Genomic DNA, 55,331 nt, shown 5'->3' with positions numbered 1-55,331 from the left:
CCGCCGTGGCCTACTGGGTTTTCAACTTGGATATCCAAGGCAGCCCAGGGCTGGTTGTACTGATCGCGGTGATCAACGCGGTCCTTGGCGTCGCGCTCGGCCTGTTTTGCTCGGCGTTCGCACGCACGGAGTTCCAAGCCGTCCAATTCATGCCAGTGGTGGTGGTGCCCCAGATCCTCCTCTGCGGCCTTTTCGTGGCCCGGGACCACATGAACGACGTCCTGGACGCGATCTCCGGGGTTCTTCCCTTGACGTTCTCGGTAGATGCGCTGAAGGAGATCGCAACCAATTCCGAGGCGACTTCCTCCATGTGGCAAGACACGCTGGTCATGGCCGGAATCGTGCTCGTGGTGCTCGTCCTCGCATCCCTGACCCTGCGTCGGCAAACCAAGTGAGCTTCCAGGGGGTCCGACGAGGCCGTCGCAGCGCCGGCGATCACTCCCGTGACGACATCCTTGCTGCCGCGCGCAAGTTGTTCGCCGAGCAGGGCTTTGACGGCACCAGCCTCCGACAAGTAGCGCGGGAAGCCGCCGTCGATCCGGCCATGGTGCACCACTTCTTCAAGGGGAAGGACGAGTTGTTCGCCTCCAGCGTCGAGTTGCCGGCGGACCCGGCGGTGTTCCTTGCCGACGTCGAAACCTCCAGCCCAAGCAGGCGCGCGGAGGCGATCGTCCGGGCGGTGCTGCTCCTCTGGGAGGGCCCGGCGCACCATGGCCTCATCGCGTTTGTCCGCGGAACGCTGGGCTCCACGGCGAAGACGGCCCTCATGCGGGAGATGGTGAACAGGACCATCCTGACGCGCTTGATGGTGGGGCTTCCAGGCCCTGCCCAAGAGGTGAGGATGCGCGGCAACCTCGTGGCCACGCAGGTGGTGGGCCTGATGCTAGTCCGCTATGTGGTGCGCTTGGAGCCGATCGCCTCCGCAACGCAAGAGGAAGTGATCCGCATGGTGGCCCCAAACATCCAGCGGTACCTCACCGGCGACCTCGACTCCCCCATGTAGCCCGCTTCTCCCATGTAGCCCGCTTCCCCCATGTAGCCCGATGGGCCTAGAAGAGCACCGTCGCGAAGGTACCAACTTGTTCGAAACCAACACGCTCGTAAGCGGCCCGTGCTTTGGCGTTGTAATCGTTCACGTACAGGCTCGTCACCGGGGCGAACGTGCGGGAGAGATTCACGACGGCGGCCATGTACCCGGCGCTCCGGCCGTGGCCACGTAATCCAGGATTCATCCATACACCCTGAACTTGGGTGACGTCCGGAGTCACAGCACCGAGCTCGGCTTTGAAGACCACGGTGCCGTCCTGGATATGTACCAACGAGTGCCCTTGCCTGATGAGGCCTGCCACCCGTCGACTGTAAAACTCCTGGCCACCGAGAAACGGCGAGTAGCCGACTTCCTCCTCGAACATCGCCGCACAGGCCGGCAGGAGGCGGTCAAAATCCTCCATGGTAGCAACGGTCAGCGCCGGGTTCGCGCCGATGGCCGGGCTTCCCGATATGGCAAGGAGTGGCTGGCATGACCGGACCTCGTGCGCCGGGTGGCCCAACTGTTCGAAAACGGAGTACAGGGCCAGCACGGACTCAGCGGACCCGAAGATCGAGGCATAGCGGCGGCCCGTCTGATGGGCCGCGCCCGCCACGTGCCGCGCCAACGCCGGGTCCAGCTGGATCGGAACCAAGTTGGCCCCCGCCCAGCAGGCGCCCAGAAGGTTTCCGTCGTCGAACACTCCAAAAATACTTGCGCCGGCGCTGGTTGGAGCCGCCGTCCCGGTACTGTCAAGTTGCGCCAGGATAAAGACGTTCGCCACCGGATCTTCCTGCGCCAGAGCGCGAAGAGCCGGGGTGTCGGCGCTGCCGAGCACCCTGACTCCCAGGCCGGTCCCGTTACGAGACGCTAACCACGGGGCCACCTTTGACAGCATCTTCGCCACCGGCCTCCCCAATCTCTTCAGCGATGCGCATGGCTTCTTCGATCAGTGTCTCAACAATCTGGCTCTCGGGCACAGTCTTGATGACTTCGCCCTTGACGAAAATCTGGCCTTTGCCATTTCCGGAGGCGACACCGAGATCAGCTTCACGTGCTTCGCCAGGACCGTTGACAACGCAGCCCATGACAGCGACCCGGAGCGGGACCTCCATGCCTTCCAAACCGGCGGTCACCTGCTCGGCCAACGTGTACACGTCAACCTGCGCGCGGCCACAGGACGGGCAAGAGACGATTTCAAGCTTGCGTGGGCGCAGGTTCAAGGACTGCAGGATCTGGTTGCCAACCTTGATTTCCTCCACCGGCGGAGCTGAGAGCGAAACACGGATGGTGTCGCCGATTCCGCGGGAGAGCAACGCACCGAAGGCGGTGGCGGATTTGATGGTGCCTTGGAACGCCGGCCCCGCTTCCGTGACACCCAAGTGCAGGGGCCAATCGCCCTTTTCGGCGAGCATCTCGTAAGCGGCCACCATGATCACGGGGTCGTTGTGCTTGACGGAAATCTTGAAATCGTGGAAGCCGTGCTCTTCGAAGAGCGAGGCTTCCCAGACGGCTGATTCAACCAGGGCTTCCGGAGTGGCCTTGCCGTATTTCTTCATGATGCCCGGCTCCAGGGAACCGGCATTGACGCCGATCCGGATGGAGGTGCCGTGATCCTTGGCTGCGGCCGCGATCTCTTTGACTTGGTCATCGAATTTACGGATGTTTCCCGGATTCACGCGGACGGCCGCGCATCCGGCTTCGATGGCGGCAAAGACGTACTTCGGCTGGAAGTGGATGTCCGCAATGACCGGGATCTGGGATTTGCGCGCGATGATCGGCAACGCTTCGGCATCGTCGGCAGAGGGACACGCAACGCGGACAATGTCGCAACCGGAAGCCGTCAGTTCGGCGATCTGCTGCAGTGTTGCGTTGATGTCCGTGGTGGGAGTCGTGGTCATGGACTGCACACTGATGGGTGAGTCTGATCCAACGCCAACGGACCCTACCTTGATTTGGCGAGTCTTGCGGCGCGGTGCCAGGACGGGGGGTGGGGCGGCTGGCATTCCCAGGCTGACCGAGGTCACGTGGACTCCTTGGGTTGGGGTGAATCGTTGTGTGGTGAATCGTTGGGGTGAAGAGCCTTTTAGGAAGCGTGCTCAGCCAGAAGGCCGATGACGGGAGACCACTCGGTGGTACGGATGCCGGCAATGACCCCGGCCTCAGCGAACGGATCCTTCATGAGGAGATCGGTAAGGGCGGCTTCGCCTGCAGCCTTGAACACCAGGAGCGCTCCGGCACCGTCACCGTACGGGCCACTGGCCAACAGCTGTCCAGCCTCAGCCAAGTCACCGAGCCAAGCACGGTGGGCTGGCCGGGTCTCATCACGGACGGCATCGGATTCTGCGACGTATACGTACTCAACGGCAAAAACAGTCATGGGACTAGCCTATCCCGCCGCTTTAGCCGAAGATGTTCACGGGCTTGACGATATCGGCATAGATCAGCAACGCGCTCATGGCCATCAGTAATGCGGCCACGACGTAGGTTGCCGGCAACAACTTCGCGATGTCGAACGCGCCAGGGTCCGGTTTGCCTCGCCATTTGGCCACACGACGCCGGGCTCCTTCGTACAGCGCTCCGGCCACATGTCCGCCGTCGAGAGGCAGCAACGGCACCAGGTTGAAGATTGCCAAGGCGAAATTGAGGCCGGCCAGCAACCCCACAAGGGTACCGATGCGGGCCTGCAAGGGCACCTGTTCCATGGCCGCTACCTCGCCGGCAACCCGCCCGACACCCACCACGCTGATAGGGCCGTTTGGATCCCGCGGCTCGGCGCTGAACGCCGCTTTCGCGACTCCCACCACCCGGGCCGGCAGATTGAAGATGACGCCGGATATTTGGGCGATGTTCTGCCCCGCCATGGGCAAGACGGAGGACGCCGGTTGCGGCACCAAGGCGCTTTGGGCGCCGATCCCGAGGAAGCCGACCTCCTGGTACTTCAGGGCACCACTGGGATCCTGTTCTTGCCGGCCATCGGCACCAACCACTGGCCTGGAAGACAAAACGGGCGTCACGGACGTCGTGACTTCGGAGCCGTTGCGTTCCACCGTGATGGCGACGGCCTTCCCGGCCGATGCCCGGATCCAGCCGGTGAGCTCGTCCCAACTGGTGACCGGCCTACCGTCGAAGGATTTGATGGTGTCATTCGGTTGGAGTCCAGCGGCCGCAGCGGGCGTAAGTTTGCAGTCGCTGGAATTGGGATCCACCGTTTTCCCGGCAGCCACCTGGCACTTGGAGACGTCTGCGATCGTGGTGGTGGCAGTGGCAACACCAAAACCCATCAAGAGCACGGCCAGCAAGACCAACCCGATGAGCATGTTCATGGCGGGCCCGCCCAACATGATGATGATCTTCTTCCACACGGGAAGTTTGTAGAAAACGCGGGCCTCGTCCGCGGGACCAACTTCCTCGTGTGCCATGGACCGCGCTTCGGTAGCGAGCGTTTGAAACATTCCGGTACTCGAAGGCCTGACACCGCCGTCGTCCTTGTTCGGTGGATACATGCCGATCATGGCGACGTAACCGCCCAAAGGCAGGGCCTTGAAGCCGTACTCCGTCTCGCCCCGCTTCGTGGACCAGATGGTGGGGCCGAACCCGATCATGTACTTAGTGACGCGCACCTTGAAGAGTTTCGCGGGCACCAGGTGGCCCACCTCGTGAAGGGCAATGGAAATCGCGACGCCGAGGGCGACGAAGACGACTCCGAGGATGAAAAGAAGGACGGGATTCATACCGATGGGACTGCTTCCATAAAAAGATGCTGCTAACGGGCGCTGGTGGCTAAACGATCATGGGTCCGGGTGCGTGCCCACTTCTCAGCATCCAGCACGGACTCCACTGTTAGCTCCGAGGAACCTGAATGTTCGCTGAGTACGGACTCCACAGTGTCCACGATGTCCGTGAAGCGGATGTGCCCTCCGTGGAAAGCAGTCACGGCTTCCTCGTTGGCAGCATTGAACACGGCCGGATAGGTGCTGCCTTGCTTCGCGGCATCCTTGGCGAGGTCCACTGCGGGAAACGCAACGCTATCCAACGGCTCGAACGTCCAACTGGTGGCTTGGCTCCAATCGCAGGGCGTCGCGGCGCCGGGCACCCGGTCTGGCCAGCCAAGCCCCAAGGCAATCGGCAACCGCATGTCCGGAGGCGAAGCTTGCGCGATAATGGAGCCGTCCACGAACTGGACCATCGAGTGGACCACTGACTGCGGATGGACTACGACGTCGATCCTGTCCAGGGGAACGTCGAACAGCAAATGCGCCTCGATCACTTCCAAGCCCTTGTTGACCAGGCTTGCCGAGTTGGTGGTGACCATGAGGCCCATGTCCCAGGTGGGGTGGGCGAGCGCCTCCTGCGGTGTGACATCGCGAAGCTGTTCCCGCGAACGCCCCCGGAACGGCCCGCCGGAAGCAGTGAGGATCAGTTTGTCCACTTCCCGGGGGGTGCCTGAACGCAGGCACTGGGCGATCGCCGAATGCTCGGAATCAACGGGGACTATTTGCCCGTCATGTGCCGCAGCTTTAACCAGGGAACCGCCCACTATCAGCGATTCCTTGTTGGCCAAGGCCAACGTGGCACGCGTGCCGAGGGCAGCGAGCGTGGGCGCCAGTCCAATGGAACCGGTGATGCCGTTGAGGACGACGTCGCACTCAATGGCCGCGATCTGCGTGGAGGCGTTGGGGCCGACGAAGATCTCCGGGCGGAAGTTGCGCAAACCTGCTTGGCCAGCGGCGGCGTTGATCAGTTGCTCCAAGCTCCCAGCGTCCCCTTCGGCGATGCCGACGGCCTGAGCCCGTGTGTGGACGGCCTGTTGCGCGATGAGTTCGAGGTTGCCGCCGCCAGCGCTCAGGGCAACCACCTCGAAAAGGTGCGGGCTGGCGTCGACGACGTCGATCGCCTGCGTGCCGATGGAACCGGTGGACCCGAGGATGACGATCTTGCGCGGCTGCATAGTCCAAGTATCCCAGCCTCGGCTCAGGGCTGCGAACGCGCCGTTCAAGCCCGACGGCGGCGGCCCTAGGGGCTCTGCCTAGGCTGGCTGTTCCCCAGCAGGAGGCGCCGTGGAACCGCGAACGACCACTTGCGTGGCAAGTTCCACGCGGTGGGAGTCCAATACTTCCCCCCGAGCTTGGCGCAGCACCGACCGCAGCGCCGCACGACCCATTTCCTCCAACGGTTGGGCGACAGAACTCAGCGGAGGGACTGACTCCTCCCCTTGCCTGGTGCCGTCGAATCCAATGAGGCTAATGTCGCGGGGAATGCTCACGCCTTGCCGCACGGCTTCGCTGAGGACACCCAGGGCGATGCTGTCACTTCCCGCAAAAATTGCCGTTGGGCGCTGTTCCAGCTCCAGCAACTGCTGAAATCCCGCCACACCGCTCTCCCGCCGGAATTTCCCGCCGGAAACAATGTACCGGGGCTCCACGGGAAGGCCCCGCGCCATCAGTGCGGCCATGTATCCGTGCAGTCGGGCCTGATTGCACTCGGCCGCCTCTATGCCACCGATATAGGCGATGCGCCGGTGACCCAAATCCAGCAAATGCTCAGTTGCCGCCTTGCCGCCGGCCCAGTTGGTCGTCCCCACGCTCACCACATCTGCCGAGGGTGGATTGAGCGGGTCTATGACGACCACCGGAATGTGACGACGCCGGAACGCGTGCAGTTGCGCTTCACTGAAGGCGGACGTCACAACGATCATGCCGGCCCTGCCTGCATCGGCGATCCGCTGGGCGCGACGTTCCGGGCTTGGGCGGCCGGAGGGGTCCGTCACGCTCACAAGAATCTCGACGTCGGCGCTCGCCGCAAAGGCGAGGATGCCGGCGAGCACCTCGATCGTGTATCCGGAGTCGAGGACGTCGACGACGACCTCGACCACCGGGGTAAGGTCCGCGACGGATCGGCGCTGTACCGGCGATTGATACCCCACCTGTTCGAGCGCAGCCAGCACACGCGCCCTGGTTTTGGGGGCAACATCGTCACGTCCGTTGACGACCTTGGAAACGGTGGGGGCCGAGACGCCGGCTTCGCGGGCGATGGTCGCCAACGTGGCTTTCGTCCCACTAGCTGCAGTGACCATGAGCGTTCGCAATCTTTCGAGAATTTATCGTGGCTTCATTCTGACGAATTCCCAGGACCGGGTCAACAAGACTCGCCGGGCCCGGCGAGTCTTCGAAAAAACCCTTGACGGTGCGCACCAACCCGATTAGTTTAGGTCGTGATCTAATTCGCTTGTTTCGAAATATTTCGAGAATTTGCCAATAGATGCCAGTTCCCTGAAGCGACTTTAAATTGGAGAAGCAATGAAGCAATCCCAAACATCCCGGCGCTCCTTTCTCGCCCTTGCTGCCCTCGTTCCCCTGGCCGCCGTGACCACCACAGCCTGTGGGACTTCCGGCCCCGGCTCCTCCAGTGGCGGCGGGGCGAGCATGTGGTATTTGACCGGCGAGCCTAACCAGACAATCGAGCAGAAGGCCGTTGACGCTTTCAACTCGGCCAACCCGAACAACAAGATTTCCACCACGTTCTTCCAGAACGATGCTTACAAGACCAAGATCAAGACCGCCATCGGTGCCGGGCAAGCTCCCACCATCATCTATGGCTGGGGCGGCGGCACTCTGAAGGCATACGCCGAGGCCAACCAGGTGGATGACCTAACAAGCTGGTTCGACCAGAACCCGGACGTGAAAAACAAGTTCTTCCCCTCCGTCTTTGGTGCAGCCACGGTCAACGGCAAGATCTACGCCATACCCAACCAATACATTGCCCCCATTGTCCTCTTCTACAACAAGGAGCTCTTCGCCAAGGCCGGCGTTCAGCCTCCCAAAACGTGGGACGACATCATGTCGCTGGTCAAGACCTTCAATGGCATGGGAGTGGCACCATTCGCGTTGGGAGGCCAGTCGCGATGGACATCAATGATGTGGCTGGAGTACCTGTTGGACCGCATCGGCGGCGCGGGCGTGTTCAAGGCCATTTTCGAAGGCAAACCCAACGCATGGATGGACCCGGCAGTGATCGAGACCGGCACCAAAATTCAGGAACTCGTTTCGGCCGATGGATTCATCAAGGGCTTCTCCTCCATCACCGCAGACTCCAACGCCGATCAAGCACTTCTGTTCACTGGCAAGGCAGCAATGATGCTGCACGGTTCCTGGACCTATGGCTCCATGAAAAAGGACGGGCAGAACTTCGTCCAGAACGGAAAGCTGGGCTTCGTCAACTTCCCGACCGTCGCCGGCGGCAAGGGCGACCCCAAGAATGGCGTGGGAAACCCGGCCCAATACATGTCCATCTCGTCCAAGGCCAGCGATGCGGAGAAGGAGTCAGCCAAGAAGTTCTTCAAGGATGGGATCCTGACCGACACGGTCCTCACGGCCTACGTCAACACCGGTTCCGTTCCCATCGTCAACGGCATCGAGGACAAACTCAGCACTTCGGCGGACAAGGATTTCCTCAACTTCGTCTACGACATGGCCAAGAACGCTCCCAACTTCCAACAGTCTTGGGACCAGGCGCTGAGTCCGACTGCCGCTGAGGCGTTGCTGAACAACATCGATCAACTCTTCCTGAAATCAATCACGCCGCAGCAATTCGCCCAAAACATGAATGCCACCCTGGGCAAATGAGTAACGCTGTCTCCACTGCAGAAAAGTCCTCCATGGCGGCCGCAGGCGGGCCCGTCGGCACTCGCGGGTACAAAGGTGGCGGCCTTGCCTGGCTGACGTTGCCCGCCCTGGTCGTCTTCGTGGTGTTCGCCATCGTTCCACTCGTTGGTGTGATCATCCTCAGTTTCACCAGCTGGGACGGTATCGGCGCTATTGGATCGGCCGGCCTGAGCAATTGGCTGTCCGTTTTTTCGGATCCGGGCCTCTATAACTCCTTGGGGCTGACCTTCCTCATCATGATCGCTTCATGGCTGGTCCAGACCCCCATTAGCCTGCTGCTCGGAGTCTTCACCGCCGGAAGCCAGCGCTACCGGGCGGCGTTGGCAGTCCTGTACTTCCTTCCGTTGCTCCTCTCTTCTGCTGCCGTAGCCATTGCCTACAAGGCGTTGCTCGACCCAAATTTCGGTCTGGCCACGGGCTTGGGGCTGCCGCTCCTCGCCCAGGACTGGCTGGGCGTGCCGCAACTCGCCGTAGGCCTGGTCATCTTCGTCATTGCCTGGCAATTCGTGCCCTTCCACACGCTCATCTACCAAGGTGGCGTCCGCCAGATCCCGAAGTCCCTGTATGAGGCCGCGCAAATTGACGGGGCAGGAACAGTCAAGCAATTCTTCAGCATCACGCTGCCGCAGCTGAAGTACACCATCATCACTTCCTCAACCCTGATGGTGGTCGGATCCCTGACGTATTTCGACCTGATCTTCGTCCTCACCGGCGGAGGCCCCGGGAACTCCACCCGGATCCTCGCCTTGGACATGTACCTCCGCGGGTTCCGGGCCAACCTGATGGGGCCGGCGAGCGTCATTGCCGTTGTCCTCGTCGTCATAGGCCTAGTCCTGGCCCTGTTCCTGCAGCGCCTTGGCGGCAAGGACAAGCAGAGCAGCCAATTGGAAGGTTTGTAGGATGAGCACCACCCTCACCAGCGCCAAAGAAACCACGCCCACCCCGCCGGCCACAGCCCGGCAGGGCCTCGGATTCCGGATGCGGCGGCTGAACATTGTCGGAGGCCTCGGCGGCTGGATGTGGCTCGCCATCATCATCATTCCGGTTTACTACATCGTCATCACCAGCTTGAAGACGCAATCAGGCTACTTCGGCCAGAACCCGCTGGCGCCGCCGTCGTCTCCCACCCTGGAAAATTATCAACTGGTGCTGGATTCGGACTTCGCCAGGTACTTCCTCAACAGTGTCATCGTCACGGCAGGTTCCGTGATCCCCACGGTACTGGTCTCCTTCATGGCAGCTTTCGCGATCGTCCGAGGCAAGGGCCGATTCCTCAAGCTGGTGAACGGCGTGTTCCTCATGGGCCTGGCAATCCCCCTCCAGGCCACCATCATCCCGATCTACCTGATGATCATCCGGTTCAACTTGTACGACAGCCTTCTGGCGCTCATGCTCCCCTCGATCGCTTTCGCCATTCCGTTGACGGTTCTGATCCTGTCCAACTTCATTCGCGACGTACCAAACGAGCTCTTTGAATCAATGCGTCTGGACGGCTGTAGTGAGTGGCAGACCCTGTGGCGGCTGGCGTTGCCGCTGACCAGGCCCGCAATTGTCACCGTGGCTATATACAACGGGCTTCAGGTGTGGAACGGGTTCCTCCTCCCGCTCGTGCTGACCCAAAGCCCTGGGCTTCGCGTCCTGCCCCTGGGGTTGTGGACATTCCAAGGCGAGTTCAGCGTCAACATCCCGGCAGTGCTCGCCTCCGTTGTCCTCAGCACCTTGCCCATCCTGGTGCTTTATGTGCTCGGCCGCCGTCAGCTACTGAGTGGCCTGACGGCCGGATTCAGCAAGTAGTGGCGGCAATAAGAAAGGAGCATGTGATGACTGAATCCAAACCCCTCCGTGTCGGCATGGTGGGCTACTCATTCATGGGCGCCGCGCACTCCCATGCTTGGCGCACCGCTCCCCGCTTCTTCGACCTTCCGCTGACACCGCACCTTGCCGCCGTAGCCGGCCGGAACGAAGAAGCCGTCTGGGCGGCGGCCACCAAGTACGGCTGGGACTCTGTGGAAACGGATTGGCGACGCTTGATTGAGCGGGACGACATCGATCTCATCGATATCTGCACGCCCGGTAACACGCACGCTGAGATCGCGATCGCCGCCCTTGAAGCGGGAAAGCACGTCCTGTGCGAAAAGCCCTTGGCTAACTCCGTTGCCGAAGCTGAGAAAATGACCGCCGTGGCCGAAGCCGCGGCTGCACGCGGCGTGTTGTCCATGTGCGGGTTCAGTTATCGCCGGACGCCGGCGCTTGCCCTTGCCAAGCGGATGGTCGACGACGGCCGCCTGGGTCAGATCCGGCACGTCCGGGCCCAATACCTGCAGGATTGGTTAAGCGACGCCGACGCACCATTGACCTGGCGCATGGACAAGTCGAAGTCAGGTTCGGGTTCACTGGGCGATATCGGTGCCCACAGCATCGACGCCGCCCAATGGATCACCGGGCTGAACATCTCCGGAGTCTCCGCACTGATGGAAACGTTCGTCAATGAGCGCCCGGTGGGCGGTGACTTCGTGGGACTTGGTGGACGTGGGGGCACGGACGGCCCCAAAGGCCCGGTGACGGTGGACGACGCCGCGTTGTTCACGGCCCGCTTTGAGGCACCGGACGACGCCGGGGCTGCCGGAGGCTTGGGCGGCGCAGGCTCTGGCAGCGCGGGCTCGCCCGTGTCGTCCGGCACAACGCCGTCGGGGCCGATCGGCATCTTCGAAGCGACCCGCTTCGCCTTGGGCCGCAAGAACGCCATGCGCCTGGAACTCAATGGCACCAAGGGATCCATCGCTTTCGATTTCGAGGACATGAACTCCTTGCAGTTCTACGAATCCTCGTTGGAACCGGACGCCGGCTTCCGGAAGATCATGGTCACTGAGCCGTCCCACCCTTACACGGGTAACTGGTGGCCTACTGGCCATGGCCTGGGTTATGAGCACGGATTCACGCACCAGGTGGTGGATCTCGTCACTGCCATCGGCGCGGGCGAGCAGCCCTCGCCGTCGTTCGCTGATGCTTTGCAGGTGCAAAAAGTGCTCGCAGCCGTTGAGGCGAGCGCGGAAAACTCAAGTCGCTGGCAGACCGTCTGAAAGGAGACATCATGAACAGACCCATCACGCTCTTCACGGGTCAATGGGCCGATCTTCCCTTCGAGGAAGTGGCACGGCTCGCAGGCGAGTGGGGCTTCGACGGCTTGGAGATCGCTTGTTGGGGCGATCACCTGGATCCGCAGCTCGTTGTTGATGACGACACCTACCTTCAGGGCAAGCTCGACATCCTGGAGAAGTACGAATTGAAGGTCCATGCCATCGCGAACCATCTCACCGGGCAGGCCGTCTGCGACGATCCCATTGATGAGCGGCATCAGGACATTCTCCCGCCCTCCGTGTGGGGTGACGGTAGCCCTGAAGGGGTGCGGCAGCGTGCGGCCGAGGCGATGAAGACAACTGCCCGGGCTGCGGCACGGCTCGGAGTGGAGACCGTCACCGGATTTTCCGGCTCGTCCATTTGGAAGTGCGTCGCCATGTTCCCGCCTGCCTCCGACGCCATGATCGAGCGGGGTTACCAAGACTTCGCCGAGCGCTGGAACCCCATCCTGGATGTCTTTGACGAGGTTGGTGTTCGTTTTGCCTTGGAAGTCCACCCGTCGGAAATCGCCTACGACTACTGGACAACCAAGCAAACCTTGGAAGCCATCGGCCACAGGGAATCATTCGGAGTGAATTTCGACCCCTCCCATTTCATCTGGCAGGACCTGGATCCCGTGATGTTCCTCCAGGACTTCGCGGACAAGATCTTCCACGTCCACGTCAAGGAGTCCGTCCGCCAACTCAACGGACGCAACGGCCGCCTCGGGTCCCACCTACCGTGGGCAGATCCCCGGCGTGGCTGGGACTTCGTCACGGCCGGGCATGGCGATGTGAACTGGGAACCGATTTTCCGCACGCTGAACGCGATCGGATATGCAGGTCCCACCAGCATCGAATGGGAGGACGCAGGAATGGACCGCTTGGTCGGCGCTCCCCAGGCGTTGGACATGGTCCGCAAATTGGCAGCTATCCAACCTCCCGCCGCGGCTTTTGACGCCGCTTTCGCTAGTCGTTGAACTGACGCGCACATAGCCCTGACTCACACTGAGACGCCCCGAAACGAAGGAAGCAATGACAAGCAACAGCAAGACAGCACTGGTGGTTCGCGGCGGCTGGGACGGACACCAGCCGGTGGAAGCCACCGAACTGTTCCTCCCCTACCTGCGTGAGAACGGTTACGAGGTTCGTGTGGAAGAGTCGCCCAAGATCTACGCCGACGCCGACTACATGGCCGGCGTGGACCTCATTGTGCAGTGCATGACGATGTCCACTATCGAAAAGGACGAGTTCGAGGGGCTCCGCACCGCCGTCGAAAACGGCACGGGCCTTGCAGGCTGGCACGGCGGCATCGCCGATTCCTACCGCAACAACTCGGACTACCTCCACTTGATCGGCGGCCAATTCGCCTGCCACCCGGGCAAGCACCCTGACGAGCTGACGGGTGAGCAGTCGGACAACTACGTTCCGTACACCGTGAATATGCTGCCCGCGGCCGCCGAACACCCCATCACCCGGGGAATAGGCGACTTCGATCTCGTCACCGAGCAGTACTGGGTGTTATCAGACGACTACATCGACGTTCTGGCCACCACCACCCAAAAGGTCCGTGAATGGGACCCATGGAACCGCGAAGTCACCTCACCGGCCATCTGGACCCGGCAATGGGGCAAAGGCAGGATCTTCGTCTCCACTCCCGGACATCGCGTGGAAATCCTCCAGGACCAGAACGTACGCACCATCATCGAAAGGGGAATGCTATGGGCAACGCGCTAAAGGCAAACCAGCCCGTGAACGTGGGCATCATCGGTTGCGGGGCCATCATCGCCCAGTACCTCACCAACTTCCGCCGCCTGGATTCCATCAATTTGGTGGCTGTGGCGGATTTGGACCCGGCCCGTGCCAAGGCAGTTGCGGATTCCTACGACGGCGTTCGCGCGCTTTCTGTGGATGATCTCCTTGCAGCGGACGATGTGGACCTCGTCCTGAACCTCACCATCCCCGCCGCGCATGCCGACGTCGCCCTCAAGGCCATCACCGCCGGCAAGTCCGTCTACGGTGAGAAGCCATTGGCAGCCACCACGGCGGAAGCCAGGGAGGTACTCGACGCAGCTGCGGCGGCCGGAGTGGTGGTTGGTTGCGCTCCTGACACTGTTCTGGGTACCGGCATCCAGACGGCCCGCAAGGCGATCGACGACGGCCTGATCGGGGCACCGGTTTCGGCCACCGCCACCATGGCGACTCCGGGACACGAACGCTGGCATCCGAACCCCGATTTCTATTACCAGCCCGGCGGCGGGCCACTCTTGGACATGGGCCCGTATTACGTCTCGGCACTCGTCACACTGCTGGGACCGGTGGTGTCGGTGATCGGCGCAGCAAGCCACACCCGTAACGAGCGGACCATCGGCTCGGGTCCGCGGGAGGGCCAGAAAGTCCCCGTTGACATCGATTCCCACGTCACGGGCGTCCTGGTCCATCAATCGGGGGCACTGTCCACCCTGTTCATGAGCTTCGACGCCGTCAAGACCAAGAGCCCCAATATCGAGGTCCACGGCGAGACCGGTTCGCTGGTGGTCCCGGATCCAAACTATTTCGACGGCGAAGTTCAGCTGTTCGCCCTCGGTGCCGAGGACTGGGAGACACTCCCCGTCTCCGCGGGCTACGTGGATTCGGGACGAGGTTTCGGCATTGCCGACCTTGCGGCCACCCCTCCCGGCGAAGAACCTCGTGCCGGTGGCCAGCTGGCGTTTCACGCCCTTGAGGTCATGGAGTCCGTCTTGGAATCGGCGCGAACAGGCCAAGCCGTAACCATCCAGAGCACAGCGCCGCGGCCCGCAGCCGTTGAACTGACGGAACTCCCGACGACGGTACGCGCCTAGCCCTTCGCGTCCCCGCCGAGGTGCCAGTTATTGTCATTGTTCCGGCACTAAATGGCATCTCGGCGGCGCGAGCGGGCCTTAGGGTGACAGTTGCCCGGCCCGGAGAAGTACCGATTGGGCGTGCTTGAGGATGGGACCATCGATCATCTGGCCCTTGAATTGGAACACGCCAGTACCGGCTGCGGATGCTGCCGCCAGTAACTCGGTTGCGTGAGCCACTGCCTCCGGAGCCGGGGCGTAAGCTTCCCGCACCACCGCTACTTGCTTCGGATGGATGCACGCCTTCGCGCCGAAGCCACTGGCAACGGCATCCCGGGACTCCTCGGCCAGACCTTCTAGGTCCGGGATGTTCACATACACGGAGTCGATAGCTTCCTTGCCTGCGGCCTTGGCGGCGAGCAGCACAGCGGAGCGTGAATTCAGGGCCACAGCCCGGTACCCGCCGTCGTCGTTCCTGCTGGAGAGGCCACCCAGGGAAGCGAGCAGGTCCTCCGCCCCCCACATCAGTCCAACCACGTTGGGTTCGGCCGCAATAGCCGGAGCGTTCACAACCCCGGCCGCCGTCTCACAAAGAGCTATCACCTGGTACTCCGCCAAAGCACGGAGCTGCTCCGCACCCTCGGCCTTGGCCAACATAACGGTCCGGTAAGGAGTCTTGGCCAGCAATTCGAGATCCTGTGCGAACTCGGGCGTCCCCACTGGATTGACGCGGACTATGGTCCTGCCTGGTTCCAAACCACCGTCGCCGACTTGCTCGAGGATCGCTTGCCGGGCAGCGGATTTATCGCCCGGAGCGACTGCGTCCTCAAGGTCCAGAATCACGGCATCGGCACGGTCGGCCGCCTTCCCGAATCGCTCTGGCCGGTCCGCTGGGCAAAACAAGAGGGCCGGGCCCATAGTGAAAGGCAAGGCTGCCGCCGGGGACGTCGAGTCGGGAGAAAGCATGGGTTTCCTAGCTGCTGGAGTGTCAGGGAAAAAAAGTTCAGGATTGGGCTGCGTGCGCTTCCTTGGTCCACATGAGGCAGGTGCGCTTGGCCAAGGCAACAACGGTCCCATCCTGGTTGCGACCGGTGTGCTCCATGGTCACCACACCTTGGCCCGGCCGGGACGATGACAACCGTTTCCCGGTAATCACCGTCTCCGTGTACAGGGTATCCCCGTGGAACAGCGGGTGCGGAAAGCTGACGTCGGTTAGGCCCAACTGCGCAATGATCGTCCCTTGCGTCAGCTGGGTGACCGACTGGCCCACCATGGTGGACAGCGTGAACATGGAATTCATGAGCCGTTGCCCGAACGGTTGCGACGAGCTCCAAGCAGCGTCCAAATGTAGTGCTTGTGTGTTCATGGTCAAGGTGGTGAAAAGGACATTGTCCGTTTCCGTGACCGTACGCCCGGGCTTATGAGCGTAGATCACGCCCTCCTCAAGCTCATCGAAGTACAACCCGCGCTGCTCGACAACGCGGGTCATACCGTGAGCTCCTGGTCTTCTTCGAACAACTCGGCACCGGTGGCAGCCACGACGTCGTCGAGGGTCACGTTTGGGGCCAACTCGCGGAGGACCAGCCTCGGGTTGCCGGCATCCTTCACGACGTCGATCACCGCAAGGTCCGTGATGATTCTGTCCACGCACCCCTTTCCCGTCAGCGGCAAGGTACAGTCCTGCACGATTTTCGGTCTGCCGTTTCGGTCCACGTGGTCCATCATGACGATGACCTTCTTGGCCCCGAACACCAGATCCATGGCCCCGCCCATGCCTTTGACCATCTTTCCGGGGATCATCCAGTTGGCAAGGTCCCCGTTGGCGGCAACCTCCATGGCTCCCAGCACGGCAACATCGACATGGCCGCCGCGAATCATGCCGAAGGACGTGGCGGAGTCGAAGAACGCAGCTCCCGCGTTCGTGGTCACGGTTTCCTTCCCCGCGTTGATCAGGTCCGGTTCCACTTTGTCCTCGGCCGGGTAGGGTCCCACCCCGAGGATGCCGTTCTCCGAGTGAAGAATGACCTCCACACCGTCCGGGATGTAATTGGGAATCAAGGTGGGCATTCCGATTCCAAGGTTCACGTACTGCCCGTTGGTCAGTTCCTGCGCAACGCGGGCGGCCAGTTCGTTCCGGGTCCAGCCCTTGGTTTCGTGCTGTTCGACGTCGGCACGCCGGTACTCGTGCCGGACGGCTTCGGGGCGGGGCGGAATGTCTTGGTAGCTGTGGTCGTTCACAGTGCCACCGTCCTCTTCTCGATCCGCTTCTCCGTGGCCGGAGCAACCACTACCCGCTGGACGAAGATACCGGGCGTGTGGATTTGGCCGGGATCCAACTCCCCCGGCTCCACCAGTTCCTCCACCTCAGCGATGGTGGTGGTAGCGGCCATGGCGCAGAGCGGGTTGAAGTTCATGGCTGCCGCATGGAACACAAGGTTGCCGTGCCGATCCCCCTTCCAGGCATGGACCAGCCCAAAATCCGGGGTCAAGGATTCCTCCAAGACGTAGTCTGCCTCATTGAATGACCGCACCTCCTTCGGTGCGGAGGCAATGGCGACATTCCCGTCGGCGTCGTACTTTTGCGGTAGGCCGCCTTCGGACACCTGGGTTCCCACACCGGCCTTTGTGTAGAACGCGGGGATGCCCGCGCCGCCAGCGCGGAGCTTCTCAGCCAACGTTCCCTGCGGGGTCAGGACCACCTCCAACTCCCCCGCCAAGTACTGCCGGGCGAATTCCTTGTTCTCGCCAACATACGAGCTGATGGTGCGGCGGATGCGACCGTCTTTGAGGAGGATCCCCAGCCCCCAGTCGTCCACACCGCAGTTGTTGCTGACAGTTTCGAGATCCGTGGTGCCCTGCTGGTGGAGAGCATCGATGAGTGAGACCGGAATACCACACAAGCCGAAACCCCCGACGGCGAGTGACGCGCCATCGGTGATGTCCCGCACCGCCTCGGCGGCACTGGCAACAACCTTGTCAATCATCCGTGATCCTTCCCCTACGGTTACAGACCCAACTCGCGGGCGATCAGCATCAACTGGACCTCGGTGGTGCCTTCCCCGATCTCAAGGATCTTCGAATCGCGGTAGTGCCGGGCAACCGTGAACTCGTTGATGAAGCCATAGCCACCGAACACTTGGGTAGCGTCCCGTGCGTTGTCCATGGCCGCCTCGCCTGCGACCATCTTAGCGATGGCCGCCTCGGTCTTGAACGGCTTACCTGCCAACATTCTGGCCGCCGCATCGTAGTAGGCCAGGCGGGCTGTGTGCGCCCTGGCCTGCATGCGGGCGATCTTGAACTGGATGGCTTGGTACTTGCCGATGTTCTGTCCGAACGCGCTGCGTTCCTTGGCATACTTCACGGACAAGTCCACGCAGCCTTGGGCTGCGCCAGTAGCCAAAGCAGCAATGGCAATCCGGCCCTCGTCCAGGATGGAGAGGAAGTTTGCGTAACCGCGGCCGCGCTGGCCTAGGAGGTTCGCTTCTGGAACCCGGACGTTGTCCAAGGTCAGGGGGTGGGTGTCCGAGGCATTCCAGCCCACCTTGTTATAGGGCTTTTCGGCCCGGAATCCCGGCGTCTCGGTGGGTACGAGGATGGTGGAAATTTCCTTCTTGATGCTACCGTCGGCGCGCTCCTGCTGCCCGGTGACGGCTGTTACGGTCACCAACGTGGTGATGTCAGTGCCGGAGTTGGTGATGAACTCCTTGTTTCCGTTGATGACCCACTCGCTGTTTTCGAGCCGGGCCTGGGTTTTGGTGCCCCCGGCGTCAGAACCCGCTTCGCGCTCCGTGAGGCCGAACCCGGCCAAGGACCGTGCCGATGCCAGCTCCGGCAGCCAGCGTTCCTTTTGTTCCTGGGTACCGAAACGGTACACAGGCATGGCCCCCAGTGATACCCCGGCTTCAAGGGTGATGGCGACTGACTGGTCCACCCGGCCCAACTGCTCCAGGGCCAGCGCGAGGGCGAAGTAATCGCCACCCATGCCACCGAATTCTTCGGGGAAGGGCAGCCCGAACAGGCCCATCTCGCCCATCTGTTTGACCACTTCGTAGGGGAAGCTGTGCTCTTCGTCGTGTTTGGTGGACACGGGGGCAACTACTTCGTCTGCGAATTCACGGACGGAGTCACTCAGGTCTTGGTATTCCTCGGACAACTCAAAAGAGCTCATGGCTGGACTTCCTTATTCTCAGCAGAAACGGGTTGATGAATCGTGGCGAGCACTTGATCGGCTTTGACCAGGTCCCCGCGTTTGCTGGTCAGGTGAACCGTTCCGGCCACCGATGCCACCAGTTGGTGCTCCATCTTCATGGCTTCTACGGCGAGGAGCACTTGGCCTTCGGTGACGGAATCACCGTCCGCCACGGACACGGACACCACGGTTCCGGGCATCGGCGAGCGCACCTCGGGATCGGCAGCACCTTCTTCACGTTCAATGCCAGCAAGCATCCGCCGTAAACGCTCGGCCCGGTTGAGGACCTCGAACCGGCAGGACCAGCCGTCGCTGCCCAGGAAAATCTCTTCCACTTCACCAGTCACACGGTGTTTGGTACCCACGGCATAGGCAGCCGCACCGCCGTCGAACTCCAGCCGGATACCATCGCCTGTGCGCTCTGCGATCGAGACCCGGTACCGGGGTTCGATCGGTGCCGAGAGGCTGCCGGTCAGGGCATTGGCCACGGTCGCTATCAGGCTGCCGTGCGCCTCGGTGATGGACACAGTGGCTGCATCGCCACCGGGCAAGCCCAGGGTCACCCTCCATGCCCCGGCGCCACCCAGCCGCCATGAGTCCGGTGGTGCCCACGCGTTGCCGGCCTTCGTTGTTCCGCTGCGTTCCAACCACAGCGTGACTGCGGCGGCAATGAGCTCGTGAGTGCCCGCGTGCCGGAACTTCATCGCCGTCAGTTTGCGCTCGATCAAGCCGGTATCGAGTTCTCCGGCGCGGACTTGCGGATCGTTGATCAACAACCGGAGATATTCGACGTTGGTGTCAATGCCCAGCAGCGTATACCTGCCCAGAGCATCGTCCAGCGTGTCCAACGCTGCGGCGCGGTCCGCACCCCAAGCAATGACCTTCGCGAGCATCGGGTCATAGTCGCCGGTGATGTCCAGGTCCTCCCGCATGGCGGAGTCGATGCGGACATTTCCATGGGACGCTTGGGCGCCGGACACCCCTGGATCCGGGGCACCGTGTTCGGCGAGCGCCACGATTCGCCCCATGGACGGCATGAAGTTCCGCTCGGGCACCTCAGCGTAAACCCGTGCCTCCACAGCGTGGCCCTTAAGTTCGACGTCGGACTGCGCCACGGTGAGCACCTCGCCGGCGGCGATCCGCACCTGCCACTCAACGAGGTCGACGCCGGTCACCATCTCCGTGACGGGGTGCTCCACCTGAAGGCGGGTATTCATCTCCATGAAAAAGAACTCGTCGGGGTGCTCATCCGAAACCAGGAATTCCACGGTCCCAGCGCCCGTGTAGTTGACCGAACGGGCGGCGTTGCAGGCGGCCTCCCCCATGCGGGCCCGCTGTGCCCGGCCGTCGGTCAGTGACTCGAACAACGCAGATGGGGCCTCCTCAATAACCTTTTGGTGCCGGCGCTGCAAGGAACACTCGCGCTCGCCAAGGTGGATAACGTTGCCGTGCTTATCTGCCAGGACCTGCACCTCGATGTGCCGCGGCGCTGGGATCAGCCGCTCCAGGAAAAGGGTGTCATCGCCGAATGCTGAGGCCGCAACGCGCCGCGCGGTGCTCAGTGTACTGGCCATGTCCTCAGCCCGCTCAACCACATGCATGCCCTTGCCGCCGCCACCCGCAGACGGCTTGATCAGCAGGGGAAAGCCGACTTCCGGAGCGGCCTCGATCAACTGCTGGTCCGTCAGTCCGGGCTTTGAAATTCCGGGGGTGCACGGCACGCCGTGGGCCATCACGTGGTTCTTGGAGCGGATCTTGTCCCCCATCACCTCAATGGCGCCAATCCCCGGCCCGATGAACGTGATGCCGGCAGCGTCCAGCGCCTTGGCGAACTCCACGTTCTCGGACAGGAACCCGTAGCCGGGGTGGACGGCTTCGGCCCCGCTTCGCCGACAAGCATCAACAATGGCGTCGATTCTCAAGTAGCTCTCGGCCGGAGTGGTTCCGCCGATGGCAACGGCGGTGTCAGCCAGTGCCACGTGTTTGGCATCTTTATCCACGTCCGAGTACACAGCCACGGAGCGGATACCCATGGCTTTCAGCGTGCGGATGACGCGGCAGGCGATTTCACCGCGGTTGGCGACAAGGACCGCAGTGAAGGCGGTCTTCACAATTGGTGGCACTGTTGTGGTTGGTGACAGCGTCATGATCACATCCTGAAGAGGCCGAAGGAGGTCTCGGGCAATGGTTGGCGGGAGACGACGTCCAGAGCCATTCCGAGGACGCGGCGGGTGTCCGCTGGGTCGATGATGCCGTCGTCCCAGAGCCGGGCCGTGGAGTAGTAAGGGCTTCCCTGATCCTCATACTGCTGCTTGATGGGGGCCTTGAAGGCTTCTTCGTCCTCCGCGGACCATTCCTGGCCGGCGGCCTCGTACTGGTCGCGCTTCACCGTGGCGAGGACACTGGAGGCTTGGTTTCCGCCCATCACGGAAATACGGGCAGCAGGCCACATCCACAAGAACCGTGGCGAGTAAGCGCGGCCGCACATCGAGTAATTGCCTGCACCGAACGAGCCGCCAATCACCACCGTCAATTTCGGCACCCGCGCCGTGGCCACGGCGGTGACCATTTTGGCCCCATTCTTCGCGATGCCGCCTTGCTCGTAGTCCTTGCCAACCATGAAGCCGGACAGGTTCTGCAAGAAGATCAAGGGAATGCCGCGCTGGTCGCAAAGTTCGATGAAGTGGGCGCCTTTGAGGGACGACTCGCTGAAGAGAACGCCGTTGTTGGCCACTATGCCCACGGGGTGCCCATGCAGGTGCGCGAATCCGGTCACCAGCGTGGTGCCGTAGTTCTTCTTGAACTCGTGGAACTCCGAGCCGTCAACAATCCTCGCGATGACTTCGCGGACGTCATATTGGGCGTTGACATCCGTAGGAACCACGCCATAGATCCCTGCGGGATCGACGACGGGCGGCAGGACGACGTCGAGCACATCCCAGGCCGGCTGCGCCGGCTTCGGCAAGGTAGCCACGATGTCCCGGACGATTTCCAAGGCGTGCTGGTCATTCTCGGCCAAGTGGTCGGTGACTCCCGAGATACGGGAGTGCACATCCCCGCCACCGAGTTCTTCGGCCGTGACTATCTCACCGATGGCTGCTTTCACCAGGGGCGGACCGCCCAGGAAGATCGTGCCCTGGTTCCGGACGATCACGGTCTCGTCGCTCATGGCGGGCACATAAGCACCACCGGCCGTGCAGGAGCCCATGACTGACGCGATTTGGGGAATCTTGGCCGCCGACATCCGTGCCTGATTGAAGAAGATCCGGCCGAAGTGCTCTTTGTCGGGAAAAACCTCGTCCTGCTTGGGCAGGAAGGCTCCCCCGGAATCCACGAGGTAGATACAGGGAAGCTTATTCTCCATGGCGATTTCCTGGGCCCGGAGGTGCTTCTTGACCGTCATGGGATAGTACGTGCCGCCCTTGACGGTGGCGTCATTTGAGATGACCAGGACATGCCGGCCGTGAACCAGGCCGATTCCTGCGATGACCCCGGCTCCCGGCGAATCGTCGTTGTACATGCCGTTTGCCGCAAGCGGTGCAATCTCCAGGAATGGGCTGCCCTCATCCAGCAGGTAATCGATCCGTTCGCGCGGAAGGAGTTTTCCACGGGCAACATGCCGCTCCCGCGACTTGGCCGGGCCGCCGAGAGCCGCCGTCGCCAAACGCTCTTTCAGCTCCCTCACCAGGTTCAGTTGCCCTTCCCGGTTAGTTTCGAACGTACCGCTGGCCGCCCCTGCAAAGCTGGAAATCGTCTCCATTGACCCCTGTCCCATTCCGGTCCCGGACCGTGCTCCAAGTAGCACCCCAGTGGGATTTAGGTTAGTGGCTATTAACTGAAATGTCCAGCGTCTTGTGATGCCCGGCACAGCGGCCTGAAGGTCACCGTGTCGCCCTTTGACGATTTCGCTGAGAGCTAAAAATGGAGCGGACCAAGCGGCGTGAGGCCCACGGAATCGCCAGGCGATGGACAGCCCAAGGAGCTGAAAACCCCCGCGTTTTAGCCTCATAGCGCTGCTCGCCGCGGGACGGGCCGGGGACTGTCCCATGCTGCAGCAGCGAACGCAAGTCACACGAAACGGGCCATTATCGGGGGCAAGACTTGGCTCACCCCTGCTGTTAGATTCCATTTGTCCAATGAATGGATAAGTGCATTGTTCTATTTCTGGGGGGAGGTAAGAACCATGGAGAACCAACTGGCTCAGATTGAGCAGCTTGAAGAACTTGACGCACCCGGATGGGGTGAGTGGGTTGCCGGGATCGGCGTAGGCGCAGTTGTTGGCGGTGGCCTCATTTACGGCGGCATCGCCATCGGCGTCGCAATCACCTGATATTCAATGGCGAGTCCGGACTGTCCATATAAGGCCTTTGGGGAGGTGAAAATGGAAACCACTCTTGATGTAGACAACGAATTCATGACCCTCGTAGCCGGAATCGAACCACTGGAGTCGCTCGACGCGGCTTGGAACTGGGGAGAATTCTTTGGCGGAGTAGCGATCGGAGTTGGTGCTGCAGGCGTCGTCGCAGGCGGCATCGGCATCGGCGTAGCCATCACCTAGGAATGACCGTCCCTGTGGGGGCGGCCATTATGCTTCCGCCCCCACAGGCACACCCTGAAGACCAAGACCGCAATTCATCACGGTCCACTGACATCAAAGTGCAGAAAAGAGTGACGACTCGAATGACACAAGGTAAGGCTGCCATCCCCCTCATAGCCATACTTGGAGCCCTCGTGGCAACGCTGGGCGGATTGACCGCGATGCTTGCGGTCAACGGTACCCAGCCGATCCTCCTCGGAATTTCTTTGGCGGTATGCCTCATCCTGCTGATAGTGCTGGGCATTTTCATTGGACTGCTGCGGAAGCGGAGTTAGTGGCAATGACAACGCAACCGGTCGTTTCCGTGAAGGACCTGGAAAAAAGATACGGCCGGAAAACAGGAATCACAGGAATTACCCTCACCATTGGCCGGGGTGAATGCGTCGGTCTTCTGGGACCGAACGGGGCTGGAAAGTCAACCCTTTTGAAAACCCTGTGTGGATTGATCAAGCCCAGCGCAGGGCACGTCCGCATCTTGGGCCAGGATCCGTGTTCCGTCACGGAGCCCGGCAAGACAATGGGCTTTGTTTTCGATCCCGCCGGCCTCGCGCCGGATCTCACGGTCAGGGAGTGCCTCACCATCGAGGCGCTGGGCCAAAAACTGGACGGAACCGCCGTCGCCAACGCCACGGCGGACTTTGAGCTATCCGAATTCGCGGGCCGTCGCGTGCGGAAGCTGTCCACAGGCCAGCGGCAGAGAACAGCCCTGGCAGCTGCGATGATGGGCGACCCGGAGATCTTGGTCCTCGACGAGCCCATGAACGGTTTGGACATCGAATCGACGCGTTGGCTTCGCAGGAAGATCGAAGCGCGAACAGCCCAGAACAAGACGACCCTGATCTCCAGCCACAATCTCTCAGAAATACGGCGCCTGGCGGAGCGGGCTATCGTGGTTCGCCGCAGCCTGCGGTTCGACGGCGCCATTCCCGGCATGGATGACCCGGAACTGGAACGCTGGTATCTGTCGCTGGTCGGCGACGATCCCGACACCGCCGCCCGGGACACCGCAGGGGTGGCTGAGCGCTCATGATTCGTTCTGAAGTTTTCCGCATGTCCCGTGGTTGGTCGTTGCCTGTTCTGCTTCTCAGCGCATTCGCCATGAATGTCCTCGCGGCCTATGGCACCTCCACAGGCATGGACTCCGCAGGGCTGTCATTGCCGGGCGGCTCAGAGAAGGCCACTGCCTCGCTGGTGGGCCTCGGGTTCGGAGCGAGCCTGTTTTCCATGATTTTTGGAATCATCTGTGTCACGCGCGACTTCGGCAACTCCTCCATCGGACGGAGCGCCTTCCTCTCCGGCGGCCCCCTGCGCTTGCTGACCCTGCGTGCCTTCGCTTTGCTGCTTCCCGCCATCGCTTTCGCCATCGCAGGAACCCTATCCGTGGTAGCCGTAGCGATGATGAGCCTTTGGTCAAAGGGCGGACAATTCATCCTCGATACCGACGGTAGGACCACTCTTGCGGGAGTCTTTTTCACCATTGTCTTTGCGGCCTATCTTGGCCAGTTTGTCGCCTGGCAGGGCCGGAAGTCCCTGCCCGTGGTCGTCGCTTTGGTCGCATGGACCTTGGTCCTCGAGCCCAACCTCGTGAACCTTCTACCAGTGGTTGGCAAGTTCCTTCCCGGCGCCGCGGGCCAAGCCATGAGCCTTGATCCTTCGGCCACGTTCGACATGCTTCCGGTAGGTGCCGGCTACGCTACCTACCTGGGGTGGCTTGTGCTTCTTTTCACGGCAGCCGCGATCCGGCTCAAACGAACCGACCTCCTATGAACGGCCAGTACCCTTGGCTGAGCCAGATTCATCTCTCCGATGCCGATGAAGCGGGCCGAGTCCTGGTTAGTAGTGCTGCCGGCCCAGTCCTACGTTTGCCGGACACTTTGGGGCGCATCGTTGAGGAAGCGCAGCGGTCGTTACCGGACATTGACGTCCAAGTGATCGCGGATAGGCTCCGCGCCACCGCCTCAGCAGGGCGGGCCGGAACGGTCACGAAACCCGTGACCGGGGAAGAAGTGCAACTGTTGCTCGATACCTTGGGCAAGAATCCGGCTCTGGCACGGATAGACGCACCTTCAACCCGGCGCCTTCAATTCCGCAGACCCTTTTCCATCCAGCTGACCTTGTTGGACCCGTCAAGACTGCTGGGCCGCTTGCCCGGTATTGGACGAATAATCCGTAGCCGCGGCTTCTGGTGGAGCGTCGCCGCACTCAATGCCGTCGGAGTGGCCGCCGTTGCTGCGCTGCTCCTGGACTCGCAAAGTGCCCTGCACGACACCACCACTGTGGCGGGATACCTCTGCTTACTCCTGGCCCTGTATCTGGCTGTTTTTGTTCACGAGCTTTCCCATGCAGCGACCCTGGTTGCCTACGGGGGCACGTCTCGACGTGTGGGCTTCATGCTGTTCTATCTCGTTCCGGCGTTCTTTTGCGATGTCACCGAGGCCTGGAAACTGAAACCCGCCGAACGCGCCAAGGTTGCTCTCGCAGGTATTACCGCCCAAGGCAACCTGGCAGCCGTCGCCGGCATCGGCGCCTTCGTGCTGCCCCGCGACCTCGCCACCCTCGCTGCCACCTTCTGCGCGCTGTGCTTCCTCTACGGTGTGCTTAACCTGATTCCGTTCGTGAAGCTGGATGGCTACATCGCGCTGATCGGGTTTTTGGACAAGCCGAATCTTCGAGCCCGCTGCATGCACGAGTTCCGTGCGTGGACCCGGACGTTGGTTTTCCGCACAGGCCGGGAGCCTGGGCTGCCTTCCACTCCCCTCCGCCTTCTCTTCGGCCTCCTCTGCACTGTGTTCCCGCTCCTTATCCTGATCGGTGTTGTCGCTGCTGCCGGCAGCTACCTCTCTTCCCTTGGCAAGGCTGCCGCGTGGATTCAATTATTCCTGGCAGGCGCCTTGGCCATATGGCTGCTCATGCGGGGAATGGGACACGTGATCGAACTGCGCAAGTCCGGCATCCGCAAGGGCCCTGCCACCGCATATGCCCTCGCCCTCCTCGCTGCCGCCGTGGTTCTCGTGGTAGCAATTCCCTTCCCGAACAACGTCCGCGCCGGACTCTATACCGACGCCAACGGTCCAAAGCTTGTATTACTCGGCGGCTCCACCGGTTCTGCGGGCGGGACAGTGGACCTCTTTGGTCCCGGGCTCGTGACCGGCAGCAGAATCGGAAAAGCAACCGTAATCGGAGCGCCAGCCCCCTGCACGGTTCCGTTGGCCGCGACGGTGGCCGTGAAGGAGTCGGACCTGACCCGAGAAGCGCTCTGCGTTCGCCTTGACTATGCCGGCACGGCACCGCGGACCGGCACAGCCGTGTGGGAAGTTCCAGGTCAGACCATGGCCCAATGGGCGGGAAATATCGTGGGCAGGGTGATGGGACCATGAGCCATCCCCGGTTTACCGTCATTTGCCCCGCCTACAACCGCTCAACAGCGATCGCCCCAACCATGGAAAGCGTCCTGGGCCAAAGCAACGGCAACTTCGACCTTCTTGTTGGCTCTGATGGTTCCACAGACGATACGGACGACGTCGTTCACGGCTTCGCCCGAGCTGACCGGCGCGTGAAGCTGCTACGTTATCCGCACACGGGTGATCCGGGTCTGGTCCGGCGCCAATTGAGCCTCGGCATCCGCGATGGGTACGTGGCCTACATCGACCACGACGACCTGTGGCGGGGGGACCATCTCGCGGTCCTTGGCAAGGCACTCGACGGCGGTTCAGAGTTCGTGGCCAGTGGCGCTACCTACCAACGGGAGGACGGACAGTCCACCTTCCTTCGCGGCCGAAACCTCCTGTGGCATCCGGACATTGCCACCCTCGATCCCTACGCAGAGCCAAGCCGCGTGGCCCACCGTCCCGGGCTGTTGGAGCGGGCTGGAGGTTGGTGCCGCGCGGGAGCCGGTCTTGAGGACTGGGACCTCTGGTGGCGGATGACCTGCCAGGGAGCTGCCCTGCAGCCCGTCGATGAACCAACTGCGGTTGTTTCCATTTCCGGGTCGACCCGGCGGCATTCGCTGGACTACACGATGGTCACGGCGCTGGCCAGCACCTCCAGCGAGAACGCAGCCGTTTCATTGCTCGATGAGTGGCACCGGAACATTCCGGCTGATGAACTCACCCAAGACTTTCGTCGGTGGGCTTCGGAGATCGAGGACGACCCGCTAACCATGATGCCGCTCACCGTGGCTGGCTCCAGACCGGATGCAGAGTCGCACGTTACGCGTGGGATGTCCGGGTTCTCCGGTGGCACATCCGGAGCTCCGGGTGCGGCCTTCGCCTTGGGCGTGTTTCCGGGCGGCAAGGACGGCTGGCTGGTGGGCCTTGCGGCGCCAGTAGTCAGCGGCAGCCACCGCCGAGCCATTCGGGCGATTCTTAGCCACCGATTCCCTGGAGCTGTGGCCCACATGCGAACTGCGTTGGCGCGGAGACTTCAAGAAATTCAGACCTAAAGACATGGAAATGCACATATTCAGGAGGGGTAACCATGAGTGAAGATTTGACGCAGGAGGCCGCGTTTTCAGAACGGCTGCGTTTGTGGCTTGAAGGAACACGGCCTGCCCCGGGAGTCCATGATGCACTCGTGGTGGGGGCCGTTAGCGATGAGGCGATGACGTCGCTTCCCGGATCTGAAGAGTCCTTGGTGTTCGTCGAGGAATCCCACATCGAAGCCGTGCAGGCACTAACCCGCTCAAGGGTTGTTGGTTACAACGGTGAATTCTCGACGAACGGCGGAGAGATCGGAATCGGGACCAATTTCGTAGTCCAGCTTGAAGGCTATGCAACGGCCCCCTACGTTGCGATCTCTTGCCCGACGGCCTTCTCCATCGAAGAAGACGCTGACCGTGAGGCCGTGGCAGCAGATGCCTCGACGGCCTTCCAAACCGGGGTGTTTCCGCGGTTCCTGCTGACCCAGCTCGTCACAGTCGTGGACCAGGAATTCTGGCACAGCTGTGGCCAACTGGGCAATGATCCCGCGCGGCTGTTTGTCCCTGCGGTAGCGTCGCCGGTGCTCTCGGGACCGGCGGGGGGCGGCGTTGAAGTAAATGACGGCGCGTACACCACTCACTCCCCGGTTGCCGGTGAGGAGAACGCGAAAATGCTGAGGGAAAACAGCGGGATCGGGCGCTTTCTCGGGGCAGCAAAGGTGCTTAGAGCCGCACAAAGCCGGTTCCCGGCTGACGCCCGGATTTCGGGCTTCGGGTCCTCGTTGGTCGACGGCGACCCCGCAGCGGAACGGTCCCGCCTGGATAGCGTGTTCGTCATCGTTGCCGACGAACAGTATTTCGTGACGGAGCTACGCACGGGACGGCTGAACAAGGTTCCCAAGGACGTCGCCCAGGCCGTGGAAACTGTTCTTTCAGGTGTTGAGCTTGGTGCGGAACTGCAGGGCAGGCTCGGGCTGAAGCTTTCGGGCAAGGATCTTGCCCCCTCCGCGCAGATTGCCCGGAGCAAAGAGCTGCAAATGCTGTTCAGCCATCTGGGCATCGACGTTAGCCCCGGCATGGACGCCGTAGCGCCCCCTGCAGTTGCAGTTCCCGTGAATCCCGCGCTGACCATCGTTCCGGTCATCATCACATGAGCGGCGCCCAAGCAACCCTTTACACCGGGAGGGGCGCCGAGCTCTACCATGAGATCGTCCAATCGGACACCTCTGAACTGCGAGAGATCATCCACAGACTCAGGGGCAAGGACGCCCGTGTACTTGAACTGGCGGCAGGTTCCGGCCGGATAACGCTGGCTCTCCTGCCCTTCGTCCGATCCATCACGGCCGTGGACAACTCAGCGGAGCTCCTGCGCATACTCAGCGAGGAACTTGCACGGCCAAACCGCAAGAACATTGCGTCAAAAGCGAACGTCGTCCTGGCTGACATCCTGAGCTTGGAGCCGGGTGGCCACTTCGACTGCGTCGTCCTCGGGACCACTTCATTCTGTCTCTTCGACGCCGACCAGCGCCGCTCGCTCCTTGCCGACATCCGCCAATGGTTAAACCCAGGGGGCGAGCTCCTGCTCTCGTTGCGCATTCCCGATTTAGGCGGACAGAACAGCTACGTGCATGAAGTTTCGCCGAACCTGGCAATCGAGGAGAGGTTCGACGCCGTCCGCGGAACGTTCTCCTCGACGTTGATCGAACGATCAGATGACGGGCAGGCAATCGCGGAGTATTCGGTGACGACACATCTTTTGACCGAAAGCGATCTAAGGACTGAACTGCGCGAGGCGGGATTGGTCCTCAAGGACGCGGTCGACGTCGGGCCGCGGAACCGGGTCGGTGCGATCGGCGACTACAAACTTTTCAGGGCCCACTCTCCTGGGCCAGACGCGATGGGGGAAAGCACGGATGTCCAGCAGTGAATACTTCGAGTTTTACGTCCCGTCCAAGGATTGGGGCAATGCCGAAGCAACGGCTGCTCGGGGCAACACCATCACCTTTGCGGATGGGACAGAGGCTTTGTGCGGCATCAGTGGCCTCTGGAATGCAAGCTTGGGCTACGGCAACGTGGCGATAGCAGAAGCGATCAACGAAGCGAACCTCAATGCGGCCACCCTGCCGATCTTCCGCCGCGGCAGTGCCTACTCGCGCGAAGCTGCTACCCGCTTGCTGGAGTTCGTTCTTCCCCATGAGTACTCTTCGGTCTTCTACGCCACCTCCGGCAGCTCTGCGCTTGATGCCGTGGTCAAGCTCAGCCGCCAGTTCCACGACATCAACTCGAATCCCAAACGCCGCAGGATCGTCAGTTTCACCGCCAGCTACCACGGTGTGACCATGGGCGCGATGGCTGTCACGGGCTCCTATCTTTTCCAGGACGTCTACCAGGTGGATCAACGGCTGAACATCAAGATTCCCTACGATGACCTGGCGGCCCTGGACATCGTGATGAAGAGGTTTGGTCCGGAAATTGCCGCGGTGATCATGGAACCCGTTCTGGGTTCCGGCGCGCTACCGGTGCCACAAGACATCGTCGACGCCGTGTACGCCTACCGGGAATCCGAAGGGTTCCTCATTGTTGCCGATGAGGTCGCCACCGGCTTCCACCGGACGGGCCCACGATTTGCCAGCCATGACTGGATTCAGCCCGATGTCCTGGTCCTCAGCAAGGCCCTCACCAACGGAACATGTGCCGCGTCGGCGCTGCTCCTGGGTGACCGCGTTGTGGACGCGTTCGACCAAGCACAGCAGGTGTTCTGGCACGGAGAGACCCAAGCCGGGTCCCCGCAGTCCTGTGCCGCCATTGTGGCGACTTTGGATGAAATCGAACGCCTCGACATAGCTACCTCAGCAGCCCGCGTGGGCAGGAGGCTTGCGGCCTTTGTTTCCGGGCTGGAGAGCCTTTCACCGCGGGTCAAAGGGTTCGGCCGCGGATCATTCCGCGCTGTGCAGCTCTTCGACGATGCAGGAGAGCTCATCGGGACGGACAAAGTCTTCGAACTCGTCAGCGAGTGCCGACGGCGAGGCGCCGTCGTCCAGCCTTCTCCGGGGGCGGTGCAGTTCGTGCCGGCGCTGAACTATCCCGACGCGGAGTTGGACGTGCTGTTCGACCGGATCCAAAGTGTCGTAACGGACTACCTGGCCGGGCAATTCGCGTGATTTCCGCCCTGGTTCAAAGGCCGGCCACTCCCGCACAGATTGCCGGAGCGGGGTCGGCCGTCCGGCTGGCGCAGGCTTTTCGTTCCACCAGGACCGTACTGGTGGCTGACCCGGCTTTGAGCGACCGACTGGAAATCCTCGACCCGGGCGGCTTCCTGTGGGTCGAGGACGCTGGGTTGCCAGCCGGTATTGAGACGGCGTCAAAGCTCGCGCGGCGGTTGGACCAGTCCGGCGTGGAACGCCTTCTTGCGGTCGGCGGCGGCAACACCATGGACGTCGCAAAGCTCGCTGTAGCGATGGCGTCCGATCCATCCGTGGAGCCGTTCCTGCGGCGCATAGGCGACCGAAACGGCGTCGCAATCCTCCCCCGGCCGCTCGCGGGCCACATAGAGTTTGGCGTGATCCCGAGCACGTTTGGTACGGGTTCCGAGGTCAACGCCGGCGCCTGCTACGAATCGCCCCGCAGTGACGACGGCGACCCCTGGCCGGACAGGGCAAAGAACCTGGTCCTGCTGGAGGGCTTGAGCACGTCCATGGTCGCCTACGACCCCGGGTTCCTTGAGGCACCACCGTGGCTCGCGGCAGAGGGCCTGCTCGAACCGGCTGTCCGGCTCCTAACCTCAATGGTGGAAGGCGGGTCCGCGCTGGGTTACTCCGAGGCACAGGGGCGCTGGCTGCTCGGAGCCGCTGGTGCGAACCTCCGGGCCGGGACAGAGAGCGGTTTCCGATTGTCCAGCCAACAGCGTCTGGATGCGGCCCTGCTGAGTGCGGAGTCGCACGCTGGTTGGTCATTACGCGGCCGCGGCCCGGCGCCGTCATCGCTGTGGTTCTTGGCGAATGAGTTGTCCATGGCCCTGGGCATCCGCAAGAACCAAGCATCCATCCTCCTGCTGGGGCCGTGGCTCGCCGCCGTCGCCGGAGGTAACACCGTCTGGGGTGATGGGCAAAAGCTTGAGGAGCTCTGGCCCCTGGTTGCCAACGGCGTTGCACGTGCCGCGAGCGTCGCTCGGTTGGGGCCGGATCACGCCCTCGGCTCCGGAGGCAGGCTTTCCGAAGGAAAGCGTCCTGGAAGCGATGCTTCGGGAAAGGGGACTTCGGGCGGCGGCAGCCTCGTACCCGCAGACCTCGTTCCCCCAAGCCCTATTCAGTCAGACCTCGCCGATGCCTTGGCCAGGAACACCCTGCGCCGATTCGGCCGCGGCCGTCCCATGAAAAAGGAATTGGCACGTGAGCAACTGTCGGAGATGTTTGCAGCCGGTATCCGGGCCGCCGGCCTGACTGACTTAAGGATTGATCCTTATGGGAGTTGATTACCTCCAGACACTGAACCCTGCCCTCGGCTTGGCACGCAGTGTTCGGGTTCTGCCCCCGGACGGAACGAATAGCCTGCTGTGGACGGTCGCCGTCGATATCGGTCAGGAACGTCCGGACGAATCGAACGCCGGCATCGATATGAGTTGGGTGGGTGCGGCAGGCGTCAGGCGCGCCCCGACGTTCGCCCGGGCGACCGGCGAAGCGGTGGAGCGCCGAGCGCTCATCCCGCACCCTGGGCTGCCCAACGGTGCCGGACTTCCCATCGCGCCCCGCGGTGTGAGCTGGGCAGACATCTCAGCCCTACCCAACGTGGACGTTTATGCAGCAACAAGATACGACGGCGACGGCAGAGAAAGAGCGGTGGCTGTACCTGCGGCGGCGGTGGACTTCCCTCGTGCTGCAACGCCAGGGGCACAGGATCTTTTTGACCCGAGCCCTTCGGGGACCGCTGCGGGCATCAGCCGGGCAACCGCGGAACAGTCGGCTGCCAAGGAGATCATCGAACGCCACGCCGCAATGCGAGGGTGGGACCGGCCCGAAGCAGCACTGCGGTTCGAACTTGCCGATGCAGCGTTCGAACCCATTAGCGGAGCTCCCAGGCCGAGGAGCGCAGGCCCCGACGCCCGGGTGCTTGATGTGGCCAAAGCTGCTGCCTCCCAAGGCGTGGAACTGGAACTGGTCCTCCTCGACGAGTCCCACGGACACGCGGTGTGGATGGCCGTTGCCATCGACACAAAGCACGGGGTTGTGGGCGCGGGACTAGGGCTGGAACATGACCGGTTCCTCGGCGTGCTGCGTGCCGTTCAAGAGTCCCTGCAAATCAGGTCCTTGCTCATCAACTTAAAAGATTCCGAGGGCGAGAGGCCCATGGCGCCGCCGATCACCAGTGAGATGGCCCGGGCTCGCTACTGGGCAGCCGATGCCAGTATCACGGCAATCCGTACATGGCTGGATCGCATCCCCCGCGCAAGCCACTCCCTCGTCTCCGATGCGGAGGCTAGCGCCGCAGACGGACAGCAAGGAGCTTGGCCGGACATCTTGGCTGGATACACGCTGATCGATCTGACACCGCGGCTGCCACAAGCGATCAGGGAAATGGGTTGGTGTGCGGTGAAGATCTTCTGCGATACTCTCCAGCCCCTTCGGATGTCCGAGGCGTTGGAGTGGAACGTGCTTGGTGCGGCTGCCGCCGGGAACGGGCTACCAGGCAACCCGCTTCCGCACCCTTTCATTTAGCCCCTTTCATTTAGCTCCGTCTCCCGGCCGGGGTGGGAACTGGGCACCCCGGGTGCCACCGGCTAGGATCGTCCTCGGGCAGGAGCGGATGTGGATTCGCAGGGCCGGCGGGAACCTTGACGGTGTCCTGCCAGCCGGCCCGTGGTGGGCCAAGGAGGAGAAAGTGACTGGAGTGCCGGAAGCACGCACTGCGGGCATCCGCGCCACGGCAACCCAAAGGAGCCAGGCAAAGGAAGTCCGACGCCTGGCTTTGTTGTCCGCTGCGGCGGGTCTTTTTGCCGAAAACGGCTTTAGCCGGGTTTCGCTCGAAGATCTCGGAGCGGCAGCTGGAGTGAGTGGGCCGGCTGTGTACCGCCACTTTCCGGGCAAGCAGGCAGTCCTCGGCGAACTCCTCTTGAGCGTAAGCCGGGACCTGCTCGACGGCGGGCTCCGGGTTGCAGCTGAAACCTCCGACCCAAAAGATGCCCTGCGGGCCTTGGTTCAATTTCAAGTCGACTTCGCCCTGACCCACCCGGACGTCATTCGGGTTCAGGACCGCGATTTCGGAAGCCTGACCGACGCGGACCAAGCCGAGGTCAGGTCCCTGCAGCGCAGTTACGTGGAGACCTGGGTAGAGGTGCTGGCAAGGATCCACCCGGACTCGGACATTTCCGGGCTCCGGGTTCGTGCCCACGCCGCTTTTGGCCTCATCAATTCCACGCCGCACTCGGTCCGCCACCATGGGCGAAAGATCGCGGCCAAGACGGCACGGCCCATCCTGGAGCAGATGGCGTACTCGGCCCTCACCGCTGATGCCCTGATCGCTGATGAACAGGACGACGACGGCGAAGGGCGCTGACGCCGCCGGGGATCTCACCCGGCTGCACATCCTAGGACTCACAGGGCCAGCTACAGGGCTGTTTTGGGTGCTCACGAAGTTTAGGGTTGAAAGACCGACCATTCGTTGCACCATTCACTGCACTGGACATTCATTGCGCATGGCCGGACGCCGGACAACAGGCCCTTGGCTAGGGCAGCTACAAGCGAGGAGTTCACGATGAGGATTGCCGTCACCGGGGGAAGCGGAAAATTGGGCAGGAGCGTCGTCAGGCGGCTCGTCCAAGATGGCCACGACGTACTCAATCTGGATCGCATGGGAACTCGCGGCCCGGGTTACGTGAACGTGGACCTCCGCAACTACGGACAGGTCCTGGACGTGATCCTTGGCCTCGACGACAGGCACAACGGCATAGATGCCATTGTGCACCTTGCAGCAATTCCCGCCCCGGGGCTCGCTCCTGACGCCGCGATTTTCGAGAACAACATGCTCTCCACGTACAACGTGTTCCAGGCGGCCCGCAGGGCCGGGATCACCAAGGTGGTGTACGCCTCCAGCGAGACCGTCCTCGGGCTGCCCTTCGACGTCGAACCGCCGTACATCCCTGTGGACGAGGAGTATGCAGCACGGCCAGAGAGTACCTACTCACTGGTGAAACACCTCGAAGAGCAGATGGCCATCCAACTGACGCGGTGGGACCCGAACCTGAGCATCACGGCGCTGAGGTTCTCCAACGTCATGGACCCGGAAGACTATGAGGCCTTCCCGTCCTTTGATTCGGACCCGACTCTGCGCAAATGGAACCTCTGGGGTTATATCGACGCGCGTGACGGCGCACTTGCCGTGGTCCAGGCCCTGGAACACGGGACACCGGGTTTCGAAACTTTCATCATTGCCGCCTCGGATACCGTGATGACCCGCAGCAGTGCCGCGCTGGCCGCCGAAGTGTTCCCCGGCGTCGAGGTGGTCAAGGAGTTGGGCGAACACGAAACGATGCTGTCGATCGACAAGGCGCGCAAGGTGCTGGGTTTTGAACCCCAGCACAGCTGGCGGGATGTCCACCCGAACCGGACCACCCCCACCGAAGACTGAGGCGGTCCGGCGCGAAGCTGGCCGGCTAGATCATGGTCAACACCATGGCCGGGTCGGCCAGGATGGTACCGAGATCAGCCAGGAACCGGGAGCCCTGTTCCCCGTCGACCAAGCGATGGTCGAAGGACAGGCTGAGGGACATGACCTGGCGGACCACGATCTGGTCCTCCACAACCCAAGGCGCTTTCCGGACGCTTCCCAAGGCAAGGATCGCAGCTTCGCCGGGATTGAGGATGGGAGTCCCCGCATCGATGCCGAAGACGCCGATGTTGGTGATGGAGATGGTGCTGCCGGAGAGGTCCGCCGGTTGGGTTTTTCCGGAACGGGCCGTGTCCGTCAGGTCAGTCAGTGCCGCAGAGAGTTCCCGCAGCGTCAGGCGGTCCGCATCCTTGATGTTCGGAACCGTGAGGCCTCGCGGCGTCGCGGCAGCTATACCCAGATTCACGTAGTTGAACTGGATGATTTCCTGGTTGGCCTCATCCCACCGTGAGTTCAACGACGGGTTATTCTGCAACGCGACCAGCAATGCCTTGGCTGCGAGGGTCAGGGGCGTCAGCTTGTAGCCCTCAAAGGCCTTACTGCCCTTCAGGCGGGCCAAAAGCTCCATGGTCGCCGTGACATCAACTGTGAGGAACTCGGTTACGTGCGGGGCAGTGAAAGCGCTCTGCACCATTGCTGCGGCGGTGAATTTGCGGACACCCTTGATGGGCGTCCGCGTCTCCCGCTCGCCCTGCCTGGCGGGAGAGGCTTGGGTGGCCGTTCCCTGCCCGGTTTTCTGCGAGGCTTCAGCGTCCGTGTACTGCTGGATGTCTTCCCGGGTGATGAGGCCGCCGGGCCCCGAACCCTGAACCGCGCTCAGATCGATGCCCAAATCCCGGGCGAGCTTGCGAACTGGCGGCGTGGAGCGCGGGCGCTCGGCACCCGCTGATTCCAAGGCAACTGGAGGTTCGACTCGGGCTGGTATTTCGACTCGGGCTGGTACTTCGGCTCGGGCTGGCACAGGCACTTGCGTTGGCATCGAAGCCGGCACCGGCGACTGCGCTGGGGCCACCTGTCCCCGGGCCCTCCGCGTAGGACGCCCGGTGTTTTCCAGGACTGCACCGTATCCCACCAGGTTCGGCTCGCGTTTGGCTGCCGCTGTGGGCACTTCGCCGCCGTCGTCGTGTTCGTTCGTGTCAGCTTGGGCGGAACCGCCCTCAGCGGAATCCACTTCGAAGGAGACAATGGGCTTGCCGACCTCCACCACTGTTCCCGGTTGCTCGTGGAGTGCGGCCACCACACCGGCGAACGGTGAGGGCAGTTCCACTACCGCCTTGGCCGTCTCCACCTCCGCGATGACCTGGTTGAGGGTAACCGTGTCCCCTACGGCCACCTTCCAACTCAGGATTTCCGACTCGGTCAGACCTTCTCCCAAGTCCGGCAGCCTGAATTCCTTGATCATGGTGGCGCTCATCCTTCCAAACCGCTCAATGAATTGGGGCGCCCCAGCGCCCGGTCAACGCCGTCCAAAATCCTGTCCAGGTCCGGCAAATGGTGCATTTCCAGCTTCGAGTACGGATACGGGACGTCGAAGCCGGTGATGCGGACAGGTGCGGACTCGAGGTAATTGAAACAACGCTCCGTGATGCTCGCCGCAATTTCCGCGCCCAGGCCGCCCGATTGCCCCGCTTCATGGGTAATGACCAATCGACCGGTCTTGCGTACCGATGCCTCTACCAGCGGGTAATCGACAGGTGCCAAGGACCGCAGGTCAATGACTTCAACGGAAATGCCTTCATCGGCTGCGGCAAGCGCGGCGTCCTTGGCTGTCTTGACCAGCGGGCCGTAGGCGACCAACGTCACGTCCTTGCCGGCGCTTACGACGGCGGCCCGCTCAAAGGACAGGGCGCGGGAAAGGTCCAAAGCCTCATCCACATCCCCCTTGTCGTGGTATCTCCGCTTGGGCTCGAAGTAGAGAACCGGGTCATCCGAGGCGATGGCCTGCTGGATCATCGTGTACGCATCCTGCGGGTTGGACACTGCCACCACGCGCAATCCGGACGTGTGGGTGAAGTAGGCTTCCGGAGATTCCGAGTGATGTTCCGGTGAACCGATCCCTCCCCCAAACGGAACTCGTATGGTGATCGGCATCTTGACGCGGCCTTGGGTACGGTAATGCATCTTGGCGACCTGGCTGACGATCTGGTCAAACGCGGGGTAAATGAAACCGTCAAACTGTATCTCGCATACCGGTCGGAATCCTCGGTACGCCAGCCCGACCGCAGCACCGATGATGCCGGACTCCGCCAAGGGAGTGTCGATGACACGGTGCTTGCCGAAGTCTTTCTGGAGACCATCGGTCACCCTGAACACCCCGCCCAGGGAGCCAATGTCTTCGCCCAAAAGAACCACTTTGGGATCGTCCTCGAGCGATTTGCGCAGGCCGGCGTTGATGGCGCGGGCGAATGTGAGCTTGGACATCAGCGTCCACCTTCCTGAACTGGCTGGGCTGCATCGCCCTGGCCGAAACTGTTCAAATACCGCGTGTAGTGGTCTTTTTGGCGTTCAATCCAGGAGTTGGGCGTGCTGTATACGTGGTCGAAGACCTCCAGCGGGTTGGGGTCCGGCATTCCTATGCAGCTGGAACGGAACTCAGCGGCAACGGCGTCGGCCTTGGCCTTAACCTTTGCTTCCACGCTGTCCGTCAGCAGCCCCTTGGTTTCCAGGAGCTTGCGCAGCCGAACAATCGGGTCCTTGGCAGCCCAGTCCTCCAACTCGATCGGATCCCGGTACCGGGTGGGATCGTCAGCGGTGGTGTGCGGACCCATCCGGTAGGTAACGGCCTCGATGAACGTGGGACCGCCACCCTTCTTCGCCCTGTCCAGGGCAACGCGGGTGGCGGCCATCACGGCCAACACATCGTTGCCGTCAACGCGCATGCTGGGAATGCCGAAGCCGTTGGGCCGGTCGGCCAATTCGATGTGCGATTGGATGCGGACAGGTTCCGATATGGCCCAGTGGTTGTTTTGGCAGAAAAATACCACTGGAGCCTGGTAGCTGGCAGCGAAAACCATGGCTTCGCTGACGTCGCCCTCACTCGTGGCGCCGTCTCCGAAGTACGCGATCACAGCGGTAGTGGCGCCCTCGAGCTGGACTCCCATGGCATATCCGGCAGCGTGCAGGCTCTGCGAGCCAATGATGATTTGGGGCGTTGCCATATTGATGCGCTGGGGATCCCAACCGTAGGACGAGTTGCCTCGCCATACCCTGCTGATTTCGCTCAAATGCGCACCACGTACGTAAGCCACACCGCTTTCGCGGTAGCTGGGAAAGACGAAGTCGTCGTCGTGCAGTGAACGGCTGGAACCGATCTGGGCCGCTTCCTGGCCGAGGAGTGGCGGCCAAAGGGCCAACTCCCCCTGCCGCTGAAGGGCTGTGGCCTCGGCGTCGATACGCCTGATGACCGTCATGTCCTCATACAGGCCACACAGCTGTTCATCCCCAACGTCCTTGACCCAGACGTCGAACTCCGGATGACTGATGCGTTCGCCCTTCGGTGAGACCAGCTGAAGCAGCTCGCCACCGGTCCGCAGTGGATTCCGAGCGTCATTGCCTGGGGTTTCCGGGGTCGGAGCGTACCCTTGCGCCCGATTGCCCGCCTGATCCGTTAACACAGGTGATCGCACCCTTCCGGTTCGGTTTTGCCGGCGTTGGCGGGACTTGTGATCCTGCCGCAGATCGGCCCTCCGGCGCCTTCACCGGAGTTATTTGTGACCCTACTCACAACCAGCATCGGGTACAACTACCGATGGAAAAATTGATCATCACGCACGGTAATGGATGCCTCCACCGTGCTAATCTTGCGCATTATGCAACCTTTGGATGGCACTGATACCCGGCTCCTTTCAGCCATGGCCAAAGACCCTCGGGGGACGGTGGTGGCCCTGGCGCAGAAGCTTGGGCTGTCCCGAAACACCGTCCAGGCCCGCATGGCACAGTTGGAGAAGAAACACGCCTTCCTATCCTTCGAACGACGGATCAATCCGGCAGCCCTCGGCTATCCCCTGACCGCATTCATTTCTGTACACGTCCAGCAGCAAAAGCTGGCCTCGCTGGCCCAGGACCTGGCCGACATCCCGGAAATTCTCGAAGGGTTCGGGCTTACCGGATCCGCGGATTTGCTGCTGCGCGTGGTCGCCTTGGATGCCGAAGACCTCTTCCGCATCAACGGGAAGATCCTTGCCTGCGATGGAGTGGACCGCACGGATACGGCGCTGGCCATGCGTGAGATGATCCCTTACCGCGTTCAACCCCTGTTAGGGCGGGGCTCGCAGGCCTGAGGTCGCCAAGGAAACAGAATAAATCCGGCTTCCACCCATCCACCGCGATCAATGGTCCGAATCACTGCTGAGAGTCCCGTCCGGGGCTCAGCAGAAATGGCCGGTCAACCGGCCGTCATGGGAAGGTTTGGACCAATGCGCACTTCGCCCAACCGCTTGATCGCCACCGTCTTCGGAGCCGTCTACCTCTTGGTAGGTTTGCTCGGGTTTTTCGTCACATCCGGAACCGGCTTCTTCGCAACCAAGGGTGCCACCTTGATCATTTTTGATGTGAACCCGCTCCACAACATCATTCACTTGGCTATCGGTGCGGCACTCCTCTACTCCGGAATGAACGGCGTTACCGCCGCCAAGTCGGTCAACACAACCATCGGCGGGGTCTACCTCCTGGTGGGCATCCTCGGCCTGTTCCTCGTGGGAACCTCACTGAACATCATTGCCCTGAACGGCGCGGACAACGTGCTGCACCTTGCAAGCGCCGTCCTCCTTCTCGGAGTCGCCCTGTCACAGGACAAAGCAACAGTCGCAACAGCCCGCGCCTGATTAGCCCCACCACCAGAGAACCGGAAGGGAGCGGCACCGTGGAGTACCAACGCCCAACAGTCAAAGCGGCAGTATTGCTTTTCATCTACTTCGCGGCCATGGCGGCCGGGCTGGTTGAGTTCTCCCTGGCTGCCGGATACCTCACGGGGCAATCCGCCCCCACTCCCGGCCTCGTCGTTGCCGGTGCGGCAACCCTGTTGGCAGGGCTGTGCTTCCTGATGTGGGCCCTCTGGGGGCTCCATCGGAACGCATTGGTCCTGACCCGTTACGCCGCACCGGCATTGACCCTTGCCGCCGTCGGCCATGTCGCCGCCATAGCGACTGGCTTGGGCTCTGTTCCCAAGTTCATGAGCGTCAGTGATCTTGCAGCGTTCGGGTTGGTGCTCATGGCACTTGCCGGCACAGGGTGGCTCCGGCGGCAACACAAGACCAACGACGGCGGTGCAGGCGCACCGCCGCGGAGTGGGCGACTCCTGGCAGCGGCGTTCGGCGCCGCCGTCGTTGTTTCGTCCGTGGCGACGCCCGGGTTGGCCGCCTCTTTGGCGGGACAGCACGCTGTTCCCCATGGAGAGCACGGCCAAGCTCCCGCACCAGGCCAAGACACGAACCTCACCCTGAATCAGGGACATCACCACTAGCGATGGCCCTGTCCGGCGCACCCCAGCCCCGCCTTCTCTTGATGGCGGCCGCGGTTCGTGGATCATGGACCCATGGACCCTATTGAGGCGCTCGAAGAAATTTCCTTTTGGCTCGAACGGAGCCAGGCCCCGTCGTTCAAGGTCCAGGCCTTCCGCAAAGCGGCAGATGCGATACAGCAACTCGCACCGGAAGAACTGCGGAGATTGGTCGACGCCGGGCGGGTGACCAGCCTTAAAGGCGTGGCCGCCCGCAGCGGTGAGGTTATCACCCAAGCTATGGCCGACGCCGTTCCGGACTACCTGGCCGACCTGCGGGAGCGCGGCAAGGAAGCACTGGCCGCTGGCGGCGGTACTTTGCGGACAGCGCTGCGCGGGGACCTGCACAGCCACAGCAATTGGTCCGACGGCGGCTCCCCCATCGAAGCCATGGTCGCCGCAGCCCGCACACTGGGCCGGGAATACCTCGCGCTCACGGACCACTCCCCCAACCTCACCATCGCCAACGGGCTGAGCGTCGAGCGGCTGGAGAAGCAGCTTGGCATCGTGGAAGGGATCAACGCATCGCTGGAGGACATTCGGCTGCTTAAGGGCATCGAAGTGGACATCCTCGAGGACGGCACCCTGGATCAAACGCCGGAAATGCTGGCCCGCCTGGATGTCGTGGTCGCCAGCGTGCATTCCAAGCTGCGCGCGGACAGGCAAACCATGACCCAGCGGATGTTAGGTGGCATCCGGGATCCACACACCAATGTGCTGGGCCATTGCACCGGGCGGCTCGTCCAGGGATCCCGGGGTACACGCCCGGAGTCGGAGTTCGATGCCGCCAAGGTGTTCACCGAGTGCGCCGAATGGGGTGTCGCCGTCGAAATCAATTCACGGCCCGAGCGGCAAGACCCGCCCGATAACCTGATAAAACTAGCGCTCGACGCCGGGTGCCTCTTCAGCATCGACAGCGACGCCCATGCTCCTGGTCAGCTCGACTTCCTTCAATACGGCGCCGAGCGGGCAGAGGCGCTTGGAGTGCCCAAGGAACGGATTGTCACCACCTGGCCGCTGGAGCAGCTCACGGAATGGCTCAGCCTCAAAAAGTAGCCCGATCGCTAGTCGATGGCCGCCATCAGCTCCACCACGCGCTCCAGGAACGCGTCCACCTGGGCTTCCTCATAGCCGTCGGCGCCACGGGCCGCGCGGAATACGGCCCTGCGCACGGTATCCACGCTCAGGGTCTGATCGTTTTCGAGGTAGCCGACCAATTCTGCGCACAAAGCGTCAACGTCCTGGACGTTGTAACTGCGGGCCCGCTTGTGTGACGGGCGGCGGAACCGTTCGCCGTCGGGCCTGTGGAGCCTGCCTCGCAGGATTCCCGATAGCTTGCCGATCTGGCGCAGCCAGGCTTCTTCGCCCTCTTTCCCGATCAGGTCGTCGCGCTCCCGGCGGGCCAAGGCGTCCTCCAGTCGATCCAGGGCTGCATCGACGGTGTGGGCGTCGTAACCACCTTTGACGGGGTCGAAGGCAACCGCACGGACGTCTGCACTGGCAACGTGGCCGGGGGCGCCCACCGGATTCTCGAACGACGTTTTGGCGCGGCTGAGGAAGTCATCCACTTGTTTGGCGTTGTAGCCGTATTTGCTGCGCTCCACGCGATTGAAAGTTGCGGGAATCTGGCGTCGAATATCCACGGACACTAATTATCCTTCATCGGGTTCTCATACGCCGCTGAGCAGCGCGAACAAAACATAAGCTACGGGGGCCGCAAAAACAATGGAGTCCAACCGGTCCATGACGCCCCCGTGGCCGGGCAGGATGCTGCTCATATCCTTGACGCCCAATTCCCTCTTGACCATGGACTCAGCAAGGTCCCCCGCAGTTGCGGCGGCGACCATGCCAAGGGCCAGCACCAAGCCAACCCACCATGGTTTGTCGAGAAGGAAAATACAGGAAAGGACACCAATCACCATGGCACCACCCACGGATCCCGCGAAGCCTTCCCAGGACTTCTTGGGGCTGATTTTAGGCGCCATGGGGTGCTTCCCGATCGAAGCACCCACGATGTAGCCGAAAGTGTCGTTTGAAACCACGAGCAGCAGGAGAGTCGCGATCTGCCAAGCACCTTGCGGTATACCGCTCGGCCACAAGCCGATCGGCGTCGCACCTCCGGTGGCATGGAGCGGCAGTGCTGCGAAACTGATCAGGAAAGGGACCCACGCCAAGGTGAAAACCCCGGCGAAAACACTCCGCGGCGCCCCTGCGGCACTCTCCACCGAACGCCAAACGAGCACCGCCACGGAGCAGGCCGTCATGGTAAACAGCAGGCCCTCCAAGCCCCCGAAGTAGGCCGAGACCGGCATCACCAGTGTCCCTACCATGACCGGGATGATCGGTAGCCGGGTGCCTTGGGCCTGCAGGGCCCGGAAGACTTCCCACACCCCAAATACTGCGAAGGCCGTGGTCACCAGGACGAAGCCCAGGGGAAGGAACAGCAATCCACCCAGGACCGCCACGAGCATGGCGAGCCCGACGCCGATGGCCGCCGGAAGATTCCGGCCCGCCTTCGGCGTGGGGTTCTCCCGTGGCCGCTTGGCACGCCGGGGCCTATCGCGTGTCGGGGCCCGCTCTGCGGGCGCCGGCTCAGCCTGGTTCATCAGACCTCGAGCAGCTCGGCTTCCTTGCGCTTGAGCAGCTCGTCGATGCTGTCGACGTGCTGCTTGGTCAGGGCGTCAAGTTCCTTCTCGCCGCGGGCGCCGTCGTCCTCGCCCGCTTCGCCGTCCTTAACAAGCTTGTCCAAGGTGTCCTTGGCTTTGCGGCGGATGCTGCGGATGGAGACCTTGGCGTCCTCACCCTTGCCCTTGACGATCTTCACGTATTCCTTGCGGCGCTCTTTGGTGAGCTCAGGGATTGTCACGCGGATGACGTTGCCGTCGTTGGACGGGTTGGCGCCAACCTCAGAGTCACTCAGGGCCTTTTCGATGTCCCGCAGCGCGGTCTTGTCGTAGGGGGTGATCAAGATGGTCCGTGCATCCGGAACGCCGAAGGAGGCCAACTGCTGGAGCGGGGTGGGCGTGCCGTAGTACTCAACAATGACCTTGTTGTAGAGACCGGGGTTGGCCCGACCCGTGCGGATCGTCGCGAAGTCATCCTTGGCGACCTCCACCGCCTTGTCCATCTTCTCGGCGGCTTCGAGCAAAGTCTCTTCGATCACGGGTGTCTCCTCAAAATTAGTCGCCGCCTGGCTGGAAGCGGCACTGCACATTAAAGCGCCGCCACGAGGGGCGGACGGTCCTAGAAATATCCTAGCCCTTGCTAGGGGCTTACCCGGGTTCCCAGCGTTTCGCCCAGGATGGCGCGGGTGACGTTGCCCTCGCCTTCCATGCCGAAGACCACCATGGAAAGGTTGTTGTCCTTGCACATGGTCATCGCGGTCTGGTCCATGACCCTGATATCGCGGCGCAACGCTTCGTCGTAACTGAGGACATCGAGTTTTTCTGCTGCTGGATCCTTCTTGGGATCCGCTGTGTAGACGCCGTCCACGCCGCTCTTGGCCATGAGGACCTCGTCAGCGTGCACCTCGAGGGCGCGCTGGGCGGCTACGGTGTCGGTGGAGAAGTAAGGCAAACCGGCGCCTGCGCCGAAGATGACCACGCGGCCTTTTTCCATGTGGCGGATGGCACGGCGGGGAATGTACGCCTCGGCTACCTGGCCCATGGTGATCGCGCTCTGGACCCGGGTCTCAACACCGGCTTGCTCCAGGAAGTCCTGCAGGGCGAGGCAGTTCATGACCGTGCCCAGCATGCCCATGTAGTCAGCGCGGGAGCGGTCCATACCACTCTGGGACAGTTCGGCACCGCGGAAGAAGTTACCCCCGCCGACGACGATTGCCACCTCGACGTCGGACACGGCCGCGGCGATCTGCTTGGCGATGGCCCGGACGGTTTCGGGGTCGACGCCGAGCTTGCCGCCACCGATTACTTCGCCGGAAAGTTTCAGAAGTACACGCCGCCGGGTCTTCTCGGGGTGGATTGCAGTGTTGACGGTTTCCATGGTGCCTCCCGTTGGTGGACTCTGGCTAGGTTATCGTGCTGATGGCCCGGGTAGTTATTGACCGGACGGTTGCATGAAAAAGGGGCGGCCACCGAAGTGACCACCCCTTCTCATGACGTGCTAGTTTCCGACGCGGAAACGGGATACTGCGGTTGCTTTGACGCCGGCTTCTTCGAGGACCTGTGCAACGGTCTTCTTGGAATCCTTGGCGAACGCCTGGTCAACCAGGACTTCACCCTTGTAGAAGCCAGTTACGCGGCCTTCGACGATCTTCGGAAGTGCTGCTTCGGGCTTGCCTTCAGCCTTGGCGGTCTCTTCTGCGATACGGCGCTCGGACTCAACCAATTCAGCCGGAACATCCTCGCGGGTGAGGTAGTTCGGCGCCATGGCTGCAACGTGGACAGCGACATCGTGCGCAGCAGTGGTAGCGGCTTCACCTTCGCCGTCGACTGCGAACAAAACGCCAACCTGGGCCGGGAGGTCCTTGGAGGTCTTGTGCAGGTAGGCATCAACGGTGGTGCCCTCGACGCGTGAAATGCGGCGAACGACGACCTTCTCGCCCAGAACGGCGCCTTCTTCGATGACAACCTCGGACAACGGCTTTCCGTCAACCTCGGTGGCCAGCAGGGTTTCGAGGTCGGCAGCGCCGGACTCGACAGCCACGTTGAGGACCTTGTCCGCCAGCTGGATGAACTTGTCAGCCTTCGCAACGAAGTCGGTTTCGCAGTTGACCTCGATCATGACGCCCACGCCACCATTGACCTTGGCAGCAACCAGGCCTTCTGCGGTGGAGCGGCCCTCGCGCTTGGTAGCGCCCTTGAGGCCCTTGATGCGGATGATCTCGATGGCCTTCTCGGCGTCACCGTTGGCTTCGTCGAGAGCCTTCTTGACGTCCATCATGCCAGCGCCGGTGCGCTCGCGCAGGGCCTTGATGTCAGCAGCAGTGTAGTTCGCCATGGGAACCCCTCTGTCTAGAAATTTGTGTGTTTACGGACTGACAGGACGGCTGCCCACAAGGTGAGCTGCCATCCTGTCAGTTGCCCCTGAAGCCGTTACCGGCACCAGGGAAGGTCAAGATTTACTTCGCGGCTTCGGCTTCGCCAGCGCCGGCTTCGGTCGCGGGAGCTTCTGCTGCGGGTGCTTCTGCGGCAGGTGCCTCGGCCGGAGCTTCTTCAGCCTTGCTGCCTTCAAGGAGCTCGCGCTCCCATTCAGCCAGCGGCTCTTCCGGAGCTTCGGTGGTGCCCGTTGCGCGCTGGTTACGGGCGATGAGGCCCTCAGCAACGGCGTCGGCAACAACGCGGGTCAGCAGGTTGACGGAGCGGATGGCGTCGTCGTTACCCGGGATCGGGAAGTCGACTTCGTCGGGATCGCAGTTGGTGTCCAGGATGGCAACAACCGGGATGTTCAGCTTCTTGGCCTCGTCAACTGCGAGGTGTTCCTTCTTGGTGTCAACAACCCAGAGGACCGAGGGGGCCTTGGTCAGGTTGCGGATGCCGCCGAGGTTGGTCTCGAGCTTGGTGAGTTCACGCTTGAGGAGCAAGAGCTCCTTCTTGGTGTAACCGGAGCCTGCGACGTCCTCGAAGTTGATCTCTTCGAGTTCCTTCATGCGCTGGATGCGCTTGGCAACGGTCTGGAAGTTGGTGAGCATACCGCCCAACCAACGCTGGTTGACATAGGGCTGGCCAACGCGGGTAGCCTGCTCGGCAATTGCTTCCTGAGCCTGCTTCTTGGTGCCGACGAACAGGACGGTGCCGCCGTGGGCGACAGTAGCCTTGACGAACTCGAAAGCGCGGTCAATGTAGGACAGCGACTGCTGGAGGTCGATGATGTAGATGCCGTTGCGCTCCGTGAAGATGAAGCGCTTCATCTTCGGGTTCCAACGACGGGTCTGGTGTCCAAAGTGGACGCCGCTGTCAAGCAGCTGGCGCATAGTTACGACGGGCATGCCGACGCTCCTTCCGGCAGGTCATTCATGAGAGCGCCCATGGGGCTGCTCTTACCCTGCCAATAGTTGACGGTTGTTTAGCCTTACCCGGACGGGCGCGGCTCCTGGCATCCATTGCACTTCCCATCCGGATAACCGGACCGCAGGAGGCACAATCCTCCGCAGCCTGAAGTTTGTTGGCTTCGCTGGTGGAGGGCTGGATACGCGTAGTCAGTTCGGCGCCCTCGCATATCTGAATGAGACACGATCCTGAACAAGCTTGAGGGCACAGCAAACTGCTCCAACAAGTGTACTACAGCGACCCCCTCCATCTGACCGCGCGACCCTTGGCGTTGTCCACATAGCCAAGGGTCGGGATCGCGGTGCGGGCGCCTAGGCGGAAGGCTTGTCAGATGCTCCTCTTGAAGCCCCTATTGTCCGCATTCGTCGCAATTGCCATCACGGCGGGCCCGTCCAGTCCGGTGCACCCTACGGGGGAACATTGGAGTTGGCCGCTCTCGCCCAAACCTGCGGTTCTGCGCACCTTTGATCCGCCCGACAAACCGTGGTTGAGCGGTCACCGGGGCGTGGATCTGGGGCCGGTGCTCGACGGCGAACCCGTCACCGCGCCTGCGGACGGCGTGGTGACGTTTGCCGGCGTCGTCGTCGATCGGTCAGTCCTTACCATTGACCACGGCAATGGCCTCAAGAGCAGTTTTGAGCCGGTGACCAGTAATCTCAAGCCTGGCGATCCTGTCAGCAAAGGACAGCTAATAGGTTCCACTGAGCCGGTTTCCGGGCACTGCGGCAGCAGTCCATGCCTGCATTGGGGGGTGAGACGCGGCGATGAGTACGTCAATCCTTTGGACTTGGTGCAGGACATGCGCCCCTCCATACTGCTGCCGCTGGGATGATCCAGCCGGGGCCTTGGATTTCGCCGTTACGTCAGACAATCGCGGAAACGCCGGTGATGGCTCGCCCTGTCACCAAGGTATTGATCTCGTGGGTGCCTTCGTAGGAGTAGATGGCCTCGGCGTCGGCGAAGACCTTCGCCATCCCATAGTCCGTGACGATGCCGTTGCCGCCAAGGATGCTGCGTCCGAGGGCTACGCTTTCACGCATGCGAGCGGTAGCAAATGCCTTTGCAAGGGCTGACTGCTCGTCCTTGGCAACGCCGGCATCCTCAAGCTGGGCGAGGCGAACCATCATCCCGGTGGAGGCCACCGTGTTACCGAGAATTTGCACCAGTTGGTTTTGCACGAGCTGGAATGCTGCCAACGGCCGGCCGAACTGCTGACGCTCAACGGCGTACCGGCGCGCGACGTCAAAGGCGGCCATCTGAAGTCCCACCGCTTGCCACGCAACTGCCAAGCGGGTCACCTTGAGGACCTTGTTGGTGTCACGGAAACTGTTGGCGTTGGCCAGCTTGTAGAAGTCCGGCACCACCACGTTGTCCAAGGTGATGTCGGCGTTCTGCACGGTGCGCAGCGAGATTTTGTTCTCGATCTTGCTGGCCGAGTAACCAGGCAGTGAGGTGTCCACTAGGAACGCCTTGACCTGGCTATCGGCCACGTCCTTGGCGTAGATGACCACCCAGTCCGAGAAAGTTGCATTGCCGATCCAACGCTTGGCGCCGTTGAGGATCCAACTGTCACCGTCCCGCTGCGCCGTGGTCCGTGTTCCGCCAGCGACATCCGAACCACCCAACGGCTCGGTCAGGCCGAAGGCGCCGATCTTCTGCAAGGAGTAAATGTCCGGCAGCCAGGCATCCTTTTGTTCTTGGGACGCCAGCGCCTCAATCGAGCCGGTGAAGAGGCCATCGTGAACACCCATGAAGGTGGCTATCGACGCGTCAGCGCGGGTGACCTCGGCGTGGAGCATGCCGGCAAACAAGTTGGAGAATCCCTGGCGGCGCACGGGGCTGACAAGGTCCAGCTCACCAAGCTTGGGAATGAGATCCATGGGGAATTCGCCCCGGTTCCAGCAGTCAGTGGCGATGGGGGTCACCTCACGGGCCAGGAATTCGCGCACCTCGGCGAGCCGATCGCGCTCCTTGCCCGTCAACATCTGCTCAAAGGCATAAAAGTCCCCGTCGGCATACGGGAGGGTGGCGGCGTCGAATGCAGCGTTGGACATGTTCGCTCCTTCAAGGGTGGCAAGGGACCACAGGGAAAGTTACTGGTCAGTAACATATCGCAGATGCACGTCTTCCCGCAATGGACGCCGCTTGGAGCGGCACTACATGGCCGGACACAAAAACGTCCCCCTTCCCACGCATACGCAGGGAAGGGGGACGATCCGGATCTGGTAGGGCTACTCGGACTTGAACCGAGGACCTTAGGATTATGAGTCCCGCGCTCTAACCAGCTGAGCTATAGCCCCTAGGCACCCGCCCAGCCACCGCTTAATCACGGTAGTGGGCAAAGCACTCTAGCAATACTAATGGCTGCCGGGCAGTGCTCCGGTCACACCACCATGTCTTCGTACGAGGCACCGCGATAGAGGTCCTCGAAGGTTTGAAGAGTGCTGTTGATGCTGTGCGGTTCCACCATCTCGCGGCTGAGCTTTCCCATGGCCTTGAGCTGGTCCTCCGGCAGTTCAACGAGCACGGTGATCTTCGCGGACAGGTCGTTGCTGTCATTCGGGGTGAACAGGTAGCCGTTCTCTCCATCGCGGACCAGATGCGGAAGGGCCATGGCGTTGGCCAACAACACGGGGGTGGACGCGGACATCGCTTCAAGGGTGACCAAAGACTGCAATTCGGCCGTCCCGGGCATGCAGAAGATATCCGCCTTGATGTACGCCTCGCGCAGTTCGTCATCGCTGGCCAGTCCGAGGAACCTGACGCGGTCCCGTAGCCCCAACTTGGCCACTTGGGCTTCAAGGGCAGGACGGACCTCGCCCCCGCCGACGATTTCCAGATGGACGTTGAGCTCCCGTGGTGTCTTGGCGATTGCATCGATCAACACATTGACGTGCTTCTCTTCGGCAAGGCGGCCTGCAAACAGAACCGTGGGATGGCTGTGCGGTTCAAGCGTCTCTCCGGGCTGGAGTTCGTACGCCGACGAGTCAATCCCGTTGGACAGGGGCAGGACTTTGCGAAGGAAAGCGTGCTGGTGCATCGCCTTGGCAGCCAGTGGGGTGGGGGTGGTGACGACGTCCGCCTTGCCCATGACCTTGCCCATGTCTTTCCAGGAGATCCGGCCCACAATGTCCTTGAACCACTGCGGGAAGGGCAAAAACGGATTCAGGTTCTCGGGCATAAAGTGGTTGGTGGCAACCACCCTGATGCCTCGCTTTACGGCCTCGTAAAGAACCTGCTCGCCGATCATGTAGTGGCTTTGGATGTGAACCACGTCCGGCTGCACTTTGTCGAACAGGAGGCTGATTTCCTTCTTGATTTCCCAAGGGAAGCAAATGCGGAAATATTCGTGTGTGAACACGCCGTGCGAGCGGAGTCGATGGACCGTGGCTTCATCGCGGAACTCAGTGAAACTCTTGCCCGTGTCCGGCCGGCACGCCAAGACGTGCACATTGTGTCCTCGGGCCGTCATCCCCTTGGCCAAGCGGTAGCCGAACTGGGCAGCACCGTTGACGTGCGGAGGATATGTATCAGCCGCAATCAATAAGGTGAGGGGTTGGGCGGTGTCGGGAATGGTCACGTAGAGAACTCCTGATGGTCACGGTGCGGACAGCATCGATGGTGGCAATGCTGAGGTGTCGCCGATTTGCCGGTCCGCGCAGGGCGGGGGCGCAAGGTGCTGCTTTGCCCTAGGCCTTCCGACCGGAGTTCGCCTTCGCTTCCTTCCTGCGCTTGGTGACTTCCGGGTGGTGGCGGCTCAAGGTAATAACCCCCACGATAGCAAGCGAAGCGGCCGCGGCCATGGCGATCGCCATCACGGCGTGCACATCGGGACGAAGCTCACCAAGGATGATGATGCCAATGGCAATGCCCACCATGGGGTCTATGACCGTCAATCCCGCAATGACCAAGTCCGGCGGCCCGCCCGAATAGGCGCTCTGGACAAACCACGAGCCCAGTCCCCCGGCTGCGATGATTGCAATGACGGTGTACCACTGCACGTTGAGCAGGAACAGCCCGTTGGGATCGAGAAGATGCTTGCCGATGATGCGGGTCAGCACGGCAACGAATCCGAACAGGACGCCTGCGCCCACAATGTACACAAAAGCACTCAGCCGGTGCTTGAACAACACCGCCAAGCTGCCAAAGATCCCCACGGCCAAAGCCAACAACAACACGATGGTCAGCTCGTCCTCGCCGCTGACGTGGTGGTTCTCCTGGGTGACAAAAACGGCCAGCAGCACAAAGAGCGCAGACCCTGTGACGCAGGTACTGATGGCCACCACGGTCGCACGGTTGATGCTCAAGCCCTGGTCCTTGGCGTTGACCACCGTGGTGATCACAAGGGCAATGGCCCCGATGGGTTGGACCACAGTCAGCGGCGCAGACACAAGGGCTATGGAGTTCATCACCATTCCCAGGCACAAGAAGAGGAGACCAAGCATCCAGCGGGGATTGCGCAGGAGCCGAAGGAAGCCATTGGAGCTCAGTGCCAGGCCACCTGTGTCTGCCTTCACGGCACTGCCTTGCCGTTGGGCCCCGATGGCCAGGAAAAAGGCTCCGAGGACGGCAAGGAAAACCGCCAGCCACACCATCAGCGGGGCCCTTCGTCGTCGTTTTTCAAGTCTTTACCCTTGCGCACGATAGCCCAGAAATAGTTGTAGGCGGCGATCCAATGCCCCACCAGCCCCAAGCCCAGGAACGTCCACGCGGCAACAAAATAGACGTCCGTCAATGCGAGGTGCATTTTGGACAGGACCAAAAGCGGGGTGCCGAGCAACAACAGCGCCGTACGGATCTTGCCAACAATGCTCACCGGCAGGTCGGGATGTCCATGGAAATAGAGCAGCGACGCCAGGGCAAGAACAGCGTCCGGCACCATGAGCGCGGCGAGATACCACCACTGCACGACGCCGGCAATCACCAAGGTGACTGCCACCGCCAGGAGCGCCGCGCGGTCCGCCAGCGGATCGAGGATCCGGCCCAGTTTGGACGTTTGGTTGAAACGACGCGCAATGTAGCCGTCCACCCAGTCCGTGCTCCCCATGAGGACCAGAACCAACACCGCGAACCCGTACTCCTGCCTGGCCAGCACGAGCCACATGAACAGCGGGACGCCCATGAATCGGAGCACGGTAAGAAGGTTGGGGACCGTGAAGATGAAGTCGTGGTCCACTTGGGGACGGCCGGGCCGAGAACCGGCTCCAATCAATTTCATCCTGTCCCCCTTTCTTCCTGAATGTGCACCGCAGCGGGACGTGACTACTTTTTCAGCAACTTCCTCACGGCAACGATGAAGACCGCAGCGGCAGTTACGAAGGCCGCAAGGTCCTTCCAGCGGGCAGCAATTCTTGCCGAGAGGCCGCCGGGAACCGAGTCTCCGAGGCCGGAGATCCGTGCGCCCGCAAATTCCCTGCCCTCCTGGAACTTGCCGTTGGCGCTCTCCCACAAGGCCCGTCCCTGTGTCTTGACGTCCAGCTGCTCTCCGAGCTCGTCACGAACACCCGTCAAGTGCTCACGGCGCCTGGTCAAGCGGGAACGCAATTCGGCCTCAGTGGGGGCCTTGACCGCATCCGCTTCCTTGGTCGATTCCTTGGCTGCTTTTTCCGCTTTGGCCTTTTGTGCGGCAGCTTCCTTCTCAGCCTTAGCTGCCTTGGCGGCGGGCGAATTCGGATCGAGGATCGACGCGTCGAATGCGGACCCTTCTTTCGCGATTCCGAGATCGTGCCTGATACCCCGGATGGTGTCCTCCGGAATCAAGGGCATTGCTTTCTTGAACCGTGCCAGACCTATCAAACCCGCGATTGCCACAATCACCAGGAAAAAGGCTGCAACAATCAAAGCCGCAAGCCAGCCCGGCATAATGGTGGCAAGGGCCAGGATCGCGGCCGCAACGAGGGCAATGACCAATAGCGCCAGGAAAACCAGCGCCACGCCAAAGAAGGCTCCGGCGACCCCAAGCTGGGTCGCCTTGCGCTTGAGCTCCACCTTGGCCAAAGCAATTTCGTCGTTGATTTGCCGCGGGGCCAGCCGTGCAACCAGCTTGAGGGTCTTCGGCAAAGTACGAATGGCTGGTCCTTGGCTGGTCCTGCCGGTATGACGTCCACTCATGGGTTCCGCCTAACTGCTTCCTCTGGGCATCGTGTCGGGCGAACGCGGAGGGTTTATTCCCCGCACGCCTGTCCACAAAGCTATCACTGAGGTTCTTCTTCAACTTTCGCCTTGTAACCGCGCCGCGCCATCGCTGCCGCTAATAAATATGATGTGGGCCATAGAATTGATCTTCGTGACCTCCTCCATCGCCCCAGGCGATTCCCTGAGCCGACGCGAAAAGCTTGTGTACATTGTCCTGTTGGGCGCCCTCACCGCTTTGGGCCCTTTCACCGTGGACCTCTACCTCCCCGCATTCCCGGCGTTGGAGAAGAGCTTTGACGTCTCAGCGGCAGCTATTCAGCTAACCCTGACAGGCACCACTGTGGGCTTTGGGCTGGGTCAGTTGGTTGTGGGGCCTTTCAGTGACAAGTTTGGGCGGCGCCTTCCACTGATTCTGGCCACCGGTGTCCACATCGGCTCATCCCTGGGGGCCGCCTTGTCCACGGACATCGGCCTGCTTTCCCTTTTCCGGGTGCTCATGGGGATCGGCGCCGCAGGTGGTGGCGTCGTGGCAATGGCCATGGTCCGGGACCTCTTCCACGGGTACGCGATGGTTCGCATGTTCTCCCGTATGTCGTTGGTCAATGGACTCGCACCGATCCTCGCGCCCATCATCGGCTCCCAACTGCTGTTGATCTTCGCGTGGCCCGGCATCTTTGTTTTCCTGGCCTGCTACGGCTTCCTGGTGATCATTGCCGCGATCTTCCTCATCAGGGAAACGCTGCCGGCAGAGAAACGGGGCAAGTCCACGGCCACCGTTCGGCAACGCTATAAGTCGGTGCTGACTGACCGCATTTTTGTAGGCATGCTAATGGTTGGCAGCCTGAACTTCGGTGGCTTATTTGCCTACCTCTCGGCGTCGACATTCCTGTTCCAAAACGTCTACAGCTTTTCGCCGCAGCAATACGGATTGCTTTTTGGGGTCAATTCCTTGGGCATCGTGGCCGGGGTACAGATCAGTTCACGGTTGATACGGCGGGTTGCACCACAGTGGATCGTGGCTGGGGCAACCGCTGCCATGCTGCTCATGGCCCTGCTGATTGTCGGCCTGGATCTTGTCCATGCCGGCCTCTTCGGCATCCTCATTCCACTGTGGTTCTACATCTGCTGCACCGGATTCATGTTCCCCTGCGTCCAGGTCCTGTCCTTGGCCAAGCATGGTGCGCAAGCAGGGACAGCCGCGTCCTTGCTGGGCGCGGCGCAGTTCCTGATGGCCGGGATCGTACCGCCGGTGGTTGGTTGGCTCGGCGTCGGCTCCGCAGTTCCGATGGGCGCCGTCCAAGCAGTCTGCATCTCCGGCTCCATGGCCGCACTGTGGTTGGTGGTCCGCCCCCGCACCGTGCCCTCCATCCACTAAGTCCCGTCTCCCAGTTCACTCCCCTGAGCCCCTCAACACGGCAGCCGAACCCGTAGGCTGGGTCGATGACCAAGAAGTCGATGAAGAAACCGCACCGCAACGGCAGGGGCCTTTTCCTCGGCGCCATGTTGGGAGCAATTGCCGGTGCGTTGTTGGGCCGGACGGTAGGCGCAGCGCCCTTCGGGGCGGCATTGGGGGCCGTCATCGGGGCCGCCCTTTTGTACCGCGTCAACCCGGGTCCTTGGAACCGCGACTAACTCTTCCCCAAGCTCGTCCACCCCTTTCCTGCACCCACGCCCGGCGATAAAATTGCCTCGTGCCCCCATGGCAAGACCTGCAGCCGCTTCCATCCCCTTGGCAGCGACGGGATGAACGCATCCTGCCGCTGTGGTGGGACCGGTTGTGCTCGGTCACCAGCGCCCAGTCGGCGGCCCTCTACGCGGCCGGCCTGTTCATGGATGATCGACGGCGGCCCATCGCCCAGTGGTACAACCCCGAGACCGACGCCGCGTTGTTGGTTGCGCCCGAAACCTCACCTGAGTGGCCCGTACAGCGGTTTGGCATCTTCTACGCCCCACCAGGTGGCGGATTCACCCGGGTGCACTCCGCACCCCATGAATGGCATCCACGCGACCCGAGGACTCCCCCCACTGAACAAGAGGCTTTCCTCGCCGCGGTTGGCGAAGCCGCACGCTTCCTCCAAGTGGAGATGGATTTCGTGTAGGAAAAGGAGAACCCCGCACCAGCCTGGGCCGGTACGGGGTTCGGTTGCTCCTCCGACTGGACTTGAACCAGTAACCCTTCGATTAACAGTCGAATGCTCTG

At 62.0% G+C, this 55,331-nt stretch carries 58 protein-coding genes and 1 tRNA gene (1 of these 59 running past the window's edge); 31 read left to right on the top strand and 28 right to left on the bottom strand.

Annotated features, from left to right (window positions below; translation table 11 throughout):
• Positions 1–395, top strand: the 3' portion of a protein-coding gene (locus tag QRN42_RS15045) for an ABC transporter permease (RefSeq protein WP_284979956.1). The gene continues 349 nt to the left of window position 1, outside the view; only the last 395 of its 744 coding nucleotides appear in the window; its start codon lies off the left edge, out of view; it ends in the stop codon at positions 393–395.
• Positions 392–1,003 (top strand): TetR/AcrR family transcriptional regulator, encoded by a 612-nt coding sequence (locus QRN42_RS15040; RefSeq protein ID WP_284979955.1) that lies wholly within the window; start codon positions 392–394, stop codon positions 1,001–1,003. The genes QRN42_RS15045 and QRN42_RS15040 overlap by 4 nt, the downstream gene beginning before the upstream one ends.
• A 46-nt stretch (positions 1,004–1,049) precedes the next feature.
• Here QRN42_RS15040 and QRN42_RS15035 read toward each other — a convergent pair whose 3' ends face one another.
• The 6 genes from QRN42_RS15035 to QRN42_RS15010 form a co-directional block, all read right to left on the bottom strand.
• On the bottom strand, positions 1,050–1,925 hold the full coding sequence (locus QRN42_RS15035; RefSeq protein WP_284980062.1) for a GNAT family N-acetyltransferase: 876 nt from the start codon (positions 1,923–1,925) through the stop codon (positions 1,050–1,052).
• Positions 1,888–3,054: a flavodoxin-dependent (E)-4-hydroxy-3-methylbut-2-enyl-diphosphate synthase gene (gene ispG, locus QRN42_RS15030; RefSeq protein WP_284976573.1), complete on the bottom strand. Its 1,167-nt coding sequence runs from the start codon at positions 3,052–3,054 to the stop codon at positions 1,888–1,890. The genes QRN42_RS15035 and ispG overlap by 38 nt, the downstream gene beginning before the upstream one ends.
• A 59-nt stretch (positions 3,055–3,113) precedes the next feature.
• Positions 3,114–3,407 (bottom strand): YciI family protein, encoded by a 294-nt coding sequence (locus QRN42_RS15025; protein WP_284979954.1) that lies wholly within the window; start codon positions 3,405–3,407, stop codon positions 3,114–3,116.
• Between the two features lie 22 nt (positions 3,408–3,429).
• Positions 3,430–4,761 (bottom strand): M50 family metallopeptidase, encoded by a 1,332-nt coding sequence (locus QRN42_RS15020; protein ID WP_284979953.1) that lies wholly within the window; start codon positions 4,759–4,761, stop codon positions 3,430–3,432.
• A gap of 32 nt (positions 4,762–4,793) precedes the next feature.
• Positions 4,794–5,978, bottom strand: coding sequence for a 1-deoxy-D-xylulose-5-phosphate reductoisomerase (gene dxr, locus QRN42_RS15015; RefSeq protein WP_284979952.1), 1,185 nt, complete (start codon positions 5,976–5,978; stop codon positions 4,794–4,796).
• A gap of 78 nt (positions 5,979–6,056) precedes the next feature.
• Entirely contained in the window at positions 6,057–7,103 is a 1,047-nt protein-coding gene (locus QRN42_RS15010; RefSeq protein ID WP_284979951.1) for a LacI family DNA-binding transcriptional regulator, read from the bottom strand.
• A 223-nt stretch (positions 7,104–7,326) separates the two neighbouring features.
• On the opposite strand from QRN42_RS15010, the gene QRN42_RS15005 reads away from it, so the two are divergent.
• From QRN42_RS15005 to QRN42_RS14975, 7 genes are read left to right on the top strand one after another with little or no spacing between them, the layout of a single operon-like run.
• The gene (locus QRN42_RS15005; protein ID WP_284979950.1) at positions 7,327–8,652 is read left to right on the top strand and encodes an extracellular solute-binding protein; all 1,326 of its coding nucleotides are present in this window, start codon (positions 7,327–7,329) and stop codon (positions 8,650–8,652) included.
• Positions 8,649–9,590 carry a carbohydrate ABC transporter permease gene (locus tag QRN42_RS15000; protein ID WP_284979949.1) on the top strand — a complete coding sequence of 314 codons (942 nt, stop codon included), beginning with the start codon at positions 8,649–8,651 and terminating at the stop codon, positions 9,588–9,590. Before QRN42_RS15005 ends, QRN42_RS15000 begins: the two co-directional genes overlap by 4 nt.
• Position 9,591: 1 nt before the next feature.
• Positions 9,592–10,485: a carbohydrate ABC transporter permease gene (locus QRN42_RS14995; RefSeq protein ID WP_502869512.1), complete on the top strand. Its 894-nt coding sequence runs from the start codon at positions 9,592–9,594 to the stop codon at positions 10,483–10,485.
• Between the two features lie 26 nt (positions 10,486–10,511).
• Positions 10,512–11,771, top strand: a complete 1,260-nt coding sequence (locus QRN42_RS14990) for a Gfo/Idh/MocA family protein (RefSeq protein ID WP_284979948.1) — start codon at positions 10,512–10,514, stop codon at positions 11,769–11,771.
• An 11-nt stretch (positions 11,772–11,782) separates the two neighbouring features.
• On the top strand, positions 11,783–12,787 hold the full coding sequence (locus tag QRN42_RS14985; RefSeq protein WP_284979947.1) for a sugar phosphate isomerase/epimerase family protein: 1,005 nt from the start codon (positions 11,783–11,785) through the stop codon (positions 12,785–12,787).
• A gap of 55 nt (positions 12,788–12,842) precedes the next feature.
• The gene (locus QRN42_RS14980) at positions 12,843–13,544 is read left to right on the top strand and encodes a ThuA domain-containing protein (RefSeq protein ID WP_284979946.1); all 702 of its coding nucleotides are present in this window, start codon (positions 12,843–12,845) and stop codon (positions 13,542–13,544) included.
• Complete coding sequence (locus tag QRN42_RS14975) at positions 13,529–14,650, top strand: Gfo/Idh/MocA family protein (RefSeq protein WP_284979945.1); 1,122 nt, start codon at positions 13,529–13,531, stop codon at positions 14,648–14,650. Before QRN42_RS14980 ends, QRN42_RS14975 begins: the two co-directional genes overlap by 16 nt.
• 78 nt (positions 14,651–14,728) lie before the next feature.
• Here the strand turns inward: QRN42_RS14975 and QRN42_RS14970 are convergent, their stop codons facing one another.
• Genes QRN42_RS14970 through QRN42_RS14940 form a run of 7 tightly spaced genes read right to left on the bottom strand, consistent with a single transcriptional unit; the run spans position 14,729 to position 22,578 of the window.
• Positions 14,729–15,595: an HpcH/HpaI aldolase/citrate lyase family protein gene (locus tag QRN42_RS14970; RefSeq protein WP_284979944.1), complete on the bottom strand. Its 867-nt coding sequence runs from the start codon at positions 15,593–15,595 to the stop codon at positions 14,729–14,731.
• 37 nt (positions 15,596–15,632) lie between these two features.
• Positions 15,633–16,118 carry a MaoC family dehydratase gene (locus tag QRN42_RS14965; RefSeq protein WP_284979943.1) on the bottom strand — a complete coding sequence of 162 codons (486 nt, stop codon included), beginning with the start codon at positions 16,116–16,118 and terminating at the stop codon, positions 15,633–15,635.
• Positions 16,115–16,867, bottom strand: coding sequence for a CoA transferase subunit B (locus QRN42_RS14960; RefSeq protein ID WP_284979942.1), 753 nt, complete (start codon positions 16,865–16,867; stop codon positions 16,115–16,117). The genes QRN42_RS14965 and QRN42_RS14960 overlap by 4 nt, the downstream gene beginning before the upstream one ends.
• Complete coding sequence (locus QRN42_RS14955) at positions 16,864–17,613, bottom strand: CoA transferase subunit A (RefSeq protein ID WP_284979941.1); 750 nt, start codon at positions 17,611–17,613, stop codon at positions 16,864–16,866. Before QRN42_RS14955 ends, QRN42_RS14960 begins: the two co-directional genes overlap by 4 nt.
• A gap of 20 nt (positions 17,614–17,633) precedes the next feature.
• Entirely contained in the window at positions 17,634–18,797 is a 1,164-nt protein-coding gene (locus tag QRN42_RS14950; RefSeq protein WP_284979940.1) for an acyl-CoA dehydrogenase family protein, read from the bottom strand.
• Complete coding sequence (locus QRN42_RS14945) at positions 18,794–20,965, bottom strand: acetyl/propionyl/methylcrotonyl-CoA carboxylase subunit alpha (RefSeq protein WP_284979939.1); 2,172 nt, start codon at positions 20,963–20,965, stop codon at positions 18,794–18,796. The genes QRN42_RS14950 and QRN42_RS14945 overlap by 4 nt, the downstream gene beginning before the upstream one ends.
• Before the next feature lie 2 nt (positions 20,966–20,967).
• Positions 20,968–22,578 carry a carboxyl transferase domain-containing protein gene (locus QRN42_RS14940; RefSeq protein WP_284979938.1) on the bottom strand — a complete coding sequence of 537 codons (1,611 nt, stop codon included), beginning with the start codon at positions 22,576–22,578 and terminating at the stop codon, positions 20,968–20,970.
• A 423-nt stretch (positions 22,579–23,001) separates the two neighbouring features.
• On the opposite strand from QRN42_RS14940, the gene QRN42_RS14935 reads away from it, so the two are divergent.
• The 14 genes from QRN42_RS14935 (at position 23,002) to QRN42_RS14870 (ending at position 35,452) form a co-directional block, all read left to right on the top strand.
• Positions 23,002–23,148 (top strand): hypothetical protein, encoded by a 147-nt coding sequence (locus QRN42_RS14935; protein ID WP_284976555.1) that lies wholly within the window; start codon positions 23,002–23,004, stop codon positions 23,146–23,148.
• 51 nt (positions 23,149–23,199) lie between these two features.
• Entirely contained in the window at positions 23,200–23,376 is a 177-nt protein-coding gene (locus QRN42_RS14930; protein WP_284976554.1) for a hypothetical protein, read from the top strand.
• 122 nt (positions 23,377–23,498) lie between these two features.
• Positions 23,499–23,690, top strand: coding sequence for a hypothetical protein (locus QRN42_RS14925; protein WP_284979937.1), 192 nt, complete (start codon positions 23,499–23,501; stop codon positions 23,688–23,690).
• Positions 23,630–24,445, top strand: coding sequence for an ABC transporter ATP-binding protein (locus QRN42_RS14920; protein WP_350224887.1), 816 nt, complete (start codon positions 23,630–23,632; stop codon positions 24,443–24,445). Before QRN42_RS14925 ends, QRN42_RS14920 begins: the two co-directional genes overlap by 61 nt.
• Positions 24,442–25,182: a hypothetical protein gene (locus QRN42_RS14915; RefSeq protein WP_284979933.1), complete on the top strand. Its 741-nt coding sequence runs from the start codon at positions 24,442–24,444 to the stop codon at positions 25,180–25,182. Before QRN42_RS14920 ends, QRN42_RS14915 begins: the two co-directional genes overlap by 4 nt.
• Positions 25,179–26,792, top strand: coding sequence for a daptide biosynthesis intramembrane metalloprotease (gene mpaP / locus QRN42_RS14910; protein WP_284979932.1), 1,614 nt, complete (start codon positions 25,179–25,181; stop codon positions 26,790–26,792). The genes QRN42_RS14915 and mpaP overlap by 4 nt, the downstream gene beginning before the upstream one ends.
• Positions 26,789–27,856 carry a glycosyltransferase family 2 protein gene (locus tag QRN42_RS14905; RefSeq protein ID WP_284979931.1) on the top strand — a complete coding sequence of 356 codons (1,068 nt, stop codon included), beginning with the start codon at positions 26,789–26,791 and terminating at the stop codon, positions 27,854–27,856. Before mpaP ends, QRN42_RS14905 begins: the two co-directional genes overlap by 4 nt.
• A 35-nt stretch (positions 27,857–27,891) precedes the next feature.
• Complete coding sequence (locus QRN42_RS14900; RefSeq protein ID WP_284979930.1) at positions 27,892–28,986, top strand: hypothetical protein; 1,095 nt, start codon at positions 27,892–27,894, stop codon at positions 28,984–28,986.
• Complete coding sequence (locus QRN42_RS14895) at positions 28,983–29,759, top strand: class I SAM-dependent methyltransferase (protein ID WP_284979929.1); 777 nt, start codon at positions 28,983–28,985, stop codon at positions 29,757–29,759. Before QRN42_RS14900 ends, QRN42_RS14895 begins: the two co-directional genes overlap by 4 nt.
• Entirely contained in the window at positions 29,746–30,993 is a 1,248-nt protein-coding gene (locus tag QRN42_RS14890) for an aminotransferase class III-fold pyridoxal phosphate-dependent enzyme (RefSeq protein ID WP_284979928.1), read from the top strand. The genes QRN42_RS14895 and QRN42_RS14890 overlap by 14 nt, the downstream gene beginning before the upstream one ends.
• Positions 30,990–32,303, top strand: a complete 1,314-nt coding sequence (locus tag QRN42_RS14885; RefSeq protein WP_284979927.1) for an iron-containing alcohol dehydrogenase — start codon at positions 30,990–30,992, stop codon at positions 32,301–32,303. Before QRN42_RS14890 ends, QRN42_RS14885 begins: the two co-directional genes overlap by 4 nt.
• Positions 32,293–33,543, top strand: coding sequence for a YcaO-like family protein (locus tag QRN42_RS14880; protein WP_284979925.1), 1,251 nt, complete (start codon positions 32,293–32,295; stop codon positions 33,541–33,543). Before QRN42_RS14885 ends, QRN42_RS14880 begins: the two co-directional genes overlap by 11 nt.
• Before the next feature lie 163 nt (positions 33,544–33,706).
• Positions 33,707–34,381 carry an SACE_7040 family transcriptional regulator gene (locus QRN42_RS14875; protein WP_284979924.1) on the top strand — a complete coding sequence of 225 codons (675 nt, stop codon included), beginning with the start codon at positions 33,707–33,709 and terminating at the stop codon, positions 34,379–34,381.
• 198 nt (positions 34,382–34,579) lie between these two features.
• Positions 34,580–35,452 carry an NAD-dependent epimerase/dehydratase family protein gene (locus QRN42_RS14870; protein ID WP_284979923.1) on the top strand — a complete coding sequence of 291 codons (873 nt, stop codon included), beginning with the start codon at positions 34,580–34,582 and terminating at the stop codon, positions 35,450–35,452.
• A gap of 25 nt (positions 35,453–35,477) precedes the next feature.
• Here QRN42_RS14870 and QRN42_RS14865 read toward each other — a convergent pair whose 3' ends face one another.
• The 3 genes from QRN42_RS14865 to pdhA are packed head-to-tail and all read right to left on the bottom strand — an operon-like array spanning position 35,478 to position 39,105.
• Positions 35,478–36,905, bottom strand: coding sequence for a dihydrolipoamide acetyltransferase family protein (locus QRN42_RS14865; protein WP_284979922.1), 1,428 nt, complete (start codon positions 36,903–36,905; stop codon positions 35,478–35,480).
• Positions 36,902–37,912, bottom strand: coding sequence for an alpha-ketoacid dehydrogenase subunit beta (locus QRN42_RS14860; RefSeq protein ID WP_284979921.1), 1,011 nt, complete (start codon positions 37,910–37,912; stop codon positions 36,902–36,904). Before QRN42_RS14860 ends, QRN42_RS14865 begins: the two co-directional genes overlap by 4 nt.
• Positions 37,912–39,105 carry a pyruvate dehydrogenase (acetyl-transferring) E1 component subunit alpha gene (gene pdhA, locus QRN42_RS14855; protein WP_502869511.1) on the bottom strand — a complete coding sequence of 398 codons (1,194 nt, stop codon included), beginning with the start codon at positions 39,103–39,105 and terminating at the stop codon, positions 37,912–37,914. The genes QRN42_RS14860 and pdhA overlap by 1 nt, the downstream gene beginning before the upstream one ends.
• A 195-nt stretch (positions 39,106–39,300) precedes the next feature.
• Here pdhA and QRN42_RS14850 point away from each other — a divergent pair, with 195 nt between their 5' ends.
• The 4 genes from QRN42_RS14850 (at position 39,301) to QRN42_RS14835 (ending at position 42,044) form a co-directional block, all read left to right on the top strand.
• Positions 39,301–39,771 carry an Lrp/AsnC family transcriptional regulator gene (locus tag QRN42_RS14850; RefSeq protein WP_284976539.1) on the top strand — a complete coding sequence of 157 codons (471 nt, stop codon included), beginning with the start codon at positions 39,301–39,303 and terminating at the stop codon, positions 39,769–39,771.
• A 135-nt stretch (positions 39,772–39,906) separates the two neighbouring features.
• On the top strand, positions 39,907–40,314 hold the full coding sequence (locus QRN42_RS14845; protein ID WP_284979920.1) for a DUF4383 domain-containing protein: 408 nt from the start codon (positions 39,907–39,909) through the stop codon (positions 40,312–40,314).
• A gap of 38 nt (positions 40,315–40,352) precedes the next feature.
• Entirely contained in the window at positions 40,353–40,952 is a 600-nt protein-coding gene (locus QRN42_RS14840) for a hypothetical protein (protein ID WP_284979919.1), read from the top strand.
• Between the two features lie 72 nt (positions 40,953–41,024).
• Positions 41,025–42,044, top strand: a complete 1,020-nt coding sequence (locus QRN42_RS14835; protein WP_284979918.1) for a PHP domain-containing protein — start codon at positions 41,025–41,027, stop codon at positions 42,042–42,044.
• Between the two features lie 8 nt (positions 42,045–42,052).
• Here the strand turns inward: QRN42_RS14835 and QRN42_RS14830 are convergent, their stop codons facing one another.
• The 6 genes from QRN42_RS14830 to rpsB all read right to left on the bottom strand — a co-directional run bounded on the left by QRN42_RS14830 (position 42,053) and on the right by rpsB (position 46,935).
• Entirely contained in the window at positions 42,053–42,637 is a 585-nt protein-coding gene (locus QRN42_RS14830; protein ID WP_284976535.1) for a DivIVA domain-containing protein, read from the bottom strand.
• A gap of 21 nt (positions 42,638–42,658) precedes the next feature.
• Positions 42,659–43,594 carry a phosphatidate cytidylyltransferase gene (locus QRN42_RS14825; protein ID WP_284979917.1) on the bottom strand — a complete coding sequence of 312 codons (936 nt, stop codon included), beginning with the start codon at positions 43,592–43,594 and terminating at the stop codon, positions 42,659–42,661.
• The gene (frr, locus tag QRN42_RS14820) at positions 43,594–44,151 is read right to left on the bottom strand and encodes a ribosome recycling factor (protein ID WP_284976533.1); all 558 of its coding nucleotides are present in this window, start codon (positions 44,149–44,151) and stop codon (positions 43,594–43,596) included. Before frr ends, QRN42_RS14825 begins: the two co-directional genes overlap by 1 nt.
• A 101-nt stretch (positions 44,152–44,252) precedes the next feature.
• Complete coding sequence (gene pyrH, locus QRN42_RS14815) at positions 44,253–44,990, bottom strand: UMP kinase (RefSeq protein ID WP_284976532.1); 738 nt, start codon at positions 44,988–44,990, stop codon at positions 44,253–44,255.
• Positions 44,991–45,110: 120 nt separating this feature from the next.
• A complete protein-coding gene (gene tsf, locus QRN42_RS14810) occupies positions 45,111–45,947 on the bottom strand; it encodes a translation elongation factor Ts (protein WP_284976531.1) in 837 nt (278 codons plus the stop codon).
• A gap of 121 nt (positions 45,948–46,068) precedes the next feature.
• Positions 46,069–46,935 carry a 30S ribosomal protein S2 gene (gene rpsB / locus QRN42_RS14805; protein WP_284976530.1) on the bottom strand — a complete coding sequence of 289 codons (867 nt, stop codon included), beginning with the start codon at positions 46,933–46,935 and terminating at the stop codon, positions 46,069–46,071.
• Positions 46,936–47,327: 392 nt separating this feature from the next.
• Here rpsB and QRN42_RS14800 point away from each other — a divergent pair, with 392 nt between their 5' ends.
• Positions 47,328–47,828 (top strand): M23 family metallopeptidase, encoded by a 501-nt coding sequence (locus tag QRN42_RS14800; protein ID WP_284979916.1) that lies wholly within the window; start codon positions 47,328–47,330, stop codon positions 47,826–47,828.
• 31 nt (positions 47,829–47,859) lie between these two features.
• On the opposite strand, the gene QRN42_RS14795 is transcribed toward QRN42_RS14800, so the two are convergent.
• The 6 genes from QRN42_RS14795 to QRN42_RS14770 all read right to left on the bottom strand — a co-directional run bounded on the left by QRN42_RS14795 (position 47,860) and on the right by QRN42_RS14770 (position 53,107).
• Positions 47,860–49,050, bottom strand: a complete 1,191-nt coding sequence (locus QRN42_RS14795) for an acyl-CoA dehydrogenase family protein (RefSeq protein ID WP_284979915.1) — start codon at positions 49,048–49,050, stop codon at positions 47,860–47,862.
• 169 nt (positions 49,051–49,219) lie between these two features.
• Positions 49,220–49,296: transfer RNA gene (locus QRN42_RS14790), tRNA-Ile, on the bottom strand.
• A gap of 83 nt (positions 49,297–49,379) precedes the next feature.
• The gene (locus tag QRN42_RS14785; protein ID WP_284979914.1) at positions 49,380–50,576 is read right to left on the bottom strand and encodes a glycosyltransferase; all 1,197 of its coding nucleotides are present in this window, start codon (positions 50,574–50,576) and stop codon (positions 49,380–49,382) included.
• Between the two features lie 109 nt (positions 50,577–50,685).
• Positions 50,686–51,591 (bottom strand): DMT family transporter, encoded by a 906-nt coding sequence (locus tag QRN42_RS14780; protein WP_284979913.1) that lies wholly within the window; start codon positions 51,589–51,591, stop codon positions 50,686–50,688.
• Entirely contained in the window at positions 51,591–52,214 is a 624-nt protein-coding gene (locus tag QRN42_RS14775; protein WP_284979911.1) for a CDP-alcohol phosphatidyltransferase family protein, read from the bottom strand. The genes QRN42_RS14780 and QRN42_RS14775 overlap by 1 nt, the downstream gene beginning before the upstream one ends.
• Before the next feature lie 44 nt (positions 52,215–52,258).
• Positions 52,259–53,107 (bottom strand): phage holin family protein, encoded by an 849-nt coding sequence (locus QRN42_RS14770; protein WP_284979910.1) that lies wholly within the window; start codon positions 53,105–53,107, stop codon positions 52,259–52,261.
• 169 nt (positions 53,108–53,276) lie between these two features.
• Here QRN42_RS14770 and QRN42_RS14765 point away from each other — a divergent pair, with 169 nt between their 5' ends.
• The 3 genes from QRN42_RS14765 (at position 53,277) to QRN42_RS14755 (ending at position 55,230) form a co-directional block, all read left to right on the top strand.
• The gene (locus QRN42_RS14765) at positions 53,277–54,506 is read left to right on the top strand and encodes a multidrug effflux MFS transporter (protein ID WP_284980059.1); all 1,230 of its coding nucleotides are present in this window, start codon (positions 53,277–53,279) and stop codon (positions 54,504–54,506) included.
• A 65-nt stretch (positions 54,507–54,571) separates the two neighbouring features.
• Positions 54,572–54,763: a YMGG-like glycine zipper-containing protein gene (locus QRN42_RS14760; RefSeq protein WP_284979909.1), complete on the top strand. Its 192-nt coding sequence runs from the start codon at positions 54,572–54,574 to the stop codon at positions 54,761–54,763.
• Positions 54,764–54,822: 59 nt separating this feature from the next.
• On the top strand, positions 54,823–55,230 hold the full coding sequence (locus QRN42_RS14755; protein WP_284976521.1) for a hypothetical protein: 408 nt from the start codon (positions 54,823–54,825) through the stop codon (positions 55,228–55,230).
• The last annotated feature ends 101 nt before the right edge of the window (positions 55,231–55,331 follow it).

The sequence above is a fragment of the Arthrobacter sp. fls2-241-R2A-200 genome (assembly GCF_030209745.1).
Taxonomy (GTDB): Bacteria; Actinomycetota; Actinomycetes; order Actinomycetales; family Micrococcaceae; genus Arthrobacter.
The sequence above is the reverse complement of the archived record's forward strand: the minus strand, read 5'-3'. Positions and strand labels throughout refer to the sequence as shown.

What these genes read in the sequence shown, in the direction of transcription:
- QRN42_RS14915 (WP_284979933.1), top strand. Translation starts at nt 24,442, where the DNA reads ATGATTCGTTCTGAAGTTTTCCGCATGTCCCGTGGTTGGTCGTTGCCT.
- QRN42_RS14795 (WP_284979915.1), bottom strand. Translation starts at nt 49,050, where the DNA reads ATGTCCAACGCTGCATTCGACGCCGCCACCCTCCCGTATGCCGACGGG.
- QRN42_RS15005 (WP_284979950.1), top strand. Translation starts at nt 7,327, where the DNA reads ATGAAGCAATCCCAAACATCCCGGCGCTCCTTTCTCGCCCTTGCTGCC.
- pyrH (WP_284976532.1), bottom strand. Translation starts at nt 44,990, where the DNA reads ATGGAAACCGTCAACACTGCAATCCACCCCGAGAAGACCCGGCGGCGT.
- QRN42_RS14920 (WP_350224887.1), top strand. Translation starts at nt 23,630, where the DNA reads ATGCCTCATCCTGCTGATAGTGCTGGGCATTTTCATTGGACTGCTGCG.
- QRN42_RS14980 (WP_284979946.1), top strand. Translation starts at nt 12,843, where the DNA reads ATGACAAGCAACAGCAAGACAGCACTGGTGGTTCGCGGCGGCTGGGAC.
- QRN42_RS14945 (WP_284979939.1), bottom strand. Translation starts at nt 20,965, where the DNA reads ATGACGCTGTCACCAACCACAACAGTGCCACCAATTGTGAAGACCGCC.
- QRN42_RS14800 (WP_284979916.1), top strand. Translation starts at nt 47,328, where the DNA reads ATGCTCCTCTTGAAGCCCCTATTGTCCGCATTCGTCGCAATTGCCATC.
- QRN42_RS14825 (WP_284979917.1), bottom strand. Translation starts at nt 43,594, where the DNA reads ATGAACCAGGCTGAGCCGGCGCCCGCAGAGCGGGCCCCGACACGCGAT.
- QRN42_RS14935 (WP_284976555.1), top strand. Translation starts at nt 23,002, where the DNA reads ATGGAGAACCAACTGGCTCAGATTGAGCAGCTTGAAGAACTTGACGCA.
- QRN42_RS14895 (WP_284979929.1), top strand. Translation starts at nt 28,983, where the DNA reads ATGAGCGGCGCCCAAGCAACCCTTTACACCGGGAGGGGCGCCGAGCTC.
- QRN42_RS14940 (WP_284979938.1), bottom strand. Translation starts at nt 22,578, where the DNA reads ATGGAGACGATTTCCAGCTTTGCAGGGGCGGCCAGCGGTACGTTCGAA.
- QRN42_RS14930 (WP_284976554.1), top strand. Translation starts at nt 23,200, where the DNA reads ATGGAAACCACTCTTGATGTAGACAACGAATTCATGACCCTCGTAGCC.
- QRN42_RS14760 (WP_284979909.1), top strand. Translation starts at nt 54,572, where the DNA reads ATGACCAAGAAGTCGATGAAGAAACCGCACCGCAACGGCAGGGGCCTT.
- QRN42_RS14970 (WP_284979944.1), bottom strand. Translation starts at nt 15,595, where the DNA reads ATGCTTTCTCCCGACTCGACGTCCCCGGCGGCAGCCTTGCCTTTCACT.
- QRN42_RS14965 (WP_284979943.1), bottom strand. Translation starts at nt 16,118, where the DNA reads ATGACCCGCGTTGTCGAGCAGCGCGGGTTGTACTTCGATGAGCTTGAG.
- QRN42_RS14890 (WP_284979928.1), top strand. Translation starts at nt 29,746, where the DNA reads ATGTCCAGCAGTGAATACTTCGAGTTTTACGTCCCGTCCAAGGATTGG.
- QRN42_RS14995 (WP_502869512.1), top strand. Translation starts at nt 9,592, where the DNA reads ATGAGCACCACCCTCACCAGCGCCAAAGAAACCACGCCCACCCCGCCG.
- QRN42_RS14770 (WP_284979910.1), bottom strand. Translation starts at nt 53,107, where the DNA reads ATGAGTGGACGTCATACCGGCAGGACCAGCCAAGGACCAGCCATTCGT.
- QRN42_RS14880 (WP_284979925.1), top strand. Translation starts at nt 32,293, where the DNA reads ATGGGAGTTGATTACCTCCAGACACTGAACCCTGCCCTCGGCTTGGCA.
- QRN42_RS14775 (WP_284979911.1), bottom strand. Translation starts at nt 52,214, where the DNA reads ATGAAATTGATTGGAGCCGGTTCTCGGCCCGGCCGTCCCCAAGTGGAC.
- QRN42_RS14905 (WP_284979931.1), top strand. Translation starts at nt 26,789, where the DNA reads ATGAGCCATCCCCGGTTTACCGTCATTTGCCCCGCCTACAACCGCTCA.
- QRN42_RS14990 (WP_284979948.1), top strand. Translation starts at nt 10,512, where the DNA reads ATGACTGAATCCAAACCCCTCCGTGTCGGCATGGTGGGCTACTCATTC.
- rpsB (WP_284976530.1), bottom strand. Translation starts at nt 46,935, where the DNA reads ATGCCCGTCGTAACTATGCGCCAGCTGCTTGACAGCGGCGTCCACTTT.
- QRN42_RS14780 (WP_284979913.1), bottom strand. Translation starts at nt 51,591, where the DNA reads ATGGTGTGGCTGGCGGTTTTCCTTGCCGTCCTCGGAGCCTTTTTCCTG.
- QRN42_RS15035 (WP_284980062.1), bottom strand. Translation starts at nt 1,925, where the DNA reads ATGCTGTCAAAGGTGGCCCCGTGGTTAGCGTCTCGTAACGGGACCGGC.
- QRN42_RS14975 (WP_284979945.1), top strand. Translation starts at nt 13,529, where the DNA reads ATGGGCAACGCGCTAAAGGCAAACCAGCCCGTGAACGTGGGCATCATC.
- QRN42_RS15025 (WP_284979954.1), bottom strand. Translation starts at nt 3,407, where the DNA reads ATGACTGTTTTTGCCGTTGAGTACGTATACGTCGCAGAATCCGATGCC.
- dxr (WP_284979952.1), bottom strand. Translation starts at nt 5,978, where the DNA reads ATGCAGCCGCGCAAGATCGTCATCCTCGGGTCCACCGGTTCCATCGGC.
- QRN42_RS15000 (WP_284979949.1), top strand. Translation starts at nt 8,649, where the DNA reads ATGAGTAACGCTGTCTCCACTGCAGAAAAGTCCTCCATGGCGGCCGCA.
- QRN42_RS14950 (WP_284979940.1), bottom strand. Translation starts at nt 18,797, where the DNA reads ATGAGCTCTTTTGAGTTGTCCGAGGAATACCAAGACCTGAGTGACTCC.
- tsf (WP_284976531.1), bottom strand. Translation starts at nt 45,947, where the DNA reads ATGGCGAACTACACTGCTGCTGACATCAAGGCCCTGCGCGAGCGCACC.
- mpaP (WP_284979932.1), top strand. Translation starts at nt 25,179, where the DNA reads ATGAACGGCCAGTACCCTTGGCTGAGCCAGATTCATCTCTCCGATGCC.
- QRN42_RS14900 (WP_284979930.1), top strand. Translation starts at nt 27,892, where the DNA reads ATGAGTGAAGATTTGACGCAGGAGGCCGCGTTTTCAGAACGGCTGCGT.
- QRN42_RS15020 (WP_284979953.1), bottom strand. Translation starts at nt 4,761, where the DNA reads ATGAATCCCGTCCTTCTTTTCATCCTCGGAGTCGTCTTCGTCGCCCTC.
- QRN42_RS14925 (WP_284979937.1), top strand. Translation starts at nt 23,499, where the DNA reads ATGACACAAGGTAAGGCTGCCATCCCCCTCATAGCCATACTTGGAGCC.
- QRN42_RS14955 (WP_284979941.1), bottom strand. Translation starts at nt 17,613, where the DNA reads ATGATTGACAAGGTTGTTGCCAGTGCCGCCGAGGCGGTGCGGGACATC.
- QRN42_RS14985 (WP_284979947.1), top strand. Translation starts at nt 11,783, where the DNA reads ATGAACAGACCCATCACGCTCTTCACGGGTCAATGGGCCGATCTTCCC.
- QRN42_RS14850 (WP_284976539.1), top strand. Translation starts at nt 39,301, where the DNA reads ATGCAACCTTTGGATGGCACTGATACCCGGCTCCTTTCAGCCATGGCC.
- QRN42_RS14860 (WP_284979921.1), bottom strand. Translation starts at nt 37,912, where the DNA reads ATGTCCAAGCTCACATTCGCCCGCGCCATCAACGCCGGCCTGCGCAAA.
- QRN42_RS15010 (WP_284979951.1), bottom strand. Translation starts at nt 7,103, where the DNA reads ATGGTCACTGCAGCTAGTGGGACGAAAGCCACGTTGGCGACCATCGCC.
- QRN42_RS14865 (WP_284979922.1), bottom strand. Translation starts at nt 36,905, where the DNA reads ATGAGCGCCACCATGATCAAGGAATTCAGGCTGCCGGACTTGGGAGAA.
- QRN42_RS14870 (WP_284979923.1), top strand. Translation starts at nt 34,580, where the DNA reads ATGAGGATTGCCGTCACCGGGGGAAGCGGAAAATTGGGCAGGAGCGTC.
- QRN42_RS14835 (WP_284979918.1), top strand. Translation starts at nt 41,025, where the DNA reads ATGGACCCTATTGAGGCGCTCGAAGAAATTTCCTTTTGGCTCGAACGG.
- QRN42_RS14845 (WP_284979920.1), top strand. Translation starts at nt 39,907, where the DNA reads ATGCGCACTTCGCCCAACCGCTTGATCGCCACCGTCTTCGGAGCCGTC.